Origin of the sequence: Gordonia sp. L191, assembly GCF_030077625.1 — a bacterium.
Classification (GTDB): domain Bacteria; phylum Actinomycetota; class Actinomycetes; order Mycobacteriales; family Mycobacteriaceae; genus Gordonia; species Gordonia polyisoprenivorans_A.
Window position 1 is genome coordinate 1,666,628 of record NZ_CP125996.1, and the last position, 56,805, is coordinate 1,723,432.

Sequence of the window (56,805 nt, forward strand, 5' to 3'; positions counted from 1 at the left end):
CAGTGCGGCTCCGAGGCCCCATTCGCCGCCCATGCCGATGCCGTAGAGCATGCGCAGCACCATCAACACCCAGAAGCCGGGCGCGAAGGCGCAGAGGAAGCCGACCACGCTGTAGAAGGCGACGTTGGTCATCAGTGGGATGCGCCGGCCCTTGCGGTCGGCCCACAACCCGAAGATGAACGCGCCCACCGGTCGCATCACCAGGGTCATGGTGGTGATCAGCGCCATCCGGGTCAGCGGAACCCCGAAATCCTTGGCGATGTCGGCGTAGATCAGGACGACCAGAAAATAGTCGAATGCGTCCATTGCCCAGCCGAGATAGGCTGCGGCGAAGGAATTGCGCTGATCGGCGGTGAGTTTCTCCCGCGGGGTCGATGAGGTTGCCATGCTCGAATCTCCTACAGGCGTCGCAGATCTCGCTTTCCCGGCAGAAATCCCACTGTAGTCCGGCCGCGTCCGGAATACAGGTTATTCGCAATCCGAAATACTGACGAAATACATTTATCGGACATTGTTTCTTTGCGTTAGCGGGACGAGTCCGGCGGCAAGGGATGGCGCCGAGCGAGCGTGATGCCGGCCTCTCGGGCATCGAGTTTCGCGAGTGACCGCTTCGGGGCGATCTGGCGGTAGCTCGCGTCGAGTAGCTCGGCGACCTCGATCCAGTCGGTGGCGTCGTCGAGCAGGATCCCGAGCCAACCTGCGGGTCCGAAATACGCGGGGACGAAAAACCTCGGATCGTCGACGAGTGCGGCGCGCTCGACCGGGTCGGCGAGGAACAACACCGAACGGTCGTGGCGGATTCCGCCTTTCTCGCCGCCGCCGTAGTTGCCGAACATCTTGCCGCACCGGAATGTTGGTCGGCCGTGCGCGACCACCTCGGTAGCGTCGGGGAATGTCAGAGCCACTTCGCGCACGCGGATGAGGAAGGGGTCGGCGTCGTCGAACATGATCGGATGTGGCACGTGTCGACTCCTCGATGCGTGGGCAACTCCGGTGGCGGAACCCTTACGCTACCGCGCCTTCGGTGGCGTGTTCTGCGTCTCGGCGCCCCGGGCTCGTCCTTTGATCGGTGGTCGAGGCATCCCATCGGCAATCGCGCATCCCATAGGCGGCCGAGCTCTCGCATCGCTGGCCGAGCCCTTGTATCGATGGTCGAGACGCTTCCCCATCGGTGGTCGAGGTGCGAGGCGCCCCAGGCGCCGAGCCTCGAGACCCTGCCAAACCGACGCTGGAACCCACCACCAAACCCACCCGAAGAAACTTTCGACAACCCCTTGCCAACCCGACAATACCGGCATATTCTCGAACACAACAGCACACAAACACATGTGCGCTATCGCCGGGGGGTGAGAAATGGTGGTCGATACCGTACTCCCCGCTGACGCGTTACCGGATGTGTCCGGGTTGTCAACCGCGCAGAAAATCGCCCTCGCCCACACGCTGATGGACGAGTTGGCATCGGATGATGTGACCGGTCTGTCCAACGATGACCTGGTCGCGGTTGCTCAATCCACCGAGCAGTTGATCACCCGCGTCACCGTCCAGGGGGATCGGCAGATCGTCGAGTTCTCCGACCGCCATCTGGCCCGGGAGTACGGGTTCGGGTCGATCATCGACGCCATGATCGGCTTGTTGCGTGTGTCGGAACCGTGGCGGCGGTGGAAACAACTCACAGCGACCGCCACCTTCCACACCTTCACCGGCGAGATCGCCGCCCCGAAATATCCGGCGTTGGCCGAAGCGATGGCCTCCGGGGCGGCCGGCCCCTTCGCATGCCGCGGTGGTGATCGATGTGTTGGACCGTATCCCCGCGACAGTGCCGTTCGACGAGAAAATGTCGGCCGACGCCACGATGGCCGGGTTCGCCCGCACCCACACCCCGTCTGATCTTCGGATCTTGGGGGCACGGGTGTTGGCGCACCTCGACCCCGACGGTGAGTTGACCGACGATGCTGATCGGCAACGGCACCGCCAGATTCGCATCGGGCGTCAAGACGCCCAAAAAATGAGTGGCCTGACCGGACAAATGACCCCCACCTTGACCGCACACCTCGAAGCAGTACTCGCCGCGTGGGCAGCCCCCGGAATGAACAACCCCACCGACCCCGACTCCCCCGACCGGCAGTCGCGACGACGCCGACCCCGACGCGTTGACGGCCGCCGCAGCCCGCGATCACCGCGATCAGGTGCAACGCAACCATGATGCGTTGGAAGCAGTCCTACGCGCCGGACTGGATGTGGGACTCGGCCCGCAATCGCATCGCGGGCTGCCGCCGCACCTGATCATCAAAGCATCGCTGTCCGACCTGATCGCCCAAACCGGGATGGGCGTCACGGCGACCGGCACCCTGCTGCCGATCACCGATGTCATCGCATTGGCGGCCCACAGCCAACCCTGGTTGGCGGTGTTCGACGACCACACCCGCCTGCCCCTGTATTTGGGTCGGGCGCGGTTGGCGAGTCAAGGCGAACGGATCGCGTTGTTCGCCAAAGACGGTGGCGAGTACTGCTCGTATCCCGGGTGTACCCAACCTGCCGCGCACGTGGAAATTCATCACGCCACCAAGGATCATGCGAAAGGTGGGCTCACCAACATCGGTGACCTCGCCCCCGCCTGCGGCAAACACAACCGGATGGTCGGCGACAAACCCGGACAATTCACCACCGGGATTTATCGGGACGGGCCGTGGGCCGGACGCTGCTGGTGGCGCAACAACACCCCCATCGGCGCAGCTGAACCGAACCCGAAACGCACCAACGCGCTCCCCGACGTCGAGGCCACCTTCCGCGCCACCCTCGACACAGTGCGCGCGGAGTTGCATCCACCACCCGACCCACCACAGGCCGCTGCCAGTGCTGATACCGATCTCGCCACAAGCGACGACCGGGACTCGATGCTGCCCACCAACCGAATCCGACGCAGCCGAGTCCCGATCGGACACGGCTACTACGACCTCGTCGAAATCCTCCACCCTGACCCTGGCCCGGACTCGCCGGTCGACACCCGACTCGCCCAACTACTCGGCAGTCGCCGGCATTAGACCGTCACGTGCTTCGGTCCGTGGTCGGAAACCCGCAGCGGTGCAACAGGTCTCGAGGCTCGTCGCTAACGCTCCTCGGCACCTCGACCACCGGGAGAAGGCGTCACCGGGAGGAAAGCGGCCACCGGGAGAACAGCTCGTCGCTAACGCTCCTCGGCACCTCGACCAGCGAGAGGAAGGGCTCGTCGCTAACACTCCTCGCCAGCGACGGGGCCTCGAGACCCCGACAGCCGACACCGGCATCGCATGCTGTGCACATGTCCGCCAGAACGCTCGAGGAGGGTTGTCGGGGTGTTTCGATACGCTCGGTGGGTGGCAGAAGCAGATCAGGTGGCAAACGACGGTCCGTCCGCCGACGTGCGAGAACAGTGGTCGGCGTTGGCCGAGGAGATCCGTGAACATCAGTTCCGGTACTACGTCAAAGACGCACCGATCATCTCCGACGGAGAGTTCGACCGGCTGTTGCGGCGTCTGCAGGAACTCGAGGAGGCGCATCCGGAGCTGGCCACCGCCGACTCGCCGACCAAGCTCGTCGGCGGGGGATTCTCCACCGCGTTCACGCCCGTCGACCATCTCGAACGAATGTTGTCGCTGGACAACGTCTTCGACGCCGACGAGATGCGAGCGTGGGTCGCGCGGGTGGCCGACGAGGTGGGCCCGGGAACTGAGTACCTGTGTGAGCTGAAGATCGACGGCGTCGCGCTGGCACTGGTGTACCGCGATGGCGTGCTCGATCACGCGACCACCCGCGGTGACGGTCGAACCGGTGAAGACGTCACCCTCAATGCGCGCACCATCACCGACGTGCCGCAACGCCTGACGGCCTCCGACGACTTCCCGATGCCGCATGTCCTCGAAGTGCGCGGTGAGGTCTTCTTCCGGGTCGAGGACTTCGAAACACTCAACGCCTCACTGGTCGCCGACGGCAAGCCGCCGTTCGCGAATCCGCGCAATTCCGCGGCGGGTTCGCTGCGACAGAAGAATCCCCAGATCACCGCGAAACGTCGGCTGCGGATGATCTGCCACGGCATCGGCCACACCGAGGGGTGGCGCCCGGCGTCACTGCACGACGCCTACCTCGCGCTTGGTGCGCGGGGGCTGCCGGTGTCCTCGCACACCACCAAACTCGTTGGTGCCGAGGCGATTCTCGACAAGATCGCCTATTGGGGCGAACACCGCCACGACGTCGAGCACGAGATCGACGGCATCGTCGTCAAGGTCGACGACGTCACACTGCAACGCCGGCTGGGGGCGACCTCTCGCGCGCCCCGCTGGGCCATCGCCTACAAGTACCCGCCCGAGGAGGTCACCACCGAACTCCTCGGAATCGAGGTGAACGTCGGACGCACCGGCCGGGTCACCCCGTTCGCGGTGCTCGCGCCGGTGCTCGTCGCCGGATCGACCGTGGCACGGGCGACCCTGCACAACGGGTCGGAGGTCAAGCGCAAGGGTGTACTCATCGGCGACACGGTGACCATTCGCAAGGCAGGTGACGTGATCCCCGAGGTCCTCGGTCCCGTCGTCGACCTGCGTGACGGCAGCGAGTACGCCTTCGAGATGCCCGACACCTGCCCCGAGTGCGGTTCGGTGCTGCGTCCGGAAAAGGACAGCGACGCCGACATCCGTTGTCCCAACGCGCGGTCGTGCCCGGCGCAACTCCGTGAGCGGCTGTTTCACCTCGCCGGACGCAGTTCCTTCGACATCGAGGCGCTCGGGTACGAAGCGGCCGGAGCGCTGCTCGGTGCCGGTGTGATCACCGACGAGGGAGACCTGTTCTCGCTCACCGCAGATGATCTCGCCAAGACCGCGTTGTTCACCACCAAGAAGGGCACGTTGTCGGCGAACGGAACGCGTCTCCTGGCCAATCTCGACAAGGCGAAGCAGGTGCCCCTGTGGCGGGTGCTCGTCGGCCTGTCGATCCGCCACGTCGGCCCGCCCACCGCTCGTGCGCTGGCGACCGAATTCGGCTCGTTGCAGGCGATCGAGGACGCCGACCCGGAACGCCTGGCCGCCGTCGAGGGGGTCGGCCCCACCCTCGCGCAGAGCATTCACGACTGGTTCACCGTCGACTGGCATCGTGAGATCGTCGAGAAGTGGCGCGCCGCAGGGGTTTCCATGGAAGACGAGCGTGACGAGTCGATCGAGCGCACGTTGGAGGGCAAGACGATCGTCGTGACCGGGTCGTTGCAGGACTTCTCGCGCGACGGCGCGAAGGAAGCGATCCTGGTTCGCGGCGGTAAGGCGTCCGGGTCGGTGTCGAAGAAGACCGACTTCGTGGTGGTGGGGGATTCACCCGGCTCCAAAGCCGACAAGGCCGAGCAACTCGGGGTGCCCATCCTCGACGAGGACGGCTTCAAGCACCTTCTGGAGACAGGCGAGCCGGCGCCGAATTGAGAATCGCGGTCCGGAAATCGGAGACGGTGTGCGGCAACCACAATGCCTGAATCGGGGACAGCGGGGGGTCGGTGAACTCTTTGACCACCACCCGCCCGCCGTGGGTCGAACCAGCGGGCGCGGTCACGAACGCGCACGCAGTGCTGTCCACGAGCACTGCGGTGGTCGGTGGCGTTCCCTGGACCCGATTGATCCGCAAGGTCGGTTCGAATCCCGAGCGTCGACAATGCGCGACAAGGAAATCGGTGTAATACGAGTGGCGTTCGGGTGCCCAGACGATCACCGGGTGCTCGGCGACGTCGGACATCGAGATCCGATCGAGGGCGGCGAGTGGGTGATCGATCGTCACGGCCAGGCGCAGTTCCTGATAGCCGATCACGGCTGAGGTCAGTTCGGTCGGGGTGTCGATGCCGCGGCGCAGGACCAGATCAACCCGGTTCTGCAGCAGATCGTCGACGAACTGGGCGGGAAACACCGGTCGGGCGGTCACCGGGATGTCCTCGTGACGTTGCACCGCGGACTCGACGACCGAAAAGACCTCGGAACCCGAGAGTGCCGGGGAATGTCCCACGACGTAGACGGGTGGACGCCGCTGCGCCACGGCGCGCACCGAGCGGGTGAGATGACGTGCGCCGGTGAGGATCGCACGTGCATTGCGGAGCAAATCCTCTCCGGCCGGGGTCAGCGTCAGCCCGCGATGCTCCCTGTTGAACAGGGACACGCCCAACTCGGTCTCGAGCCGTCGGATGGCGGTCGACAGAGCTTGCTGTGTGACGAAGACCCTGGTCGCGGCGTCCGCGAGAGTATCCGATTCGGCGACCGCGACGAATTGCTCGAGTCGACGGATGTCCGGCAAGGGCAAGGATTCTCCGGAGGTATCAGGCACATACAAATGGTAGTTGATCGGATACCAATACAAATCGATGGTGTTTGTGTGTTGCCGCTCGTAGCGTGGTTTTCGCAGGTCGAGCGGTGACAGCCGATCGACGTCATGACACAACGAAATGGGGGACCCATGAGCGGCACCGTCGCGGAATCGGCGATCACACAACAGGACATCGCCGGCAAGACTGCCGTCGTCGCAGCCGGCGCCAAGAATCTCGGCGGGCTCATCTCCACCGAGCTCGCGCGCTCCGGCGCCAACGTGGTCGTCCACCACCACGGTGACTCCTCGCGTGCGGATGCCGAACGCACCGTCGCCGAGATCGCGGCACTGGGCGCCGAGGCGATCGCGGTCGCCGGCGATCTCACGCGTCCGGCCGCGGTCACCGCGCTGTTCGACGCGGCCATCGACGCCTTCGGCAGCGTCGATCTGGCAGTGAACACCGTCGGCAAGGTATTGCGGAAACCTCTCGTCGAGGTCACCGAGGCCGAATACGACTCGATGTTCGACATCAATGCCAAGAGCGCGTTCTTCTTCCTCGCCGAATCAGGTAAGCGGTTGTCCGACAACGGGTCTGTGGTCACCATTGTCACCTCGCTATTGGCCGCGTTCACCGATGGATACTCGACCTATGCCGGCAGCAAGAGTCCCGTGGAGCACTTCACTCGTGCGGCGGCAAAGGAATTCGCCGAGCGCGGGATCTCGGTCAACAACATCGCACCCGGGCCGATGGACACCCCGTTCTTCTATCCGCAGGAGACCCCCGAGCGCGTCGAGTTCCACAAGTCGCAGGCCATGGGCGGGCGACTGACCGAGATCTCCGACATCGCACCGATCGTGAAATTCCTTGCCACCGAGGGGCATTGGATCACCGGACAGACCCTGTTCGCCAATGGCGGCTACACCACCCGGTGAGCGCGGATCGAGCCGGAACGAATGCGAGGAGCGACACCATGACCGATGTCTTGCCCAACAGCGCCCTACCCGAACCTGTCCGCGCATCGATCGACGCAACCAACGCGGGTGATCTCGCCGCCTTTCTCGCAACATTCACACCCGATGGAGCGGTGGATGATTGGGGCCGCACGTTCACCGGCCGGGAGGCGATCACCGCGTGGAGTGACGCCGAGTACATCGGCAAGAACATGACACTCGAGGTGCTCTCGGCCGAGTTCCCCGACGCGCGTACGGTCGTCGTCAGGGCCACCGTCGGTGGCGACGGATTCAACGGCCCGTCGACATTCACCTACCGGATCGACGGTGACGAGGGTGCCGCGGTGACGCTCATGCAGATCCGCGAATAGTGCAGAGTCGCCAACAGTCGTAGTCGGCGGCGCGGTGCACCGCGCCCTTGGTGTGGCTGACCCATCAGGCGTCGAGGTTGCGTCGAGGTCAGGGGTGAGCTCGGCCCGGGTCGCTCACGACTCCGCCCGCAACACCGTGGAGACGATCCCTGCGAGATAGCCGAGTCGGGCGATCTCCGACGGCCGGAAGTCCGGTCCGCCGATGCGTCCCAACAGGATTGCCTTCGATCCGTCACCGAGCGGGGCGGCCGCCAACCGGGTGTCCATCTCCTGCCAACCCTCGGGTACCCAGCCGGCTTCCGAGTCGAGCCGGACGGCGCTCTGCAGCGGGAGCCAGTCCACGGTTGCCGCATGCGTCTCGGGCGCACCGGAGCTGCCGAACAGCTGCAGCACCCCACCCGCGGCCCGGGTCAGCACCGTTGCCCACGACACCCGCAGCACGCGAGGCACGTTGTCGACGAGGACCTGCAATCGGTCGTCGAGTGCCGTGGCGACCTGATCGACCAACTCCAGCTCGCGATGGGTGTCGAGGACGCCGGAGTACGGGCGGATCGAGTCCACCCGGACGCCCTTGACCTTCTCGGCGGCGGTGATCAGCGTGTCCGGCAGTGAGCCGGGCGCGACCTCGACGACGAGGTCGTCGACCGCGTAGCCGTCCGCACGTTCGACGACCTCGAGGGACAAGATGTCGGCACCGACCGATCCGAGCTGGACGGCGAGCAGGCCGAGACTTCCCGGCCGGTCTTGGAGGTACACCCGAAGCAGGTAGGACACGGCCGCCATTGTCGCACCGGCCAGGCGGTACTGCCGAGGACGGGCGCCCGGCGCCCGGGTGCGGTCGGCGACGATGCCGCTCACGCGAACCCCCGCGCACTGTCGTCGGCGATCTCGGGTGAGGGGGAACCGCACGTTCGACGGCTTGCGAGCCAAGCGCTCGTGACGATGATCACTCCGGCGATCCTACGCTCGTCTAATCACTTCCCGACGTGGCGATGCTGCAGGGTGATCGAACCGACGCCACGATGGAACCGTGGCCGACACCAACGACGACACAGGACCCGGCGATCCGGCCGGTGCACAGGAACCCGACCGTGACGCGGCCCATGTGACCACATCGGTGGCCCGGCGTATCGAACCCGGGCGTGAGCATGACTTCGTCACGTGGACCGACGCCGGAATCGCCCTGGCGCGTACCTTTCCCGGTTTTCTCGGGGGCGGGTGGTTGCGATCGGCGAAGCGGCCCGACGAGTACTACGTCGTGTACCGGTTCGCCGACGGTCCGGCGCTCGACGACTGGGACCGGTCTCCGGTGCGCCGGGCGTGGCTGGCGCGAGGCGAGGGTGTGGCGGTCGAACACGCCACGCATCGACTATCGGGTATCGAGGGATGGTTCGAGCCGCAATCCCATCTGACGCATGCGGTTCGCGTGCTCGGTGCGCCGCCGCCGCGCTGGAAGCAGGCGATCACCATCTGGCTGGGGTTCTTCCCTCTGTCGGTGCTGATCAACTACCTGGTGGTTGCCCATCTCGGCGATCTGCCGCTGGCGCTCAAGACGTTGATCGCCACGCTGATCAGCACCCCGGTGATGGTGTACGTGCTGCTGCCGTGGATCACCGCACGCCTGGCGCGATGGTTGCGCTGACCGTGGCCTAGGCTTGGTGGGGTTGCCGGTCGGCAGACCGGCCGCAGCGAGATCGGGCTCAGCGACATCGGGCCCATGACACGTCGGGCCGATGACGCACCAGGCCCGGCGAAATCCGGTACGGAAGGACACGATCGACATGGCAGGGGACTCGGAGTCCGCGAGCACGGGGTCTGTGGACGGCGGGTCCGCGGCCACCGGATCGGCGATCACCCGTGACGAGGTTGCGCATCTGGCCCGGCTGTCGCGGCTGGCGCTGAGCGAGGACGAGCTCGACGTGTATGCGCAGCAACTCGATTCGATTCTCGCCCATGTCGCGCAGGTGTCGGAGGTGGCCGCCGACGACGTGCCGCCGACCGCCCACCCGGCGGCGCTGGCCAATGTGCTGCGTCCCGATGTGGCGGTACCGGGCCTGACCACCGAACAGGCGCTGTCCGGGGCGCCCGCCGTCGAGCAGGATCGCTTCGCGGTCCCGCAGATCCTGGGGGAGGAACAGTGAGCGCGCCGTCGACCCGCACGTCCACCGAGATCACCGGCCTGACCGCCGCCGAACTGGGCGCCAAGATCGCCGCCCGCGAGGTGTCCTCGGTCGAGGTGACCTCGGCGCATCTCGATCGCATCGCCGAGATCGACGACCAGCTGGGCGCATTCCTGCACGTCAGTGGTCCGCAAGCGCTGGTAGCGGCCAAGGCGGTCGACGATGCCATCGCCGCGGGCGAGGCGCGGTCGCCGCTGGCCGGTGTACCGATCGCCCTGAAGGACGTGTTCACCACCACCGATGCGCCGACCACCTGCGGGTCGAAGATCCTTGAGGGCTGGGTGCCCCCGTACGACGCGACCGTCACCGAACGGCTGCGCTCGGCCGGCTTGCCGATCCTCGGCAAGACCAACATGGACGAGTTCGCGATGGGCAGTTCCACCGAGAACTCCGCCTACCAGGTGACGCGAAACCCCTGGGACGTCACCAGGATTCCCGGCGGTTCGGGCGGCGGTAGTGCTGCGGCACTCGCCTCGTTCCAGGCCCCGCTGGCCATCGGCACCGACACCGGTGGATCGATCCGTCAGCCCGCCGCGGTCACCGCCACCGTCGGCGTCAAACCGACCTACGGCACCGTCTCCCGGTACGGGCTCGTCGCGTGCGCGTCGTCGCTCGACCAGGGTGGGCCGTGTGCGCGCACCGTGCTCGACACCGCGCTGCTCCACGAGATCATCGCCGGTCACGACCCGCGCGACTCCACCTCGATCGACGCGCCGGTCCCGGATGTGGTCGGTGCGGCGAAGGCCGGTGCGGCGGGCGATCTGAGCGGTGTTCGGGTCGGCGTGGTCCGCGAACTGCAGGGGGAGGGCTACCAGTCCGGGGTGCTCGCCTCGTTCGAACAGGCCGTCGCCGAGCTGACCGCGCGCGGGGCGCAGGTCGTCGAGGTGTCGTGCCCGCACTTCACCTACGCGCTCGGCGCGTACTACCTGATCCTGCCCAGCGAGGTCTCCAGCAACCTCGCGCGCTTCGACGCCATGCGCTACGGACTACGCGTCGGCGACGACGGCCACCACAGCGCCGAAGAGGTCATGGCACTGACCCGCGAGGCCGGTTTCGGCCCGGAGGTCAAGCGCCGCATCATGATCGGCACCTACGCCCTGTCGTCGGGCTACTACGACGCCTACTACGGCCAGGCACAGAAGGTGCGGACCCTCATCGCCGCCGACTTCGCCGCCGCCTTCGAGAAGGTCGACGTCCTGGTCTCACCGACCACCCCGACGACCGCGTTCCGCATCGGTGAGAAGGTCGACGATCCGCTCGCGATGTACCTGTTCGACCTCGCAACACTCCCGGTGAACCTCGCCGGTGTCGCGGCGATGTCGGTGCCGTCGGGTGTCTCCGGCGATGACGGGCTGCCCGTCGGGTTGCAGATCATGGCTCCGGCCCTCGCCGACGACCGGCTCTACCGTGTCGGGGCGGCCTATGAAGCCGCCCGCGGACCGATCGGGTAACTCTCCCGGCATCACGGCAGCGCGCCCTGTTCGGGCCCGTACCGGTGCCCGGTACCGGCGGGGCCGTCGAGTGCGCCGAGTAGATCCACCGATGTCTGCACGAACGACACCACGGGCAGCCACGGCGGGGTACGCATCCGCGCACCCACGATCCGGGTCTGTGCCGGCCGTGTCGGCGGGCGCCACACCGATGCCGTCGACCACCGGGTGACCGGGTCGGACGCGTTGGCGAACACGATGCGCGACGATCCGCCGCCCCGTGGATCGACCGTGTCGGCGGGGACCCCGGCCAGCACGGTGCCGGCGACCGCACCCGGGCGGCGGGCATCGGCCCATGCCCGCGCACGGTCGGCGCCGAGTGCGCCCAGGCTCTGTCCGTAGAGGTACACCCGCGGACGAGCCAAGCCCGGTGGCAGCGCGTCCCGGGCATCGAGGACATGGCGAAGCAGGGCGACGGTTGCGGTCGCGGCCGAACCGCGGTCGGAGACGAAGACCCGCCAGGACGAGGCCGACGCGTAGGGCAACGACAAGAACTCCACATCGCCGTGCAGGCGTGCGCGCATCGCCGTGGTCGCCTGCGGATCGACCCACCCCGATCCGGTGGGAACCGCGATCACCACCGCACCACGGTGCAAGCCGCCCTCGCGAACCCACGTCTCGGTGAGAACGGTTGCCGCGCGGTCGATGTCGGCGGCCGCGGGTGTGGCATCGGTCGATGCGGCAGCCGAGGTGGCGGGTGCGCCGAACAGCACGACCGTGGCGAGCGCTGCGGTTGCCGCCATCGCAGCGCGGCGCCCGAACCATGCGACGGCGACGAACCCCGCGCATCCGGCCGCGGTCAGCGCCACCGTGTATGCGGGCTCCACGCCTGCGATTCCGATGTCACTGCGGATAGCGTTCTGCCACAGAGTGTTTGCGATCGACCCGGCCACCAGTGCTGCGACCGCGAGAGAGGTGACCGACCACGACGCGAAGAGGCGTTCGGGCCGTGCCGACCCGAGCGCTCGTCCCACCGCCGTCATCACCGCCACGCACACGCCGGTCAGGACGGCCGCGGTGACGACATCCCGGGGCAACGAGCCCGGCCACAAGGCGATGAGCGCGCCGATGAGCCCGCCGAGCACGGTGGCCGAACCCGGCGGGGTTGAACGGCGTGGTATCGGCCGGTGAGGTGCGACTGCCGCTGCGGTGGTCATCGCGCCACCCCGCTGTCGCCACCGATCTCGGCGATCACCCGAACGGCGGTCGACGCCGCGATCGTCGTCATCGACTCCGACGGTGCCGGTGGGCCGGAGTACTGCCGCCAGGTGTTGAGGGCCAGGCCGACGCGACTGAGCTCGGCGGCAGCCGAACATACGGGATCGTGGCATGCCGCGTGCATCCGCTCGATGAGCATGTGGTCGAGGGCCGGTCGGGCCCACGGGCCCAGTGGATGACCGGTGCGCTGCGCGTAGCGAAGCAGGTCATAGCCGAAATCATGTGTGCGGCAGGCTGGTTCGAATCGTTCGGGCAAGGGGATCGGCGATGAGCAGCCGCCGTCGGGGTTGGCCGGGTAGCCGTTCTCGAGGAGTGGCCGATAGCCCATGACGGCCTCGAAATCCGTGGGGAGAACCCGCAGTACGCTCTCCGGATCGGGGCCGACGAGCACATGAACCGTGTGCTCCGCGGCGGTGGTGTCGGTCGGGGAGTGATCGTGCACCGCCGATGCCCTCCCGGCAGCCATCACGTGCAACACCAGCACGGCCGCGCCGATCAGAATCCACATCACCGGACGGAAGCCACGCCGCCGCCATGTCCGTCGAGCATTGTCAGAAGTCATGCCGCTGACGCTAGGAACGACGATCACGTGGGCACATCGCCCACGCGAACCGATGGCAATCGGCTCCGCAGAGGGTGATGACAGGCCGGTCTGGCTCGGGAGTAGCGTGCGAATCCCACTCCGCAGTATGAGGACTTCGGCCGATCCGCCGCCTAGCGTGGAGGCCGAGGTGATCACATGATGGGACGGATGGTCCGAGCGGCACGCACTGCGGCCGTCGATGAACTGCGCACGTTACCGGCGCTCGCGCACCCGGGTGTACGTGCCTGGGTCCGGTCTCCGGGCAACTGGTTCTTCGCGATTTTCGCGGGGGTGCTGTTCGCCGTCTCATGGCCGACAATGCCTCTGACACTGGATGTTCCGGCGTATGCCTGGCCGATCCTGGCTGCGGTGGCGGCGTGGCCGGTGGCGATGGCGTGGAGTGCGCCGATGCTGGGCTGGGCGATCTCGGTGATCGGGGCGCAGCTCATCGGGCTGTTCATCCCCGCAGCGCCGGGGTGGCCGTGGACGATCCAGGTCACCCATATCATCGCGTTCCTGGTCCTGACGTTCATGGCGTATCTGCGCTGCCCGTTGCGGTTGCTCGCGCCGGTGTGGATCTGTGCGTCGCTGGTGATTGCCTTCGCGGCGCCGCCGGGCGCGCGGGTCGGCTGGGTGGTCGGTCTGACGTTCATGGCCGTCGTCGTGGCCCTGCTGCGCGGGTTGCTCACCTCGCGTAGACAACTCGCCGTGCGCACCGAGGAGACCAAGGTCGCCGAGTCGACCAGTGCAGTGTTGCAGGAACGTGCCCGTATCGCTCGAGACCTGCACGACGTTGTGGCACATCGGATGTCGATGGTCGTCGTGATGGCCCAGACCGCGCGGTACCGACTGCCCGACGTCGATGAGGTCTGCGCGGCCGAGTTCGAGGCGATCGCGCAGGCCGCGCGCACCTCACTCGACGAGGTGCGGCAATTGCTCGGCGTCCTCCGGGTGGAGGGCGAGGGAGGGGAGGCGGCACCCGCGCCGAGTCCCGGACTCGCCGACGTCGATGCGCTGGTCACCCAGACCCGGCGGGCCGGCGCGCGGATCGCCGTGACCGACGAGCTCAACCACGCGGTGTTCGCCGAGTCGTCGGCGTTGGTGATCTATCGCATCGTCCAGGAGTGTCTGGCCAACGCGACACGCCACGCGCCGGGCAGCGCCATCGAGGTGCGTCTGACCCCCGCCGACGGCGATCCGTACGGGGGTACTGCCGCGCAGATCAGCGTCGTCAACACCGCCCCGACCGAACCGCCGCTGCACCTGTCCGGGGCCGGCGTGGGTATTGCGGGTATGGGTGATCGCGCGCGAGCGGTGGGCGGATCCCTGACCGCCACACCCACATCCGACGGTGGATTCGTGGTGCGCGCCCACATCCCCGCCTCGGCGCGGACTCCGGTGATGTCGTCGATCGCGGGGGCACACGGTGCGGGGCCGGAGCTTCCCGCCGCCAACGGGTAGCGTTGCGGCCGTGTCGATCACGCTCGTCGTCGCCGATGACCAGGCGATGGTCCGTCAGGGATTCTCGGCCCTGCTCGCCGCGCAACCCGACCTGTCGGTGCTCGGTGACGCCGCCGACGGCATCGAGGCCGTGGAATTGTGTCGCCGGGTCCATCCCGATGTGGTCCTGATGGACGTGCGGATGCCGCGCCGCGACGGGTTGTGGGCGGCCGCACGAATTCTCGGTACCCGCGGCGCCGACGAGGTGCAACAACCGGCCGACGGCGTCGCAGGCCGCACGAAGGTCCTGATGTTGACCACCTTCGACATCGACGACTACGTGTACGAGGCGTTGCGGATCGGCGCGTCGGGGTTCCTGCTCAAGGATGCCCCCGCCGACGAACTCGTCCGGGCGGTTCGGGTGGTCGCCGCGGGCGAGGCGCTGCTGGCGCCGTCGATCACCCGCCGCCTCATCCGTGAGGTCACCGGGCGCCGGACCCGTCCGCGTTCGGATCGGGCGATCGAGGCGTTGACCCCGCGGGAGCGTGAGGTGCTCGATCTCGTGGCCGACGGCAAGTCGAACCAGGAGATCGCCACCGACCTGTTCGTCGCCGAACAGACCGTGAAAACCCATGTGAGCAGCGTCCTGACGAAGTTGGCGTTGCGCGATCGCGCCCAGGCGGTCGTCTTCGCCTACGAGAACGGACTCAAGTGAGCACCCCGAGCCTGCCGTGCGGACACCGACGGCGGGCACGAGTGCGCCGTCGGCACTAGATTGTGTGCAGACGCGGGGTCGCGCGGAATTCCGGCGATCCCGGCTCCAACGGGCAGGAGGCTCACAGCGGTATGGCCAAGAGATTCGGGATTCTCACATCCGGCGGCGACTGCCCCGGACTGAACGCGGTGATCCGCGGCGCAGTACTCAAGGGTGAGACGGTCTACGGCCACGAGTTCGTCGGCTTCCGCGACGGCTGGTACGGCCTGGTCTACGGCGACATCATGGAACTCGACCGCTCGGTGGTGCGCGGTCTGTCCAACCAGGGCGGCACCATCCTCGGCACCAGCCGGTTCGGCCCGTACTCCGAACCCGACGGTGGCCCCGACGCCATCAAGAAGGTCCTCAAGAATCTCGGGATCGACGGTGTGATCGCGATCGGCGGTGAGGGCACCGCATCGGCGGCCAAACGTCTCTACGAGGATGGCATCAACATCGTCGGCGTCCCCAAGACGATCGACAACGACATCAACGCCACCGACTACACGTTCGGTTTCGACACCGCGGTCAACATCGCCACCGAGGCAATCGACCGGCTGCGCACCACGGGCAATTCGCACAAACGCTGCATGGTGCTCGAGGTGATGGGACGCCACGCGGGCTGGATCGCCCTGCACTCGGGAATCGCCGGTGGCGCGCACGCGATCCTGATCCCCGAACAACCCGAGAGCATGAATCAGATCTGCGCATGGGTGACCAGCGTCAAGAATCGCGGTCGTGCGCCGATGGTCGTCGTCGCCGAGGGCTTCAAGCTGCCCGACATGGGAGAAGCCCACTCCACCAAGGGGCTCGACGGGTTCAACCGTCCGCGCCTCGGCGGAATCGCCGATGTGCTGGCACCGATGATCGAGGAGCGCACCGGCATCGAGACCCGCGCGACCGTTCTCGGACACATCCAGCGGGGCGGTACGCCCACCTCGTTCGACCGGGTGCTGGCCACTCGCATGGGTATGGCCACCGCCGATCTCGTCGCCGACAAGTACTGGGGTCACATGATCGCGCTGCGCGGCACCGAGATGCACCGCATCACCTTCGACGAGGCGCTGGCCAACCCCAAGACGGTGCCGCTAGATCAGTATCAGGAGATCCGGGTCATCTTCGGCTGAGGTGCGGCCCGGTTCACGCCGGGTCGCGGGGGATCACGATCCACAGCAGCAGATACAGCAGCACCTGCGGACCGGGCAGCAGGATCGAGGCGACGAACGCCGCGCGAACCAGGGTTGCATCCCATCCGTAGCGTGCGGCGATGCCGCCGCACACCCCGCCGAGCCAGGCGTCGCCGCGTGAGCGGGTGAGCCGCCGCGCCGGGGGAACCGAGGTCGTGTGGGGTGTCTGGTGAATGGTCATCGGCCGTCCTCTCACTGAGTGTTCTGACACCTGAAACGCTAGGAGTCGGCGGCGCCGATGGCATCGGGGACGTCCCTGCTTTCGTCCCCGAGATTTGTCCCGACCCGCGGCCGCATAAACTGGTGGCCATGACTGCCGCAGCTGCCGAATTGATGGACTACGACCAGGTCATCGACGAATTCGATCCGGTGATGGGACTCGAGGTGCACGTCGAACTCGGTACCACGACCAAGATGTTCTGCGGCTGCCCCACAGCGTTCGGGGCCGACCCCAACACCCAGGTGTGCCCGGTGTGCATCGGCCTGCCGGGCTCGCTCCCGGTGGTCAACGCCACCGCCATCGAATACGCGATCCGCATCGGCCTCGCACTGAACTGCTCGATCCGACCCTCGAGCGTGTTCGCCCGCAAGAACTACTTCTATCCCGATCAGCCGAAGAACTACCAGATCAGTCAGTACGACGAGCCGATCGCCTACGAAGGTCACCTCGACGTCGCACTCTCCGACGGCACCACCTGGCGTGTGGAGATCGAGCGCGCGCACATGGAGGAGGACACCGGCAAATCGCTGCACATCGGCGGCGCGGGACGCATCCACGGAGCCGATCACTCGTTGCTCGACTACAACCGGGCCGGGGTGCCACTCGTCGAGATCGTCACCAAACCGATCGTCGGTGCCGGCGCACGCGCGCCGGAGGTGGCCCGCGCCTATGTGACCGCGCTGCGGGATCTGCTGAAATCGCTCGGGGTCTCCGATGTGCGGATGGATCAGGGGTCGCTGCGTTGCGACGCCAACGTGTCCCTGATGCGCAAGGGCGCAAGCGAATTCGGCACCCGTACCGAAACCAAGAACGTCAACTCGCTCAAGAGCGTCGAGACGGCGGTGACCTTCGAGATGCGCAGGCAGGCCGCGGTGCTCACCGCCGGCGGGGAGATCGTGCAGGAGACCCGGCACTACCACGAGACCGACGGCACCACCTCGCCCGGCCGACGCAAGGAGACCGCCGAGGACTACCGCTACTTCCCCGAGCCCGACCTGCCGCCGGTGCAGCCGGCCGCGGACTGGATCGAGGAGATCCGCGCGACCCTGCCGGAACTACCGTGGGTGCGCCGCGCCCGTATCCAGCAGGAGTGGGGGGTGTCCGACGAGGTCATGCGTGACCTGGTCAACGTCGGCGCGGTCGACCTGATCATCGCAACCGTCGACGCCGGCGCCGCCCCCGAGGCCGCGCGCGGGTGGTGGGTGTCGTTCCTGGCACAGCAGGCCAACAGTCGTGGCAGCGACCTCGCCGATCTGCCCATCACCCCCGAGCAGGTCGCCGAGATCATCGGACTCGTCGACGAGGGCAAGCTGACCACCAAACTCGCCCAGCAGGTGGCCGTCGCGGTACTCGACGGCGAAGGCCAACCCGCGCAGATCGTCGCCGATCGCGGACTCGAGGTGGTACGCGACGACTCGGCGCTGCAGAAGGCCATCGACGACGCACTGGCCGCCAACCCCGACATCGTCGAGAAGATCCGCGGGGGCAAGGTGAAAGCGGCCGGCAAGATCGTCGGCGATGTCATGAAAGCGACGCGCGGCCAAGCAGATCCGGCGCGCGTGCAGGAACTGGTTCTGGCCGCCTGCCAGTAGGTGCCGACGGGGGCGACGCTCAGGTGTTGCTCGCCGAGCTCGCCGGCGGGATGAACCGCACGACGCGATCATCGGTGCTCACCGGCTGCCCGTAGGCGCGGTTCACCGTCGCGAATTGCACGACCCCGTTGTCCAGTGCGGTGATCCGGCCCAGCGCTCCGTAGCGCTTCTCCAGCACCACGGTCGGCGGAGTGATGGTCGGGCGCTGCCGGGTGGGTTCGTTGATCGCTTCGATGCGTTGGGTTCGCGTCTCGGTGACGAGGATCTGCCCACCGGTGGCGGCGCAGCCGGCGATCTGTGGTTTGTCGGGCCACGTCCACAGCACCGTCGTCGCTCCGGACTCCTCGACCGATTGCAGGCGATCTTCCGTCGGACCCTGATCCGTCATGTACAGACCACCGCCGGAGCTCGGGCACAATGCGACATTTGAGCCGAGGCCGGACGCGAGGATCTTCGGCCGGGTGGTCGACCCGGAGGACAGATCGGTGACCGCGAGGAGTTTGCCGGCGAGCGACCCGGAATCGCCTGCGGCCGCGGGGTTGCCGGCGTTGCCGGTCGCCACCAGCAGCTCCGAGGGCGAGGCGAACATCAGCGCACCCATGTTTCCGGTGGCGCCCTTGGGGATTCCGGTCAGAATCGGCTTGGCGACGTCACCCGGAGCGAGCCGTACCACCCGATTGTCGGTGGGCGTGGTGATCAACGCGTAGATCAGCTGATCCTGCTGATAGGTCGGGGAGAGGGCGAAGTCGATCAAGCCTCCGTCACCCGATCCGTCCACGTCGAAGGAGGCCACGACCCGTTGTGGCCCATACCTTTTGGTGGTGATGATCTTGCCGGTCGTGCGTTCGGCGACGACGGTGACCGCGCCCTCGTCGTCGCCGGCGCGCACGCCGCCGGTGGAGGCGAGGCACGTCGCGATGACGGCGGGGTCGGGGTCGACGCAGGGGCCCGGTGGGGGAGGACTCTCCTGTGCCGGGTTCTCCGGCGTCGACTGCGGAGGCTGGGTCGACTGCACTTCGAACGACTCGTTGTTCGGGCTGAACGGACCGGCAGCCTGATCACGATCCTGCTGCGAGAAATCCGCACACGCGGCGACGGTCAGCATCACCGCGAGGACACCGATCAGCACCGTCACCCGGTGGCGACACGCGGCGAGCGTCCGACGGCGCCGGCCGGCGCCGGCCGGTCGTCGTTGCACTTGCCGCCCCTCTCGCATGCCCACCACAGTAGGCGATTGCGATCGGCCGACCGCGCGGCGATCGGCCGCACGACGGTCGGAAACCTCTAGCATCGGCCATGTGACCGATCGCGAACATCCCGACGCGCCGGACAAGACGTTCCAGCCACCGAGCCCCTACGACGAACCGACGGGAGCGTTTCGCCGACCCGAGAGCGCCAGACCCGAGAGCGCTACACCCGAGCTCAGCGACGCCGACCGCGACGCCTTCTACGAGCGGCACCATCGTCGACCCGGACGGTTGTCACGAGTGGATTCGCTCGACGACCTCGATCCCGGCGAGGTGGAGACCCGGCCGATCGGCATCCCACAGCAGCCTCCACCGCGCCGCAATCCCGTGCCGATACCGCCAGTGCCGGCTGCGAATCCGGGAACCGTGACCGACGCGGAGACGGCGGCCATCGAGAAGCCGGGCACGCCGGAGCCGGCCACCGAGAAGCTCCCCGCCACGCCGATCCCGTCGGTCGAGGAGACGTTCCCCGAGCTGTCGCGGGACCGTGCGAAGCCCGCGGAGACGCCGACCCGAGCACTCCTGCACGGTGAGGAGCCGTTGCCGACCACCCGCGCGCTGGGTGAGCAAGTGCCGGCCGGGGACGATCTCGACGGCGATGTCGCGACCGACGGCGAGAAGCGGGCCGGTACCGATCGCGACGACCAGCCCGAGACCGCCCGCCGGCGGCGGGGTTTGTTCGGCCGGCGCGCCGCCGACGACCTCGATGCCGTCGACGCCGACCATGCCGACGATGCGCCCACCGTCGAGGCCGCCCGTGCCGAACCGATCACCGTGACGGCCCCGCGCGGCACCCTCGATCTGGGCCTGCTGCTGCTGCGGTTGGCGATCGGCATCGTCGCCGTCGCACATGGTCTGCAGAAGCTGTTCGGACTCTGGGGCGGTCCGGGGCTGTCGGGATATCAGGAGATGCTCGCCAACAATCCCAACCCGACGATCGGCTTCCACTCCGACGTCACCCGGCCGCTGGCGATCGTCGGTGCGCTGGCCGAGACGATCGGCGGCGCAATGGTCGTCCTGGGCCTGTTCACCCCGATCGGCGCGTGCGCGATCGTCTCGGTGATGCTCCTGGCATCCGCCTACAAGACGACGCTGGCCGGGGGATTCGCGTTCTTCGCCGCAGCCGGTGGCATCGAGTACGAGCTCGTCCTCGCGGTGGCGGCCGCCGCCCTGGTGTTGACCGGTCCGGGGCTCTACGCCTTCGATGCCACCCGAGGCTGGGCGCGTCGGCCATTCCTCGGGTCGGTGGCCTGGCTGATCGTGGGTATCGCCGCCGCGGTCGCGGTGTGGATGCTGTTCAACGGGACCAACCCGCTCAATTCGCCCGGCAACTCGCGGTAGCCGCGCGCCCAACTCGTTCGTCCCCGAGTATTCGGTTCTTCCCCGGGAAATCTCCCGAGGAAGAACCGAATGCTTCGGGAAGAACCGGATTCAGTCGACCTGACGGACCGCGCCCTTGTCGGCGGAGGTGGCCAGCTTGGCGTAGGCGCGCAACGCCGTGGTGACCGTGCGCTGCCGGTCCTTGGGCTGCCACGGACGTTCGGAGGCCTCCATCTTGGCGCGGCGCTCCGCGAGCACCTCGTCGTCGACGAGAACGGCGAGCTGCCGTGTCTTGACGTCGATGACGATCGGGTCGCCGTCCTCGATGAGCCCGATGACACCGCCGGCGGCGGCCTCGGGGGAGATGTGACCGACCGACAGTCCCGACGAGCCGCCGGAGAACCGGCCGTCGGTGATCAGGCCGCACTTCTTGCCCATCCCGGTGCCCTTCATGAAGGCCGTCGGGTGCAGCATCTCCTGCATGCCCGGCCCGCCGGACGGGCCTTCGTAGCGGACGACGAGCACCTCGCCGGCCTGCAGCGTCTTGGACAGGATGACCTGCACGGCCTCCTCCTGGGACTCCACGACGCGTGCCGGGCCCTCGAAGTGCCACAGATCCTCGTCGATCCCCGCGGTCTTGAGGACGGCACCGTCCTGCGCGAGGTTGCCGCGCAGCACGCAGAGCCCACCCTCGACGGTGTAGGCGTGGTCCTTGTCGCGGATGCAGCCGCCCTCGGCGTCGGTGTCGAGTTCGTCCCACCGGTTGGCGGTGGAGAACGGGGTGGTGGTACGCACTCCGCCCGGGGCGGCGTGGAACAGTTCGATGGCCTCGTCGGTCGCCTTGCCGCCGCGGATGTCCCAGTCGTCGAGGAACGCCCCGATACTCGGGGAGTGCACGGTCGGCGCCGAGTCGTCGATCAGCCCGGCACGACGCAGTTCGCCGAGGATAGCCGGGATGCCACCGGCCCGGTGGACGTCTTCCATGTGATAGTCCGAATTGGGGGCGACCTTCGACAGGCACGGCACCCCGCGGCTGATCTCGTCGATGACCGTCAGGTCGAAGTCGGCGACCTCACCCTCTTGCGCGGCGGCGAGGATGTGCAGCACGGTGTTCGTCGAACCGCCCATGGCGACGTCGAGGGCCATGGCGTTGCGGAAGGCGGTCGGGCCCGCGATGTTGCGGGGCAGCACCGAGGCATCGTCGTCGCGGTACCACTTCTGGGCGGCCTCGACGACGACACGTCCGGCTCGGGAGAACAGGGCCCGACGGGCCTCGTGGGTGGCCAGGGTCGAACCGTTTCCGGGCAGGGCCAGACCCAGCGCCTCGGTGAGGCAGTTCATCGAGTTGGCGGTGAACATGCCCGAGCACGACCCGCAGGTCGGGCACGCCGAGCGCTCGACCTCGCCGAGTCCGGCCTCGTCGACATTGCTGTTGGCCGATGCGGAGATGGCGGTGATCAGGTCGGTGGGCGCATGCGCGACGCCGTCGACGACGACGGCCTTGCCCGCCTCCATCGGTCCGCCGGAGACGAAGACCGTCGGGATGTTCAGGCGCATCGCGGCGTTGAGCATTCCCGGGGTGATCTTGTCGCAGTTGGAGATACACACCAGGGCGTCGGCGGTGTGGGCATTGACCATGTATTCGACGCTGTCGGCGATGATCTCGCGGCTCGGCAGCGAGTAGAGCATGCCGCCGTGGCCCATCGCGATCCCGTCGTCGACGGCGATCGTGTGGAACTCGCGGGGCACACCGCCTGCGGCGCGGACGGCCTCGGCCACGATGTCACCCACGTCCTTGAGATGAACGTGTCCGGGGACGAACTGCGTGTAAGAGTTGGCGATCGCGACGATCGGCTTGCCGAAGTCGTCGTCGGTCATTCCGGTGGCACGCCACAGGGAGCGGGCGCCGGCGGCTTCGCGTCCGACGGTGGTGGTTCGGGACCGCAAGGGTGGCATGGGTTTTCCTCGATCGGGTTCGCTTGCGCGCCCGCACTGCGGACGCGCACGGCACTGACGTGGGGTCAACGCGCGAACCGCTCGAGGGTAGTCACGAGCGGGTCCGACTCAGGAGGTGGGGGTGGGCTTGATTCCTCGCCGCCGGCGCTGACCGCGACCGTCGACACGATGGCGTGGACGATCAGCCGCGTCCACGGTACTCCTGGCTGACGTGCGGGAACAAAACAGTTCTCGCTCGCCTCAGCGTGCGTCGCGGGCGGCGGCGAAGGGATCGGGAATCCGGCCGGCGCTGGCGGCCGAGAGTCGCGGCATGTCCTGGAAGGTGATGGCGGGCAGGCGGACACGATCACCGTTGGCGAGTACCGCCCGTACCGGGCCCCACCGGCTGAACTGCAGGCCCTCGATGTCGGGCCACGCGACCTCCCGGGAACCGAAGGTGCCGACCGCGCGTAGTCCGTCCTCGGTCACCACGGTCTTGATGCGCCAGATCCATACCGCGAGCAGGACCGGGACCGCGAAGGTCCAGCCGAACCACGCGAGGTTGGTGCCCGCCAGGATCAGCACCACCAGCAGCGTCGCGGGCACGGCGAAATAGGCGAGCTTGCTGAGCTTGAACTCCTGGGGCAATTCGATCGCGTCGGACGTCGTCCCGGCCGGTGTGGCCTTGGTCGACTCCGCCGGGGTCGACCGTGCCGAATCGGAGGAGGACGGGGTGGACGACCGAGCGCCGGAGGAAGAACGAGTCACGATCCCATTGTGGCATCCGGCAGCCGGTGCTCTCGACGCGCGGGGTGTGCCGAGGACCAGTGATTTCCCAGGATCTGGGACGCGGGGGAGGCGAGTTTGACTCTGCACTATCTGCAGTCCTACCGTGATTGTCGTGATGCACAACGAGCTTCTCGTAGTAATCGGCCGGCGCGTCGTCGCCTGACCGGTCACTTCATCGACCTCCCAGCATCGACGCGCCACCCTCGAACAGCAACCGCTGTCGGGGGTTTTTTGTTGCCCACCCCCATTGACCCCGAATCCCCGGTTGAGCGGTAGTAGAGACCAGTACTGCAGTCCACCTGCGACTGAGAACGACGACCGCCGACCACGAACACGAAGGACCGTGCAGTGAGCGCACCAACAGCACGTACGGACACGACCACTCCGGGCGCCGGGTCGCGTCAGGAATCGCCGGCGGCGGGCAGCCTCCGCGCGGTACGGCAGAACACCGTTGCCCCCGAGCGCGTCAGCGGCGCGCAGTCGGTGGTCCGTTCGCTGGAAGAACTCGGTGTCGAGGTGGTCTTCGGTATTCCCGGCGGTGCGGTGCTCCCGGTGTACGACCCGCTTCTCGATTCGCGCAAGGTCCGCCACGTGCTCGTCCGTCACGAGCAGGGAGCGGGCCACGCGGCCACCGGCTACGCACAGGTCACCGGTCGTGCCGGGGTGATGATGGCGACGTCGGGTCCCGGCGCCACCAACCTCGTCACCCCGCTCGCCGACGCGCAGATGGACTCGGTGCCCGTCGTCGCGATCACCGGCCAGGTCGGTCGCGCGCTCATCGGTACCGACGCCTTCCAGGAAGCCGACATCTCCGGTATCACCATGCCGGTCACCAAGCACAACTTCCTCGTGTACAACGCGATCGACATCCCGCGGGTCATCGCCGAGGCCTTCCACATCGCCGAGAGCGGCCGTCCCGGCGCCGTGCTGGTCGACATCCCCAAGGACATCCTGCAGGCCCAGACGACCTTCTCCTGGCCGCCGCAGATCGACCTGCCCGGCTACCGGCCGGTGACCAAGCCGCACGGCAAGCAGGTGCGGGAGGCGGCGCGGATGATCAACGCCGCCAAGAACCCGGTGCTCTACGTCGGTGGCGGGGTCATCAAGGCCAACGCCTCCGCGGAACTGCTCGAACTCGCCGAGCTCACCGGCATCCCCGTGGTCACCACCCTGATGGCGCGCGGGGCGTTCCCCGACTCGCATCCGCAGCACCTGGGTATGCCGGGGATGCACGGCACCGTCGCGGCCGTCGCCGCGTTGCAGCGCAGCGACCTGCTGATCACGCTCGGCGCCCGCTTCGACGACCGCGTGACTGGCCAGCTCTCGTCATTTGCCCAGGGCGCCAAGATCATTCACGCCGACATCGATCCGGCGGAGATCGGCAAGAACCGCCACGCGGACGTGCCGATCGTCGGCGACTGCAAAGCGGTCATCCTCGATCTGCTCGACACACTGCGTGCCGAACGGGCCACCACCGGCACCACGCCGGAGCTCGAGGAGTGGTGGGACTACCTCGACGGCATCCGTCGTACCTATCCGCTGAGCTACGACCGCCCCGCCGACGGTTCGATGTCGCCGGAGTTCGTGATCTCCCAGATCGGCAAGATCGCCGGACCCGACGCCGTCTACTGTGCCGGCGTCGGTCAGCACCAGATGTGGGCTGCGCAGTTCATCTCCTACGAGAAGCCGCGAACCTGGCTCAACTCCGGCGGTCTCGGCACGATGGGGTATGCGGTGCCCGCCGCGATGGGTGCCAAGATGGCCGCCCCCGACACCGAGGTGTGGGCCATCGACGGCGACGGCTGCTTCCAGATGACCAATCAGGAGCTGGCCACCTGTGCGATCGAGGGCATCCCGATCAAGGTCGCCCTGATCAACAACGGCAACCTCGGCATGGTGCGGCAGTGGCAGACCCTCTTCTACGAGGAGCGTTACTCCAACACCGACCTGGCGACCCACTCGATGCGCATCCCCGACTTCGTCAAACTCGCCGAGGCGCTGGGATGCGCGGCGTTCCGCGTGGAGAACGAGGCAGAGGTCGACGAGGTCATCGCCAAGGCCCGCGAGATCAACGACCGCCCGGTCGTCATCGATTTCATCGTCGGTGCCGACGCGCAGGTGTGGCCGATGGTGGCCGCGGGCACCGGCAACGACGAGATCATGGCGGCCCGCGACATCCGGCCGCTGTTCGACGATGACGCGTCGGCCTCCGATCCCGCCGACATCCACGAAGTGGTCAACCAGAGCACCAATCTCGGCCAGGAGGGCGAGCAGAAGTGAGTACCCATACACTCAGCGTCCTCGTGGAGGACCGTCCGGGCGTCTTGGCGCGCGTGTCGGGATTGTTCTCCCGGCGCGGATTCAACATCGAGTCCCTCGCCGTGGGACCCACCGAACTCAAGGGTGTCTCGCGGATGACGATCATGGTCTCCGTCGAGGACTTCCCGCTCGAGCAGGTCACCAAGCAGCTCAACAAGCTGATCAACGTGATCAAGATCGTCGAGCAGGACCCGTCGAGTTCGGTCTCACGTGAGCTGATGATGGTCAAGGTGCGCGCCGACTCCACGGTGCGCTCGGAGGTCATCGAGGTCGTGAATCTGTTCCGCGCCAAGGTGATCGACGTCTCCCCGGAGTCGCTGACCGTCGAGGCGACCGGCACCGCCGAGAAACTCGAGGCGTTGCTGCGGATGCTCGATCCGTACGGCATCCGGGAGATCGCGCAATCCGGCGCGGTCACCCTGGGGCGCGGCCCGAAGAGCATGTCGGCCAACCGCTGACGCACGCAAGTCACATCGCGCCCCACGCGGGATAACCGATTCGTTTGGGGCACAACACATATCGAAGGGAAGTCAACTGTGGCGATCGAATTGTTCTATGACGACGACGCCGATCTGTCGCTCATCCAGGGCCGCAAGGTCGCGGTGATCGGCTACGGCAGCCAGGGGCATGCGCACTCGTTGTCGCTGCGCGACTCGGGCGTCGACGTCGCGATCGGCCTGCGCGAGGGCAGCAAGTCGCGGGAGAAGGCCGCCGAACAGGGCCTGAAGGTCATGACCGCCGCCGAGGCAGCCGCCTGGGCCGACGTGATCATGATGCTGGCCCCCGACACCAGCCAGGCGCAGATCTTCACCGAGGACATCGAGCCCAATCTCAAGGACGGCGACGCGCTGTTCTTCGGCCACGGTCTCAACATCCACTTCGGTCTGATCAAGCCCCCGGCCAACGTCACCGTCGGCATGGTCGCCCCGAAGGGCCCCGGTCACCTCGTGCGCCGGCAGTTCGTCGACGGCAAGGGTGTGCCCTGCCTGATCGCGATCGACCAGGACCCGAAGGGTGAGGGTCAGGCGCTGGCCCTCAGCTATGCGAGTGCGATCGGTGGCGGCCGCGCCGGCGTCATCAAGACCACCTTCAAGGAGGAGACCGAGACCGATCTCTTCGGTGAGCAGGCCGTGTTGTGCGGTGGCACCGAGGAACTGATCAAGACCGGCTTCGAGGTGATGGTCGAGGCGGGTTACGCCCCGGAGATGGCCTACTTCGAGGTGCTGCACGAGCTCAAGCTCATCGTCGATCTGATCTACGAGGGTGGCATCGCCCGCATGAACTACTCGGTCAGCGACACCGCCGAGTTCGGTGGTTACCTGTCGGGCCCGCGGGTCATCGACGCCGACACCAAGGACCGGATGCGTGCCATCCTCTCCGACATCCAGGACGGTAGCTTCGTCAAGCGTCTCGTCGCCAATGTCGAGGGCGGCAACAAGGAACTCGAGGACCTGCGTAAGAAGAATGCCGAGCACCCGATCGAGGTCACCGGCAAGAAGCTGCGCGACCTGATGAGCTGGGTGGATCGGCCGATCACCGAAACCGCCTGAACACACGCGTGATTCGTGGCCCCGTTCCCGGTGGGAACGGGGCCACGGTCGTCTGCGGCGGCCGACGGGTGAGGCTGTGGATGAATTCTCGGCCCGTCGACGCATCTGCTCTACGCTTGACCCATCGGTGTCGATGTGATGGGGGAGAGTCATGGATGTCAATCCGGAAGCGTTGCGGCAGTTCGCCACTCGGGTCGACGAGGTGGGCGCACAGTGCTCCGCGTCGCCCATGCCGCACCACTTCGACGCGCTTGCAGCGTTGATGCCCGGCTCCACCACGGCGTACGCCGCGCAGACCGCCGCCTCGGCGATGCGGCCGCTGTTGGCCGGTGTGGGCCACTACTTCGGGCAGGTGTCGGCGGCCGTGTACACCGCTGCCGGCGACTACGAGACCTCCGATGCCGCGCTGGCCGACCGGTTCGGTCGCGTCCCTGCCCCCGGGAGGGCGTGATGATTCCCAGCCGCACGGTGTTCGACACGTGGCGGACCGAATCGGTGGGGGCTGCCGGCCGCACGCTGTGGGACAGCGGCGAAGCACTCGACGACGAGGTCTCGGGCGCCCGGTACGCCATCTCGCGTCTGGCGCAAGACGGTCTGTGGTCCGGCGTGGCCGCGCAGTCCGGTGAGACTGCGATCGACGTCGGCTGTCTGCGGGCCACCTCGGTGAGCGCCATCGCGCGCAACTCGGCGATCGGTGTCGCCCGGACCGTTCCGGACCTCACCTCGGCGGCGTCTAAGATCCGAAACCTGTTGACGGTCATCGAATCCGGCGATCTGTTCGTCACCGACGACTGGCTGGTGCTGCCGCGCGTCAAGAACTACCCGGCGACGTTGGCCGCCACGCTGGCGACCGTCGCCGACACCTTTCAGGTGCAACTCAATCCCGCCCTGGTCGACCTGAGCCAAGCCGATCACGATATCGGCGCATTTGTGCGCCGAACACTGATGGGCAACGGTCTCGGCCTGGCCCTTCCCGAGATCGACGCGGATCCCCACGCGCCCAAGGACTTCACCGAAGCCCCGCACGGTGACAACACCGGCGGCACCAATCCCGAGTTCGGCCGCGGCCTGCAACGTGCGCGCCTCCTCGAGCACATGACCGGTACGGTCGTCGAGACCGAGACCACCACCGCCGGTGACACCACGACGACGATGGTGAGGATGCTCGACGGCTCCCGACAGACCTACACCAACGGTCCCGGAGTTGACCGGACCGAATTCCGCAGTCCGGAAGGTGTTCTGACCGCCATGCGCACCGTCGCGGGCGATGGCACGGCAACCGTGTCGTTGACTCGTCCGGGCAAGTCGCCCGCGGTCGTGACCGAGCGCCCCGACGGTACGACCGAGGCGGTCGTCGACGGGATCACTTTCCCCATCCCGTCCTCTCGTGACTATGCGATCGCCCTGGCCGCGGGTGGCATGTCCGCGACCGAATCCGGTGTGGCACGCGGGCTTCCATACCTCACCCAGGCCCAGGTCGCGCGCCTGGAGATCGGTGCGAAAGCGGCCGGGCCGGGTCTGACGCTGCTCGGTACGGCGATGGGGGTCGCCACGGCCGAGAACGGCTACGAACGGTGTGTGGCAGGCGTGGCCGGCGGTGTCGGGTTGGGCGCCGATCTGGCACTGCTGGCATTGGCCCCGGAGATGAGTCCGCTGCGAGCCTTCTGGACCGGCGCAGGCGTGAGTCTTGGGGGTTCCATGGTGGGCAACATCGTCGGTCAGGTGCTGTGTCGATGAGGAATCTCGAGGTGGTCGGCAAGCGGCCTGCATGCCATCGATGCCCACGTGCCTGGCAGGGAGCACGGTGGCGCCTGTGGGCGGGCAGGGTCTTCTGGGCCGTTGTCTGCTCGATCTTCGTGGGGGCGTCGGTGATGTCGGCTCTCGGCGGCAGCGTCGTCGTGGCGGTGGCGGCCGCGTCCGGCGCCGCGGGGGTCGCCCTGCTGCTGTTGTCCGAAGAACTCCGGTGGATGCGCACGGGCGCGACCCGACCGGACCTCCGCGGCGTGCGAATCGCGGGGGCGGCATTGGTGATTCGTGCCGATGACCGCGAACGTGCGGTAGACATTGCGTTGCCGGCGGCGTTCGCCCTCGGTGGTGCCGGGGCGTTCTATGCAATGTGCTCCGGAGAACTCGATCTCTCCTTCGTGCAACACTCGCCGCGGCCGGTCTCGCCGTTCACCTTTCTGGCCGTCGCTGTCACCGGTGCGGTCGGTCTCGTCTGGGAAATGGTTCGGCGCAGGCCCGACCCTCTGGTGCTGACCCCGCACGCCCTGATCGTCGGCAAGAGACTCGGTCCACGGGGCGCGATCGCCTGGACCGATCTCGAACGCACCGAGCCGATGCCCACCGATGTGGGCAGACGTCGCAGGGGTGCCGACGCATGGCTGGCCATCGGCGCGGACGAGGAACCACGGCTGCGGTGCAACGTCGTGCGGCTCGGAGCGCCGGCGACGTTCTGGCTTCTGGACTTCTATCGGCGGCATCCGGAACTGCGTGATGAGCTCGGTGACGCCCGGGTGTTGCGGCGACTGCGTGACGGATCACTCGTCGACGACGGTCGAGCCGATGTCTGATCGGGCCCACTCACCGTTGCCTCCGGAATACGTTGCGGTGCTGCGAGATCTGGCGCGCGAGCCCGCTCGCACCGAGGAGATCCGGAGCATGGTCGCCGGACTCGACGGCGTCACAGGGGTCGAAGCGGGCCTGATCGACGCTGTCCTTCCGTTGCCGAGCACCTGGCGCCCCGATGACCACGCACTGTTCTGTCGTGACCGGCGAGTCCGTGACGCGGAGCTGCGCCGGCGTATCGACGCCGCTCTCGACGAGTGGATCGAGAGCGGTGGATGGTCGTGGAGATCAGGGGGAGTCGACGCCGAGGATCATCGGCGCATCGCCGAGCTGACGCGGCGCGAATTCGAGGCCGAGCTGGCCGATCATCGCCGACGACACGGTACCGGCGGATGAATCGGCGAGGTCTGCCCGCACGCCCGGCCCCACACAGACGAGTGCGCCCCCTCCCGAGGTGGGGAGGGGGCGCACTCGATGCAGCGAGTTCAGGGTCAGTAGACCGAGAAGCCCTTGTACTTGGTGTGATTCACGTAGTTGAGGATCGGCCCGATGTTGGTGCCGGTCTCGGGGCCGAGGCACCCGAGGAAGTAGTAGGCGTTGACCATGCCGACGAGTTTGTCGCCGACGACCACCGGGCTGCCGGAATCACCCTCGATGACGCACATCTGGGAGAAGTGCACGTCGCCGTCGGAGAACCATGCGACACCGCAGGTGCTGCCGGTGGTGCGGCCTTCCTTGCACGCCACGGTCGGGAAGCCGATCGGGCGGGTGTCGATCCCGCGGATCGTCACCGACCGCACGGTACGCAGCGGTACGACCCGCGACGGGTCGAACTCGATGATGGCGACGTCGTCCTTCGGGTCCGAATAGGTCACCACGCCGGCCTGACCGCGATCCTGGAACGTCTCGGAGAGGACCTGCTGCCCGGGCTGGCCGCAGTGTCCTGCGGTGATGCCGATCAGTTGACCGGTCTTCGCATGACCGATGGTGGTCAGGGTGCACGCCTTCGCGGAGTCACCGCCCTGCAGGATCAGAATTCCTGATCCACCGCCGAGGAAGATCTTCGCCGGTGCCGCCTGTGCGGCGCCGGGAGCCCCCCAGCCGGCGAGTACCGTCGCTGCCAGGACAGCCAACAGTACTGTCAGCTTCTTCTTCATCCACACTCCACTCTGCTACCCGACCGGTGCGGCTCGTCGACCGCCGAATCGATTGTTGACACATCACCCGAAGCGCCACCGTACCGGCGGATTCGATGGGTGCCGCGGTTCGGAGACACTCTGCCGCCGCATCGCAACACTTCCGTAATGCCGCTCACAATGTACACGCCGACCCTGTGTATCCCGGCCGCCTCGATGCCCGGCTGTTCGCTGCACAAGTGGAGGTCTCTAAGCTGACTTGCGGATGCCGTTACGGCATCGAGCCCGATCTCGCCACCGATTCTGGAGAAAAACTGTGACCTCAGCTGGCCTGCCGGTCGTTCTCATCGCCGACAAACTGGCCCCCTCGACCGTGGAAGCCCTCGGCGACGGGGTCGAGGTGCGCTGGGTGGACGGACCCGATCGCCCGAAACTGCTCGAAGCCGTCGTCGACGCCGACGCGATCCTGGTGCGTTCGGCCACCACCGTCGACGCCGAGGTCCTCGAAGCGGGCAAGAAACTGAAGATCATCGCGCGCGCGGGCGTCGGCCTCGACAATGTCGACGTGCCGGCCGCCACCGAGCGCGGCGTGATGGTGGTCAACGCGCCCACCTCCAACATCCACACCGCCGCCGAGCACGCGATCTCGCTGATGCTCTCGGCGGCCCGGCAGATCCCGGCCGCCGACGCGACCCTGCGTGAACACACCTGGAAGCGTTCGTCGTTCAACGGCGTCGAGATCTTCGACAAGACCGTCGGCGTGGTCGGACTCGGCCGGATCGGCCAGCTCGTCGCGGCTCGACTGGCCGCCTTCGAAACCCACGTGATCGCCTACGACCCCTACGTCTCGCCGGCACGCGCCGCCCAGCTCGGCATCGAATTGGTCTCGCTCGACGAGCTTCTCGAGCGCGCCGACTTCATCACGGTGCACCTGCCCAAGACGCCCGAGACCCTCGGCCTCATCGGCGCCGACCAACTGGCCCGCACCAAGAAGGGCGTGGTCATCGTCAATGCCGCACGTGGTGGTCTCATCGATGAGCAGGCGCTGGCCGACGCGGTCGTCTCCGGACAGGTCCGGGCCGCCGGCCTCGACGTCTTCGCCACCGAACCGTGCACCGACTCGCCGCTGTTCGAACTGCCGCAGGTCGTGGTGACCCCGCATCTGGGTGCCTCGACCAGCGAGGCCCAGGACCGTGCGGGCACCGATGTCGCCAAGAGTGTGCGGCTGGCCCTGGCCGGGCACTTCGTCCCGGACGCGGTCAACATCGTCGGCGGCTCGGTCGATGAGGAGGTCGCCCCGTGGCTGGAGATGGCGCGCAAGCTCGGTGTGCTCGTCGGGGCGATCAGCTCCGATTTGCCGACGTCACTGGTCGTCGACGTCCGCGGCGAACTCGCCGCGAGCAATGTCGATGTGCTGGGGTTGTCGGCGCTGCGCGGCCTGTTCGAGGCCGCACTGACCGAGCCGATCACCTTCGTCAACGCCCCGAAGGTGGCGCAGGAGCGCGGTGTCACCAGCGAGGTGACCACTGCCACCGAGAGCCCCAACCACCGCAGCGTGGTCGACGTCAAGGCGGTCTTCGCCGATGGGTCGGTCCATAATGTGGCCGGTTCGCTGTCGGAGCCGCGGCAGGTGGAGAAGATCGTCAACATCAACGGACGCAACTTCGACATGCGCGCCGAGGGCCTGAACCTGCTGGTGAGCTACACCGATCAGCCGGGCTCGCTGGGCAAGATCGGTACGCTGCTCGGTGACGCGGGCATCGACATCCTCGCCGCGGCGCTCTCCCAGGACGCCGCGGGTGCCGGTGCCACGATGATCTTGCGGGTCAGCCGCGAGGTCGACGACTCGGTGGTCGAGGCCATCGAGTCCGCAGTCGGCGCAACTCTGATCGAACAGGTGGATCTGTCATGAAGCTCGCCGTCATCGCCGGGGACGGAATCGGCCCCGAGGTCATCGCCGAGGCACTCGAGGTGTTGCGGGTGGTGACCCCCGACGTCGAGACCACCGAGTACGACCTCGGTGCCCGTCGCTATCACCGCAACGGTGAATTGCTGACCGAGGCCGATCTGGATTCGTTGCGTGAGCACGACGCGATCCTGCTCGGCGCGATCGGTGACCCGTCGGTGCCGTCGGGGGTTCTCGAACGCGGACTGCTGCTCTCCATGCGTTTCGCACTCGATCACCATGTGAACCTGCGGCCCTCGCGCCGGCTGCCCGGAGTGAGCTCGCCGCTCGCCGGCGACCCCGACATCGATTTCGTCGTCGTCCGTGAGGGCACCGAGGGCCCCTACACCGGCAACGGTGGCTCGATCCGCGTGGGGACCCCGCACGAGGTCGCCACCGAGGTCAGCGTCAACACCCGCTTCGGCGTCGAGCGCGTCGTCCGGGATGCCTTCGAGCGGGCGAGCCGCAGGCGCAATCACCTGACGTTGGTCCACAAGACCAACGTGCTGACCTTCGCCGGATCGTTGTGGAGTCGGGCGGTCGCCGAGATCGGTGCCGAGTACCCCGATGTCACCACCGACTACTGCCACGTCGACGCCGCGACCATCTACCTGGTCACCGACCCCGGACGGTTTGACGTGATCGTCACCGACAACCTGTTCGGCGACATCATCACCGACATCGCGGCGGCTGTCTCCGGTGGGATCGGGCTTGCCGCGTCGGGCAACATCGATGCCACGCGGACCAATCCGTCGATGTTCGAACCGGTACACGGTAGCGCCCCCGACATTGCCGGTCAGGGCAAGGCGGACCCCACGGCCGCGATCCTGTCGGTGGCACTGCTTCTCGATCACCTCGGTGACGCCGAGGGCGCTCGACGCGTCGAACAAGCCGTCGCCGACGATCTGCTCGACCGCGACGGCCAGGAGTTGTCGACCTCGGAGATCGGCAAGCGCATTCGAGAGCGTTTGTAGCGCAACGCATTCTGCACTGTCCGGTGGCCCGGCTCGGTGGTGTGTGGTCGAGGAGACCCCACCCCGGGACCGGGCCACCGTCATCTGTGGCCGACGCGAGAGCGTCTCGGCAGGGGGATCGCGTGTGCCCCCGTCGGCGGCCACTTGTTCTAGTTTCAATAGAACTATACAATCAGGGTGTGTTCATTCGAGTCGATCCCACCGATCGCTCGCCGATCTTCGCCCAGATCGCGGCGTCGGTCCGCGGTGCCATCGTCCGCGGTGACATCGGCGCCGGCGAACGGCTGCCTGCCGCGCGTGAACTCGCCGCCTCGTTGGACGTGAACGTCCACACGGTGTTGCGGGGATATCAGATCCTGCGGGATGACGGGCTCGTCGAACTGCGTCGCGGGCGGGGTGCGGTGGTGTCCGACCGCGCGCCGGAACAGGCCGAGATCGGTGAGGCCCTCGACCGGCTCGTCGGGGTGGCGCAGCGGTGGGGGCTGGGGCCCACGGAATTGTCGGCAGAGATCACCAGGAGGATGTCATGAGTGCGACGATGTCGAAACCCACTCGGGGACAACGGTTTCGTTGTGTGCTGGTGGGCGTGGTCCCGCCGGTCGTGATGCTGGGCGTCGCGGTGTCGTTGCTGGCGGCGTGGCGTGGCGAGCTTCCTGATCCGATGGCATCGCATTGGGGTACCGGGGGAGTCGACGGCACGAGCAGTGTCGCCGGGGCGATCGTGACGGTGGTGGTCGTGTGTGTACTCGCCGGCGTGGTGAGCACCGTGGCGTCCCTCGCGATGTCGCATCCCCGGCAGGTGCGGGCGAGTGTGGTGCTGATCAACTTTCTCGTGGTGGTGATCGCCGGGTTGATACCGGCCGTGGCGGCCGGGCAGCGGGGAGTGGCCGACGTGCACGACGTTGCCACGCCGGTGGTGCCGATCCTGATGACCCTCGGGATCGCGGCGGTGGTCGCGGCGGGCAGTTGGGTTCTCGTCCCGCAGTGGGCCACCGCGGTCGGCGGGCCGGTGGGTGCGGTGCCCGCCGAAGACCTCGCTTCCGGGGAACGCTTCTATTGGCAACGCTCGGTGGGGAATTCGGTGGTGGCAGACGCCTTCTACGCCGCCACCGCGGTGGTGCTGGTCGTCATCACCGCGCTGACCGGGTTGTGGTGGCTGCTGGTGGTTCCCGCGGTGATCATCGTCGGCGCCGTCCTGATGGGGACAGTGCGGGTGCGGATCGATCGCACCGCGGTGACGGTGCGCGGTGCGCTGCCGTGGCCTCGCCAGGAGATCGCCATGGCCGATATCGTCCGCGCCGAGGTCATCACGGTGCACGCCCTGCGCGACACCGGTGGTTACGGCCGCCGTCTGGCCGTCCGCGGAGAGGCCAAGGGCGCGTGGGGATTCGTGGTGCGCTCGGGTGAGGCGGTGCTGGTGACACGCGTCGACGGCCGTCGCGACTTCGTCGTCGTCGACGATGCCGCGACGGCTGCCGGCCTGATCAATGCGGTGCTCGCCCAACGTCTGCCGGGCTGACTCGAGCTCATTCCGGTGTCTCGACCGACACCGGTTCCGGTTGCGGGAGCCGGTCGCGCGGAACCAATGGCGCCGCGATCATCGGTGCCACCGCACTCGCGGCGAAGGCCAGTGGGAAGCCGACCGCGGTGATGAGCGCGCCGAACAGTGGGGTGGTGGCGGCGGTGGCCAGATACTGTGCGGTGTTCTGGATGCCGAGACCGCGTCCGCTCCAGCGCGGCCCGGCGAATTCGGCGATCGCGGTGAAGGCCAGGCCGTTGTCGGCGACGGAGACGATCGAGGCCACCATCATGACGACCACACACACCGGACTGTCGGCCCAATCGGTCAGTGCCAGAACGCCCATCGCGACGCCGGCGACCACGGCGATCAGCCGGATCGGCCGCATCCGGGACAACCAGGCGTCCGACCATCGCCCGGCCGCGATGCGCCCCAGCGCGCCGAGGGTCTGGGTGATCGTCACGAGAACACCGGCCGTGGCCGGGGACCAGTGGCGGGCCACGATGAGCCAGGTCGGCACGAAGGTCCACAGCATCGACTGCGGGATCACCAACAGCACGCTGACCGCGTGCACCCGTGCCAGGAACCAGCTGTCGCGGTATGGGTTTCGTGCTGGTGCGGCAGCGGTCGTGGGAGCCGACGGCGGATCGACGATGCCCAGCACACACGCGAGCAGGCCGAGTGCGGTCACCACGACCGGGACCACCAGCGCTGCGGCGATGCCGAGGTGTTGGGCGATCGCGGGCATGCTCAACGCGCACACCGCGATTCCCAGGGGTTGGGCCATCTGCCGGACGCCCATGGCCGTGCCGCGCTGGGCCGCGGGGAACCAGCCGACCACGATCCGGCCGCTGGCGCCGTTGGCAGCACCGGAACTCAGACCGCCGAGGAACAGCAGCGCCGCCAACACGGTGAATGGGGCCGATTGCCATGCCGCCACTGCCGTCGCGATCGCCGCCACCAAGGTCAGTGACAGCGAGATCGTCAGGATCACGCGTTCGCCGTGCCGATCGAGCAGGCTGCCCCAACCGATGATGGCCAGCATCAATCCGACCGTGGGGACTGCGGCGAGCACCGACGCCCGCGACACGCTCATGCCCTCGGCGTGCAGGGCGGGGATCAGATAGGCGACGCCGGACACCACGCAGGTCGTGGTCATCGCGGCGATCAGCGAGCACGCGAGCATCGTCCACCTGCGGGTGGTGCCGATGGTGTCGGGGGAATTCATGTCGCCTCCTCGAAGCTCTCACATGCCGCTCCGGCTGTCTCATTATTTGGGAAGTGGCTCCCATATTCTAGAACCGACGATCGGCACGAGGCCAATCGACGTCCCGAAGTGTGGACAACGGCGGTGCGATACCCTCGGGCCATGCGTCTTGGTCGAATCGCCAGTCCCGATGGTGTCGCCTTTGTCTCGCTCGAGGATTCCGGTGACGGTGTCGTCGCCAAGGAGATCGCCGAGCATCCCTTCGGCACCCCGACCTTCACCGGCCGGAGTTGGCCGCTGGCCGATGTGCGACTGCTCGCGCCGATCCTGGCGACGAAGGTCATCTGCATCGGCAAGAACTACGCCGCGCATGCGGCCGAGATGGGCGGCTCGGCTCCCGAGAATCCGGTGATCTTCCTCAAACCGAACACCTCGATCATCGGGCCGGAGGTCCCCATCGTGCGGCCGCCGTCCTCGGACCGTGTCGATTTCGAAGGTGAACTCGCCGCGGTGATCGGTCGTCCCTGCAAGGACGTCAAGGCCTCCGAGGCGGCCGGGGTCATCCTGGGGTACACCGTCGCCAACGACGTGACCGCCCGCGATCAGCAACAGGCCGACGGGCAGTGGACACGCGGCAAGGGCTATGACACCTTCTGCCCGCTGGGACCGTGGATCGACACCGCCTTCGATCCCTCGGATGCCGAGATCCGCACCGAACTCGACGGAGAGGTGCGCCAGCGCAGCCGAACCTCGTTGATGCTGCACGACATCGGCGCCATCGTCGAGTGGATCTCCCGGGTGATGACGCTGCTGCCCGGTGACGTGATCCTCACCGGAACCCCGGAAGGGGTGGGTCCGATGGTTGCCGGGCAACGGGTTTCGGTGTCCGTCGAAGGTCTGGGCACGCTGAGCAATCCGGTGGTGGACAAGCCGTGACGGCACCGGTGAGCACCGCTCGGATCAACGGGATAGACCTGTCCTACGAGGTGGCCGGCGACGGGCCCCTCGTCGTGATGGTGATGGGCACCGGCAGTCCGGGCCGGGTGTGGAAGGCCAATCAGGAACCGGCCCTGCGCAAGGCCGGCTATCGTGTCGCCCTGTTCGACAACCGTGGCATCGCCCCGTCCTCGGAGTGCGCCGCCGGGTTCACGCTCGAGGACATGGTGGCCGACACCGCCGGACTCATCGAGCATCTCGGCGGACCGGCTTTCGTCGTGGGCACCTCGCTGGGTGCCCGCATCACCCAGGAACTCACCCTGGCGCGGCCCGACCTCGTCCGCGGCGCGGTGATGTTGGCCACCTACGGCCGCAGCACGCCGCTGCAGGAGGCGATCTCGGCCGGCGAGCGCGCGCTTTACGACCAGAAGATCACCTTGCCCCCGGAGTACGAGGCCGCCATCACCGCACACCTCAACCTGTCGCCGCACACCCTCGACGACGATCGGGCCGCACAGGACTGGCTCGACATCATCGGGTTCTCACCGCAGACCGTGACCCCCGGGGTGCGTGCTCAGCTCGGACTGCACCACCGCGAGGCCAACCGTCTCGACGCATACCGGCGGATCACCCGGCCCGCGCTCGTCGTCGGATTCGCCGACGATCGCACGTTGCCGGTCAAGCTCGCACGTGAGGTGGCCGAGGCGATCCCGGGAGCCGAGTACGCCGAGGTGGCCAAGGCCGGGCACTTCGGTTATCTCGAACAGCCGGCCGAGGTGAACCGGCTCATCGTCGACTTCTGCGACCGCCACCGGGACTGATTCCCCGGGTGGTCGGTTCGATACGCTGAGCCGCATGGCCAGTACCGATTCCGCCCGCCCCGATCCCGCAGGCACCGACGCCGTGCGCGTCCGATTCTGCCCGTCCCCCACGGGCACCCCGCACGTCGGGATGGTGCGCACCGCGCTGTTCAACTTCGCGCAGGCGCGACACGACAACGGCACGTTCGTCTTCCGCATCGAGGACACCGATGCCGCCCGCGACAGTCAGGAGTCCTACGAGGCGATCCTGGAATCGCTGCGGTGGCTCGGACTCGACTGGGACGAGGGGCCCGAGGTCGGCGGACCGTACGGCCCCTACCGGCAGTCGGAGCGTCGTGGGATCCACCTCGACGTGGTGGAGCGTCTACTGGCGGCGGGTGAGGCCTACGAGGCGTTCTCGACCCCGGAGGAGGTCGAGGCACGCCATCGCGCGGCCGGTCGGGACCCCAAGCTCGGTTACGACAACTTCGATCGCGACCTCACCGACGAACAGCGTGCGGCCTATCGCGCCGAGGGCCGCAATCCCGTTGTCCGCCTTCGTATGCCCGACCGTGACATCTCCTGGGACGATCTCGTCCGCGGCGCCACGACGATCAAGTCGAGTACTGTTCCCGACTTCGCGCTGACCCGTGCGAACGGCGATCCGCTCTACACCCTCGTCAATCCCGTCGACGACGCGATGATGCGGATCACCCATGTGTTGCGCGGGGAGGACCTGTTCTCCTCCACACCACGCCAGATCGCGTTGTACGAGGCGCTGATCCGGATCGGCGTGGCTGAGGCGGTGCCCGTGTTCGGGCATCTGCCGTTCGTCATGGGGGAGGGCAACAAGAAACTCTCCAAACGCGATCCGCAGTCCAATCTGTTCCATCACCGGGACCGCGGATTCCTACCGGAGGGTCTGCTCAACTACCTCGCGCTGCTCGGTTGGGGATACTCGCACGAGACCGACGTGTTCACCCTGGAGCAGATGATCGACAAGTTCGACGTCCGTGACGTGAACTCCAATCCCGCACGCTTCGATCAGAAGAAGGCCGACGCGATCAACGCCGAGCACATCCGGATGCTCGAACTCGGCGACTTCGCCGCGCGGCTCAAGGCCTACCTCGTCGAGCGCGGTCACCTGTCGGAGCCGATCGACGACGCCACCTTCACCGCCCTCGCCGAACTCGTGCAGACCCGGATTCAGGTGCTCGGCGATGCGTGGGCGTTGATGTCGTTCTGCTACGTCTCCGACGCGGAGTTCACCATCGACGAGAAGGCGGCCGCCAAGAACCTCGGGCCCGATGCGGTGCCTGTCCTCGACGCCACCATCGCCGCCGTCGAGGCGCTGTCGTCGTGGCAGACGTCGGCGCTGCACGACGCCCTCAACGCCGCGCTGGTGGACGATCTGGGCCTCAAACCACGCAAGGCGTTCGGTCCGGTGCGGGTTGCGGTGACCGGGTCACAGGTCTCGCCTCCGCTGTTCGAGTCGATGGAACTCCTGGGCCGTGACGTGAGCCTCGCGCGTCTGCGCGCGGCGCGGGAGTTGGCCGCAAAGTAGCCTCTGACCAGCCGATTTGTGGTCCAGGGGTAGTGCTCTGCTAATCTATCGCAGGTTCTTTTCCGAGAGGAAAAGGGAAAACCTTGGGGTATGGTGTAATTGGCAACACAGCGGTTTCTGGTACCGCCATTCTAGGTTCGAGTCCTGGTACCCCAGCGACCATCAAGGTCTATGGCCCCGTCGTCTAGCGGCCTAGGACGCCGCCCTCTCAAGGCGGTAGCGCGGGTTCGAATCCCGTCGGGGCTACAGAGAAAGGCGCCCTTCCCGGTGATCCCGGGGAGGGCGCCTTTTGCTTGTGTTGCCGGGGATGTTGTCGACTCCGGAGAAGTGGCGCCTACAGATACTCGGCCGTCGATCCGGACACCGGCGTCTGCGGCAGACCGAGCTTGCGGTGATCCCAGGAGCGTGTCCGGCTCGGGATGATGCGCACCGCGACGCGTTTGTTCATCATCTGCTCGACGAAGGGTTTGGATTCCTCGGTGTACGGGGCGGTGTAGCGTTCCCACACCGAGATGCCCACCTGCAGGCAGGAATCGGCGTCGTCGAGGATCTCCGCGGTGCCCTCGATGGCGACGCCGCGCAGGGTGTCGTAGGTGTCGCCGTCCTCGATGAGAACTGAGCACCGGTTGTTGCGCCGGAGATTGACGGCCTTCTGCGACTTGGCCTTCGTCTCGAACCAGATCTCGCCGTCGATGATCCCGTACCACATGGCGACCAGATGAATGCTGCCGTCGGGTCCGGTCGTGGCGAGGGTGGCGGTTCGGCTGCGTGCGATGAACTCCTCGATTTCGTCGGGACTCATCACGATCTGGGTGCGCTGGTTTGTGCCCATGCCCGGTCACTTCCTCCTCGTCGCCCGCGGTAGGGAATCCGGTCCGCGGATGGCCTGTGCTTCGAGACCGACGCTAACCCAGTCGTCCTATCGGGTCGACACCAACCTCTTGTGGATGGCGTCGGCGGCGGCGAGCAGATCCGCGGCCCAGCGTGCCCCGGGTCGGCGTCCCATCCGGTCGATCGGTCCCGAAACCGAGATCGCGGCAACGACTTCGCCCGCGGCATCGCGTACCGGGGCCGAGACACTGGCGACGCCCGCCGCACGCTCACCGGCACTCTGTGCCCACCCGCGTCGTCGGATGTCGTGTAGCGAGCGGTCACTGAAGGCACTGTCGGCCAAGAGGTGTCGCTGGGTGCTCGTGTCGGCCCACGCCGCGAGGACCTTGGCCGCCGACCCGGCGGTCATCGGGAACCGGGTGCCCACCGGGACGGTGTCGCGCAGGCCGGTCGGTGGTTCCATGGCCGCGATGCACACCCGCTCGGACCCCTCGCGGCGATACACCTGGACCGATTCGCCGGTGATCTCCCGCAGTCGCGGCAGCACCATCAGTGCGGCCTCGCGGACCGGATCATGTGCCGAGGAGGCAAGTTCGCCCAATGCCGGCCCGGGATACCAGCGGCCGGCGGCATTGCGTGCGAGCAGGCGATGCGTCTCGAGTCCCACCGCCAGTCGGTGCGCGGTGGCCCGGGGCAGGTTGGTGCGCTCGCACAATTCTGTGAGATTGCACGGGGTCTCGGCGATGGCGCGCAGGACGGTGACCGACTTGTCGAGGACACCGATTCCGCTGCTGGTCTCCGATGCGCTATCCTTTCCCATAGGACGATACTAGCTGTCCAAATACTGAGATGCACGTCGGTCGGTGGTCCGCAGCCCATTCCGGTCGCCGACAGCGACATGGAGAGACGGATGCGAGTGCAGCCATGACGAACAACCCAACCGGATCGAACAGCCCTGCGGGCGCGACACATAGCGCAGCGGACACCCCGAACACCCCAACGGGGCCACGCACTCTCGCCGAGAAGGTCTGGGAGGACCACGTCGTCGTCCGCGGGGACGGGGCATCGAAACCCGACCTGATCTACATCGACCTCCACCTGGTCCACGAGGTCACCAGCCCGCAGGCCTTCGACGGTCTGCGGCTCGCCGGCCGCCCCGTGCGCCGGCCCGACCTGACGATCGCCACCGAGGATCACAACGTCCCGACGATCAAGACCGACCTCATCGCCGACCCGGTGTCGCGCACGCAGGTCGAGACCCTGCGTCGCAATTGCGAGGAATTCGGTATCCGACTGCACCCCATGGGAGATGCCGAGCAGGGCATCGTGCACGTCGTCGGCCCGCAACTGGGACTGACCCAGCCGGGTATGACGGTGGTCTGCGGCGACTCGCACACCTCCACCCACGGCGCATTCGGTGCCCTGGCAATGGGAATCGGCACCTCCGAGGTCGAGCACGTCCTCGCGACACAGACGCTGTCCCTGCGCCCCTTCCGGACCATGGCCATCACCGTCGACGGTGATCTGCCGCCCGGAGTCACCAGCAAGGACCTCATCCTGGCCGTCATCGCCGAGATCGGTACCGGCGGCGGGCAGGGCTACGTCCTCGAATACCGCGGCCCGGCCATCGAGAAACTGTCGATGGAGGCGCGGATGACCATCTGCAACATGTCGATCGAGGCCGGCGCCCGCGCCGGGATGATCGCGCCCGACGCCGTGACCTACGAGTACCTCCGGGGTCGCCCCAACGCCCCCACCGGGGCCGACTGGGATGCGGCGGTGGCCTATTGGGATTCGTTGCGCACCGATCCCGGCGCGGAATTCGACGCCGAGGTCCGCATCGACGCGGCCACGCTGTCCCCGTTCGTGACATGGGGAACCAATCCCGGTCAGGGCGCGCCGCTGTCGGCGACGGTGCCCGATCCGGCCGACATGGGCGACGAAACCGCCTCCGGCGCAGCGGCCAAGGCGCTGCAATACATGGACCTCACGCCGGGTACCCCGTTGCGCGAGGTGGCCGTCGACACCGTGTTCGTCGGCTCGTGCACCAACGGGCGGATCGAGGATCTGCGTGCCGTTGCCGAAATCCTCAAGGGCCGCAAGGTGGCAGACGGACTCCGGATGCTGGTCGTGCCCGGGTCGATGCGTGTGCGTGTACAGGCCGAGGAGGAGGGTCTCGGCGAGATCTTCACTGCCGCAGGCGCCGAGTGGCGTCAGGCCGGGTGCTCGATGTGCCTGGGCATGAACCCCGATCAACTCGCCCCGGGTCAGCGCTGCGCCTCGACGTCCAACCGCAATTTCGAGGGCAGGCAGGGCAAAGGTGGGCGAACTCACCTCGTGTCACCGGCCGTGGCCGCCGCCACCGCGGTGCGCGGCACCTTGTCCTCGCCCGCAGACCTGTAGCGCCCCAGAAGTCTTGGCCCCCCGGGCGCTCCCGTCGAACGCCCGCCACACCTCCCATCCGCAGACCGGAGTCACATCATGGAACCCTTCATCGAGCACACCGGAATCGGCGTGCCGTTGCGCCGCAGCAACGTCGACACCGACCAGATCATCCCTGCCGTCTACCTCAAACGGGTCACCCGAACCGGATTCGAGGACGGACTCTTCGCCGGCTGGCGCTCCGATCCGGACTTCATCCTCAACGCCGAACCCTGGAATCGGGGGTCGGTCCTGGTCGCCGGACCGGACTTCGGGACCGGGTCCTCGCGCGAACACGCCGTCTGGGCGCTGTCGGACTTCGGTTTTCGGGTGGTCATCTCCTCCCGGTTCGCCGACATCTTCCGGGGCAACGCGGGCAAAGCGGGCCTCGTGGCCGCCCAGGTGGAACAGTCCGACGTCGAACTGCTGTGGAAGCGACTCGAGGAGCAGCCCGGCCTCGAAGTGACTGTGAGCCTTCCCGAGCGGACGGTGACCGCAGCAGACCTCGTGGTGCCGTTGACAATTGATGACTACACGCGGTGGCGTCTGATGGAGGGTCTCGACGACATCGGCCTGACATTGCGGCAGGTAGGCGCGATTTCCGAGTACGAGAACGAGCGTCCCGCCTTCAAACCGGTGACCCTGCCGGCCTGAGTTCCCCCACCTCGCTCGACCCACCGGCAAGCGCCGAACGCCATCGACGGAACGTGTTAGCGGCCTGAAATTTTCGCAACACGTCCCGTCGATTGGCGTGGAAGATGGACGTTTTCGCCTCGGACGTTTACCGTGTGGGGTTAGCTGGCTATATCAGATACGGCCAGAACAGCTTGCGGAGGTATATCAATGAACAAGGCAGAGCTCATCGATGAGCTGACCAAGAAGCTCGACGCTGATCGCAAGACCGCGACCGAAGCGGTCGAGCTGATCGTCGACACCATCGTCCGCGCGGTGAACCGCGGCGAGAGTGTCACCATCACCGGGTTCGGTGTCTTCGAGAAGCGTCGTCGCGCACCGCGCGTCGCACGCAACCCTCGTACCGGTGAGACCGTGAAGGTCCGCGCCACCTCGGTTCCGGCGTTCCGTCCGGGTGCACAGTTCAAGGCTGTCGTCGCCGGCAAGCAGAAGCTCTCGGCGACCGGTCCGGCAGTCAAGCGCGGCAGCGGGGCGGGCACCACCACCGCTGCGAAGAAGACCGCAGCAAAGAAGGCTCCCGCCAAGAAGACCGCGGCCAAGAAGGCTCCCGCCAAGAAGACCGCGGCCAAGAAGGCACCGGCCAAGACTACTGCAACCAAGACCGCAGCCAAGAAGGCTCCGGCCAAGACCACAGCAGCGAAGAAGACCGCAGCCAAGAAGGCTCCGGCCAAGAAGACCGCGGCAAAGAAGGCTCCCGCCAAGAAGACCGCGGCAAAGAAGGCTCCCGCCAAGAAGACCACCCGGCGCTGAGTTCGCAGCCCGGTCACACCCGGGCGACCACGATCGCACTCACCCCTGACGACCTTCGCTCGTCAGGGGTGAGTTGCTGTGTGAGGCCCCGCCATCGACGAGTCGGGGAAGATTCACTGGTGACGAGTCGCCTTCGGCGACAGAGGTGACGAGTCGCCTTCGGCTCAGTGATGACGAGTCGCCTTCGGCTCAGTGATCCAGCCGCGGGAGTGGGGAATCGATGTGGTCGGCCGCCACCAGAGCGCCGGCGAGTGTCGAGAGCACCCACACACTTCCCTTGCGGTTGCGTGCCTTCGGCAACGTCAGACCATCGTGCTCGGCCCACCACTGCATCAGTGGCGGAATCACCTTGCCCTGGCTGCAGACCGCGCGCACCCGCCCGTCCCCGGGCTCGGCGAGCTCCCGAATCCGCTCACGAGCCGGCGCCGGATCGTCGGCATACGCCGCCTCCGACAACGCAGGCTCCTCGATGATGGTGCCCCCGAGGCGATTTCGGAAGGGAGCAAGTGTCTCGACGCAACGCACCGGATTCGCACTGTGTAGTTCGCTCACCCCGAACGCCGCCAGCAAGGGCACCAGCGCCTGCGCCTGCTCACGTCCGACGGCGTCGAGAGGACGCATCCGATCCTCCCCCCGATACCGAGAACGGCTGCCCGCACGCGCATGCCGCACCAGCAGCAACGTCGTGAGCTCGACGGGCAGCCGCATGAACTCCTCCAACACGGAACGATCCAACCGATAGCTCAGACGATCCGCCGCCTGCTCCGTCGACAACCAATCCAGCTCATCGACCTCATGATTGGCCTCGAAGTGCCCACCCACCGACTCCGCCGACCAGTACCGGACATGCTTGCGCCCGTGCGGCAGATCGTAGGACACCGTCGTCAGCAGCCGACCCAGGCGCACCACATGCCCGGTCTCCTCGTCGATCTCCCGAACAGCGGCATCGATCAGCGTCTCACCTGCGTCGAGCTTGCCCTTGGGCAACGTCCAATCGTCATACCGTGGCCGGTGCACCACCCCGATCTGCACCGTCTCCTTCGATCGGCGCCACAACACACCACCGGCCGCCCAAATGGTCTTCACGGGAGCGTTCCCCTGTGAATCCGACTTGCCCGACTTGGACATCGCCTCGTCTACACCTCTGCTCTTGTCGACACCCGTGAACCCTTGGGACGCGCGCGATCGTAACCGACCACGGTTACCGGACGGTGTCGACCCACCCCGGCCGGATCACGCGCCCGAGTCCCGGCCGGATCATGCGCCCGAGTCCCGGCGGGATCATGCGCCCGAGTCCCGGCGGCGATTCCGCCGCATCATCTGGCGCTGATGATCGCGCACCTCTTCACCCGCGGCGGGGGAAGCCACCCAGCTGCCGTCGGAATGCAGCACCCAACACCGGGTTCGCGGATCCAGGGCGGAGGAGAAGATGTCGCCGAGCTCACCGGTGAGTCGCTCATCGCGCACCTGCACCATCACCTCGATCCGACGATCGAGGTTGCGATGCATCATGTCCGCGCTGCCGATCCAGTACTCGTCCTGCGCGCCGAAATGCATGATGCGCGAATGCTCCAGGAACTGCCCCAGGATCGAGCGCACCACGATGTTGTCACTGACCCCCGGCATCCCCGGTCGTAGTGCGCAGATCCCGCGCACCACGATCTCCACCGGGACCCCGCTCTGCGAGGCCCGATACAGTGCGTCGATGACCTGCTCGTCGACGAGCGCGTTGGCCTTCAAGCGAATCCGCGCACGCTCGTCGCCCTTGTGATGGGCGAGGATCTCCCGATCGATCCGCACTATGATTCCCGAACGGATGCCGTTCGGGGCGACCAAGATGTTGCGGTACTCGGTCTTGCGCGAGTAACCGGTCAGCGTGTTGAACAAATCGGTCAGGTCGGCGCCGATATCCGGTGCGGCGGTGAGCAACCCGACGTCCTCATACAGCCGGGCGGTCTTCGGGTTGTAGTTGCCGGTCCCGATGTGGCAGTAGCGCTTGATCGTCGAACCCTCACGACGCACCACCAGACAGGTCTTGCAGTGCGTCTTCAGGCCGACCAGACCATAGACGACGTGGACGCCGGCCTGCTCGAGTTGGCGCGCCCACTTGATGTTGGCCTGTTCGTCGAAACGCGCCTTGATCTCCACGAGCGCCACGACCTGCTTACCCGCCTCGGCGGCGTCGATGAGCGCGTTGACGATCGGTGAATCACCCGACGTGCGGTACAGCGTCTGCTTGATCGCCAACACGTGCGGATCGGCAGCGGCCTGCTCGATGAACCGCTGAACGCTGGTGGAGAACGAGTCATAGGGATGATGGACGAGCACGTCGCCTTCGCGCAGCGTGGAGAACACGCTCTTGGGTGTCTCGCGTTCACCGAACGCCGGATGCGTTGCGGGAACGAACGGACGATCCTTCAGGTGCGGACGATCGAGCCCGTAGATCTCGAACAACGAGGACAGATCGAGCAATCCGGGAGCCTGGATGACGTCGGCCGGATTGACGTCGAGTTCGCGCAGCAACAGCTCGAGCATGTGCTCACTCATGTCGTCGGCGACCTCGAGACGCACCGGTGAACCGAAACGACGACGGGCGAGTTCGCGTTCGAGGGCCTGCAACAGATCCTCGTCGCGGTCCTCCTCGACCTCGAAATCGGCGTTGCGCGTGATCCGGAAGACGTGATGCTCGACGATCTGCATCTCCGGGAACAGATGTTCCAGATTCGCCGCGATCAGGTTCTCCATCGGCAACAGCACGGCGGGGTGGTGGCCGCGGCCGTCGGCCACCGCCGACCCGGGGGCGAGCTGGTCGACGCGGACGAAACGATTGACGTTGTCGGGCACCTTGACTCGCGCGAAGTGCTCACCGCCCTCGTTCGTGTCCTTCACCGTCACCGCCAGATTCAGCGACAGACCGGAGATGTAGGGGAACGGGTGGGCCGGATCGACGGCGAGCGGGGTGAGCACCGGGAACACCTGCTCGTGGAAGTGCTCCACCATTCGCTTCTGCTGATCGGCATCGAGCTCCGACCACGACACCACGTGAATTCCGTTGGCCGCCAAGTCGGGTCGCACCGAATCGAGGAACACGCGTGCATGCCGGTCGGCCAGGGTCTGAGTGCGCCCGGCGATGCGCAGCAACTGCTCCCGGGGCGAGAGGCCGTCGGCGGACCGCACCGACAAACCGGTCTCGTCGCGGCGTTTGAGCCCAGCGACCCGCACCATGAAGAACTCGTCGAGGTTGGAGGCGAAGATCGCGAGGAACTTCGCGCGCTCCAGCAACGGCAACGAGGTGTCCTCGGCGAGAGCGAGCACACGCGAATTGAAGTCGAGCCAACTGAGTTCGCGATTCAGATAGCGGTCCTCGGGCAGATCGGCCGATTCGTCTGGTGCCAGGGTGGCGGCCGGCGGTGCGCCGGGGATCGCGGTGAGTGGCTGGGTCGAGGTGTCGTCTGCGGGGCTCACCGTTCAATCATGACGCATCGGTCCGGCGAGCCGCAGCCTCACCGCCGGGCTCGGGTTCGCCACGCCGCCGCACACGCGCGATCGGGCCGTCGAGACCGAGAACGGCGCGCGTGTGATCTCCCACGCCCAGTGCGACCGCGGCCTCGAGATCGGCCGCGGTGTCGACATCGGTGCGCAGATCAGGCCAACGCCGGTGCGCCGGATCGATCTCGAGTGCCCCGTCGGCGCGATGAGCCGCGGCCGAGTCGATTCCGAAGCGCGGCAGTCGATCATCGTCGGCGGGACGCAGCAGAAGCGCGGTTCCGTCACCGCCGGCGTCGGTGATCAGTGCATAGGGGACCTCGGCACACTCGTCGAGGACCGCACGGATGCTCGCCGCGTCTGCGGCCGGCAGATCGGCCTGCACCATCAGTACGCGACGAACCTCGCGGTGACGCGCTCGAATCCACTCCGTCCCCTGCGCGTAGGCGTGATTCAGAGACGAGTCGGGCCGTGCGATCTCCGGCAATGCTCTCGCCCCGGCGGCATCGACGGCGCGCAGGACGTCGTCGTCGGGGCTGACCACCACGATCGGGGCGAGCCCTGCCGATCGCACCGCCGCCAGGGTGTCGAGCAGCATCGACAACACCAGTTCGCCGTGCTCACCGATCCGGGTGGCCGGCGGCGCCGGAGCTGCCGCCCGGTGGGTCACGGACGGTGCGAGGCGGGACGCGGCGAGACGGGTCTTGGCGGCGCGGAGGTGCTTGACGACCAGAACGGCGGCAATCGCCGGCGTCTGCGCGTGATCGTTGCTGTGCTCGCCTCCCACGCTCCCATGATGGACGACGCGGCGGAGTCGGTGGCGACCGCGTGCCCACCGGACACCCCAATCGCCGTGGATCGGCATCGGCCGCGGGCTAGGGTGAAGGCCACAATCGAACGGTGAAGGGGAGTGGACGTGCGCGCGGTGGTCATGGGTGCCGGGTCGTGGGGGACGGCAACGGCGAAGGTTCTGGTCGATGCGGGAACCGACACCGTGTTGTGGGCCCGGCGGCCCGAGCTCGCCGAGACCATCAATGCCGAGCACACCAACCCCGACTACCTCGCCGGCATCGCCCTGCCCGAGCAACTCCGGGCCTCCAGTGATCTCGACGAGGTGTTGCCCGGCGCCGACATCGTCGTGTGCGCCGTGCCGTCGCAGTCGTTGCGCGACAACCTGACCGCGTGGAAGCCGCACCTCGGTTCGGACGCCACACTGGTGTCGCTGGCCAAGGGGATCGAGACACATTCGTTGATGCGGATGAGTGAGGTGATCGCCGAGGTCGGCGACCTGCCCGAGGATCGGATCGCGGTGCTGACCGGGCCCAACCTCGCGCGGGAGATCGCCGAGGGACAGCCGGCAGCGACGGTGATCGCGTGCCGCGACGAACAGCGCGCACAAGCACTGCAGAGCGCCTTCAACACCGGCTACTTCCGTCCGTACACCAACACCGACGTCGTCGGCTGCGAGATCGGTGGCGCGGTGAAGAACGTGATCGCCCTGGCGTGCGGGATGGCCAGCGGTGTCGGGTTCGGACAGAACACCCTGGCGACCATCATCACCCGTGGCCTGGCCGAGACGATCCGGCTCGGCGTCGCCGTCGGCGCCCACATCGAGACCCTCGCCGGTCTGGCCGGTATCGGTGATCTGGTGGCGACGTGCTCATCCCCGTTGTCGCGCAATCGAACCTTCGGTGCGCGACTCGGCGAGGGCGCGACGATGGAACAGGCGCAGGCCGCCACCAACGGACAGGTCGCCGAAGGCGTGAAGTCGTGTACCTCGGTGCGTGCGCTCGCCGAACGGCACGAGGTGTCGATGCCGCTGACCGATGCGGTCCACGGTGTGTGCCACTCGGGGATGTCGGTCGCCGACGCGGTGGCGTCGTTGCTCGGCCGCACTACCAAGCCGGAGGTCTACCGGGACTGAGGCGCGACCGGGTCGGTGATCACCCCAAATCCAAAGGCCCGGTAGGCAATACGCGCCCGATGGCCGCCGACACGTCGGTGATCGAGGAGTTGCCGCCGCTGACCGGGACCCACAGCGCGACGTAGGGTCGGTGATCGACGCACACGTAGGCCTGCCCGCGATTCTCGATCGTGTCGGTGATGAACCACTGCACACCGTTGACCGTCTGCAGTCGGCTCGACGGGGCGAGTTCACTCGGCCGATCCACGCCACAGCGCACGGTCACCGGGTCGCCGCCGTCGGAACCCTTCCACGTCGCGGTGTCACCGCTGACCTGCTTGGTGCCGAATCCCTCGAACGACTCCGGAAGCGCGGCCATCAGCGGCGCGCAGGGACCGGCGTCGGCGGAGGCGGCCGCCGCATACGAATCGACCGGCGTCTGTGGCTGATCCGACGACTTGAGGGCCGCATACGTGATGAATCCGACGATGACCATGATCGGGATGGTGACGAGCGTGGCGATCAGCGCCGGACTCAGTCGTGGGCCCGAGCCGTCCTCGTATCGGGCGTGATCGGGCTCGCCGGTGGTCTTCTCGCCGGTGGTCGTCTCGGTGGGCTCGGGTTTGTCGGGCCCGGGTGTGTCGGGCTCGTCGCCTGCTGCGTCTTCCGGGCTACTCACACGCCACACCCTAACGGTGTCCGGGCTCGCGCCCCGCGCCTGCCCGTGCCGATCCGTCGTGCCCGTGCTGATCCGTCGGGCCCCGGCCGATCCATGTCAGTGCGCGGCGGTCACCACCGGGCAGGTGAGGGTTCGGGTGATTCCGTCGACCTTCTGGATCTGCGGGACCACATCGTTGCGCAGATGTGCGGCATCGGCGGCGTCCACCCGGACGATCACGTCGTACGGTCCGCTGACCTCTTCTGACGAGGCGACCCCCGAGATCTCTGCGATGGTCGCCGCGGCCAGAGCCGCTCGTCCGACCTCGGTCTGGATCAGTATGTAAGCCTGAACCACGGCCATCCTCTCCACATCTGCCACGTCGCGGGAATCGGGCTGATGACCCCGCAGGCGGTGCCGCGGCGACCGGGCTCACAAGGCCCGAACCACTACACTGCTGGGACACATTGTCGCTGACAACCCCGGAGGTGGCGAGTCGGCACCGCAACGGAGGGGAGTCCAGGTGGTCACCGAGCCCCTCGGTGGTCGGCCCGACCACGGTGGTGATCAGCACGGTGACGGCGGGCACGGTGCTGACCGGTACGGGGTCGATCGGTCGGCGGTCGACAGGTCCGGAACGCTCGGAGAGGTGGGGGAGCGGGCGATCATCGCGATGTTCACCACAGCCGTCGCACACGGTCCCGAATCGTCTTCCGGCAGCGACATCGTGATCGGATCGGGCGACGACGCGGCCGTTTTCGACGTCGGGCCGACCGTCATCAGTACCGACACCGCGGTGCAGGGGCGTCACTTTCGGCTCGAATGGTCCGGTGCCGCGCAGATCGGTGCGCGCACCGTCGTGCAGAGTGCTGCCGACATCGCGGCGATGGGCGGCCGGACGACCGGAGTGGTTGTGGCACTGGCCTGTCCGCCGCACACCACGGTCGGCTGGCTGGCCGATCTGAACGCCGGCATCGTCGATGCGGCGCACCGGCTCGGGGCGCGGGTGCTCGGCGGTGATCTCGTGGCGGCCGACGAGATCGTGGTGAGCATCACCTCGGTCGGAGCCCTCGACGGACTGGCGCCGGTGACGTTGTCCGGGGCGCGGGCCGGCGATGTGCTCGCGGTCAGCGGTCCGCTGGGATCGGCGGCGGCCGGGCTCGCGGTCGCCTCCCGATCCGGCGTCGCGCCGATGCGCCGGTGGCAGCGCGACAGCGATCCGCGCGCGAGCGTGGTCTCGGCATTCCTGTTGCCGGCGCCGGATCTGTCCCAGGGCGTTCGGGCCGCCCGCGCAGGGGCCCACGCCATGACCGACGTCTCCGACGGTCTGGTCGAAGAACTCCGCACCATGGCCACCTCGTCAGGGGTGTCGCTGGCCGTCACCGGGGATGCGGTGCCCAGGTGTGCGGAGGTGGACCAGGTCGCCGCCCTTCTGGGTGCCGACGCGCGGACCTGGGCGCTGACCGGTGGCGAGGACCACGAACTGCTGGCGTCGTTCGCACCCGGCGCGGTGCCGCCCGGGTGGACCGAGATCGGTGAGGTGCGAGAAGGACCGGCCCGCGTCACGATCGACGGCGACGACATCGTCGGGCTCAGCGGGTGGCGCGCATTCGATCGGTGAGGCGCCCGGTGCTCGCCACGGACATATTCGCGGGGTGGCGGACGAGGACGAGTCGGTGCGGTGATTAGATCACCCCCATGGCGATCTACGCGCTCGACGACCGAGAACCGGAACTGGGGGAGGACGTCTACGTCCATCCCGATGCGACCGTCATCGGCGCGGTGACCCTCGCCGACGGCGTCTCGGTGTGGCCCGGAGCGGTGCTGCGCGGTGACTACGGCACGATCACCATCGGTCGCCGCACCAACATCCAGGACGGAACCGTCATCCACTGCACGCCGATCCATCCCACCGTCATCGGTGCGGGCTGCGTCGTCGGCCACAACGCCCACATCGAGGGCTCGACCATCGGTGACGATGTGCTGATCGCCTCGGGTTCGGTGGTGCTCAACGGCTCCACGATCGGAGCGGGTGCGATCGTTGGAGCCGGTGCGGTGGTCCCCTTCGATGCCGAGGTGCCCGCGCACCGCATGGTGCTGGGCATCCCCGCGAAAGTGCGTGAGGGATACCAGGTGCCGCCCGGACATCTCGAGATGAACGTCGAGATGTACTTCCAGAACGCCCAGCACTACCGGTCATCGCTACGGAGGCTCGACTGATCATGGCGCCCAAGCCGCTTGCCGAACTCCTCGACCCCGGTTGGGCACACGCACTGGAACCGGTGGCCGACGTCATCACCGAGATGGGGCAGTTCCTGCGCGCCGAGAACGAGTCGGGGCGTGGTTACCTGCCCGCCGGACAGAATGTGTTGCGCGCCTTCACCAGTCCTTTCGACGATGTTCGGGTACTCATCGTCGGCCAGGACCCCTATCCCACACCGGGGCATGCGGTGGGTCTGAGTTTCTCGGTGGCGCCGGAGGTTTCGCCGATTCCACGGTCGCTGGCCAACATCTACACCGAGTACTGCGAGGACCTCGGCTATCCGCGCCCGGCCAACGGTGACCTGACGCCGTGGGCACGCAATGGTGTCCTGCTGCTCAACCGCGTATTGACCGTGACGCCCGGAGAACCGGCCTCACACCGCGGAAAGGGGTGGGAGAAGGTCACCGAGTGCGCGATCAAGGCGCTCGTCGACCGGGACGAACCGCTGGTGGCCATTTTGTGGGGGCGTGACGCAGCGGGCCTGCAGCAGTGGATGCCCGACGTCCCGGCCATCGTCTCGGCGCACCCCTCGCCGTTGTCGGCGAGTCGAGGCTTCTTCGGGTCACGGCCCTTCAGCCGCGCCAATGCCGAACTCGAGGATCTCGGCGGCGAGCCGGTCGACTGGCGCCTGCCGTCCTGAGCGTCCGAGCGCCCCAGACCTCGCCGACAGCGCCCTTCGTTTCGCCGAAAGCGCCCTATATTTCGCCGACGGCGCCCGGCACAGTCGGGGAGAGCGCTGTCGGCGTCGGGGAGAGCGCTGTCGGCGAAAATCGGTGCGCTGTCGGCGGGGTGTGGGCCGTCGTCCCGACGCCGGCAACTCAGCGGGAAAAGCGCCGCGCGGCCGGATCGGTGCGTTCCTGCCAGCCGACCCGCTCGAGTTCGGGGACGTCCGTGGTGGTTTCGGGATATCCGAGGCACAGATAGGCGGTGAGTGACCAGGTGTCGGGCACCTCGAGCGTGCGGTGCGCGGCGGCGGCGTCGAGGATCGAGACCCATCCGAGGCCGACGCCGTGTGACCGCGCGGCGAGCCACAGCGCGGTGACGGCGGCCACCGTCGAGTAGTCGAGCGTCTCCGGCATCGTGGCACGCCCGAGACCATGCCCTTGGGGCAGTTCATGATCGGTGAACACCGCGAGGTGGACCGGGGCGTCGTCGAGCCCGGCGAGTTTGAGCCCGGCGTAGAGCCGGGCACGTTCGCCGTCGTAGCCGTCGAGCGCGTCGGCGTTACAACGCGCGAAGTTCTCCCGGATCTGTCCCCGACGCTGCGGTGATTGCACCTCGACCAATCGCCACGGCTGCGAGTTACCCACCGACGGAGACAATTCCGCGCGATGCAGGATCGTCTCGAGCAGGTCCGCATCGATCGGGTCGGCGCGGAACCGGCGCACATCACGGCGCAGGGCGAACAGTCGGTCGAGGTCGTCGCGGAAGTCCGGGCCGAACTCGGCGGCGGTGTCAGTTGCCGCGTGCTGCAACGAAATCGGGGCTCCGCTTGGCGATGAAGGCGTCGACTCCCTCGATCCCCTCGGGCTCACCACTGCGCTCGGAGATCGACCGGGCCTCGGCGAGAAGGTGTTCCGGCAGCGACGTGGTCGCCGACGCGGTGAGCAGGCGTCGGGCCGCCGACAGCGCAGCGCGCGATCCGGAGGCGAGGGTGTGTGCCACCGCCGCGGCCTCGGTGGCGATCGCGTCGTCCTCGACGACCCGGGACAGGATGCCTATCGCGAGCGCCTCCTCGGCGCGGATCACGCGGTTGGTGAGGATGATCTCGCGAGCGCGGGCGGCACCGACCGCCCTCGGCAGGGTCCAGGACATGCCGCCGTCGGGGGTCAGGCCGATTCCGCCGTACGCGGGTCGCAGAGCCGTCGACGAACCGCCGATCGCGATGTCGGCGTGGAGCACGATGCTCATGCCGGCACCCGCGGCCCAGCCCTTCACGGCCGCGACGACGGGGCGGTTGGCACCGGTGAGCGCGAGAACGAAATCATGGAAGGTATCGGCGACCTCGCGGATGTAGGCCGGCCGGTCCGGGGCGCCGGCGAAGGCGCGGACGTTGCCGCCGGCACAGAAATTGGCGCCGGGACCGGTGAGGAGGATCGCGCCGACCTCTCGCTCGCCGCGGGAGATCTCGTTGAGTGCCGCGGTGGCGTCGTGGAGTGCGGTGTCGTCGAGCGGGTTGCCGGCAGAGGGGCTGGAGACGGCGATGGTCAAGACGGCGCCGTCCTGGGTCACGGGAGAGGGGCTGGCGGCGTCGATGGTGGCAGTCATGACCGTCACCTTAGCCGGGCCACGAAAAAGACCCGACCCGGGCCCGAGCGTTCGCTCGGTGGGTCGGGTCTGCTCGCCGACAATCGCAGGTCATCCGACCCGGGGAGGTCGGTCAGACCAGGGAGGTCTTGCCGGCCTTCAGGCAGGAGGTGCAGACGTTCTTGCGCTTGCGGTTGCCCGGGGCGACCTCGACGCGGACCGACTGAATATTCGGATTCCACCGGCGGTTGGTGCGGCGGTGCGAGTGCGAAACGGACTTGCCGAAGCCCGGACCCTTGCCGCAGACGTCACAGACGGCAGCCATAACGAACTCCTCGGGGGTGAGTGGTGTGTGGTTCTCGGTCAGCCCACCGTCACATGCTCCGAACGGCGCGACTACAGCGCGCGCCATGTCCCGGAGCCACGCTGGCGGCAAGGCAACCCTGCAAGGATAGCGGGCCCGGCGGTCGCCGACCAAATCCACCCCGGACCGCACCGCGGCGACCCGGGAGCCTCCCGCCCCGCGGAGTCCCGTCCGACACCGTTGGTCCTCGCGAGTAACCTCGACCACAGTTGTCGGCGAACGCCGGCAGCTGCGGTGATTCGGTGCTCTCGCGGGTCGAGGACGCGCGTTGTCGGTGGGAGGTGGTCGTGGCGGCGTTCGATGGTGGCATGGCCGATGGTGCGGGTGGCGAGGGGGCTGTCACGCAGAGCGATACGAACCACGGGGGTACGACCCACGGGGATACGACCCACGCGGGTATGACCAAGACGATGAGCCCGGCGCTGCTGCGTGACTGGGCCACGGCAAGCGCCGACGGTCTCGAGGCGGCGCGCGGTGAGATCAACGACCTCAACGTCTTTCCCATCCCGGATTCCGACACGGGCAGCAACATGGCGTTCACGATGCGCGCCGCCGCCGACGCCGCCGCGGCACTACCCCACGATGCCGACACCGCGGCGGTGGCCCGCACGCTCGCCGATGCCGCGGTGGCCGCCGCGCGGGGCAATTCCGGGATCATCCTCTCGCAGGTCCTCGTGGGGGTGGCCGACGCCGTGGAGGTCGCGGCCCCCGGGGAGCTGTCGCTGTCCTATCTCGCGAGCGCGGGGTTACGTCTGGCCGGGCTCGCCGCCCGCCGCGCGGTCAGCGAGCCACGCGAGGGCACGGTCCTGACCGTCATCTCCGTGGCCGCGACGACCGCGGCCGCCCACGCCGACGACCTGCCGGGCGATCTCGTGCGTGCGGTGGCCGACCGCGCCGCCGAAGCCCTCGACCGCACCACCGATCAATTGCCCGAGCTGGCCTCCGCCGGGGTGGTCGACGCGGGCGCGCGCGGATTCCTGGTGTTGCTCGATTCGCTGGTCGCGGTGATCACCGGGGTGTCGGCACGGCGACGACGCTACCGGGGTTCGCTGATGGGCGGCGGACGTCCGGGCCATCCCGACGATGCGACGTGT

General features: G+C 67.6%; 55 protein-coding genes, 2 tRNA genes and 1 pseudogene (2 of these 58 only partly in view). 36 read left to right on the forward strand and 22 right to left on the reverse strand.

Features of this window, described 5'->3' with window-relative positions; translation table 11 throughout:
* Both QNM97_RS07450 and QNM97_RS07455 read right to left on the reverse strand, forming a co-directional pair.
* On the reverse strand, positions 1-387 hold the beginning of the coding sequence (locus QNM97_RS07450; RefSeq protein WP_283822214.1) for an MFS transporter. 885 nt of this gene lie to the left of the window's left edge; the window shows 387 of its 1,272 coding nt (coding positions 1-387); it begins with the start codon at positions 385-387; its stop codon lies off the left edge, out of view.
* Positions 388-524: 137 nt separating this feature from the next.
* Positions 525-962, reverse strand: a complete 438-nt coding sequence (locus tag QNM97_RS07455; RefSeq protein ID WP_283822215.1) for an MmcQ/YjbR family DNA-binding protein — start codon at positions 960-962, stop codon at positions 525-527.
* A 391-nt stretch (positions 963-1,353) separates the two neighbouring features.
* Here QNM97_RS07455 and QNM97_RS07460 point away from each other — a divergent pair.
* Positions 1,354-3,041, forward strand: a pseudogene (locus tag QNM97_RS07460) (HNH endonuclease signature motif containing protein).
* 312 nt (positions 3,042-3,353) lie between these two features.
* The gene (gene ligA, locus QNM97_RS07465; RefSeq protein WP_283822216.1) at positions 3,354-5,435 is read left to right on the forward strand and encodes an NAD-dependent DNA ligase LigA; all 2,082 of its coding nucleotides are present in this window, start codon (positions 3,354-3,356) and stop codon (positions 5,433-5,435) included.
* On the opposite strand, the gene QNM97_RS07470 is transcribed toward ligA, so the two are convergent.
* Positions 5,395-6,321, reverse strand: a complete 927-nt coding sequence (locus QNM97_RS07470; protein WP_502875002.1) for a LysR family transcriptional regulator — start codon at positions 6,319-6,321, stop codon at positions 5,395-5,397. The genes ligA and QNM97_RS07470 overlap by 41 nt on opposite strands.
* A 129-nt stretch (positions 6,322-6,450) precedes the next feature.
* Between QNM97_RS07470 and QNM97_RS07475 the strand changes: the two genes are divergently transcribed.
* Entirely contained in the window at positions 6,451-7,233 is a 783-nt protein-coding gene (locus tag QNM97_RS07475; protein ID WP_283822218.1) for an SDR family oxidoreductase, read from the forward strand.
* Positions 7,234-7,271: 38 nt separating this feature from the next.
* The gene (locus QNM97_RS07480) at positions 7,272-7,622 is read left to right on the forward strand and encodes a nuclear transport factor 2 family protein (RefSeq protein WP_283822219.1); all 351 of its coding nucleotides are present in this window, start codon (positions 7,272-7,274) and stop codon (positions 7,620-7,622) included.
* Positions 7,623-7,736: 114 nt separating this feature from the next.
* Here the strand turns inward: QNM97_RS07480 and QNM97_RS07485 are convergent, their stop codons facing one another.
* Positions 7,737-8,405 (reverse strand): ACT domain-containing protein, encoded by a 669-nt coding sequence (locus tag QNM97_RS07485; protein ID WP_283823129.1) that lies wholly within the window; start codon positions 8,403-8,405, stop codon positions 7,737-7,739.
* A gap of 247 nt (positions 8,406-8,652) precedes the next feature.
* On the opposite strand from QNM97_RS07485, the gene QNM97_RS07490 reads away from it, so the two are divergent.
* The 3 genes from QNM97_RS07490 (at position 8,653) to gatA (ending at position 11,253) form a co-directional block, all read left to right on the forward strand.
* Entirely contained in the window at positions 8,653-9,264 is a 612-nt protein-coding gene (locus QNM97_RS07490; protein ID WP_283822220.1) for an antibiotic biosynthesis monooxygenase, read from the forward strand.
* Positions 9,265-9,403: 139 nt separating this feature from the next.
* Complete coding sequence (gene gatC / locus QNM97_RS07495; RefSeq protein WP_244332187.1) at positions 9,404-9,763, forward strand: Asp-tRNA(Asn)/Glu-tRNA(Gln) amidotransferase subunit GatC; 360 nt, start codon at positions 9,404-9,406, stop codon at positions 9,761-9,763.
* Positions 9,760-11,253 (forward strand): Asp-tRNA(Asn)/Glu-tRNA(Gln) amidotransferase subunit GatA, encoded by a 1,494-nt coding sequence (gatA, locus tag QNM97_RS07500; RefSeq protein ID WP_283822221.1) that lies wholly within the window; start codon positions 9,760-9,762, stop codon positions 11,251-11,253. Before gatC ends, gatA begins: the two co-directional genes overlap by 4 nt.
* Before the next feature lie 11 nt (positions 11,254-11,264).
* Here the strand turns inward: gatA and QNM97_RS07505 are convergent, their stop codons facing one another.
* Together QNM97_RS07505 and QNM97_RS07510 are read right to left on the reverse strand one after the other, a co-directional pair.
* On the reverse strand, positions 11,265-12,449 hold the full coding sequence (locus QNM97_RS07505; RefSeq protein ID WP_283822222.1) for an alpha/beta-hydrolase family protein: 1,185 nt from the start codon (positions 12,447-12,449) through the stop codon (positions 11,265-11,267).
* Positions 12,446-13,072 (reverse strand): hypothetical protein, encoded by a 627-nt coding sequence (locus QNM97_RS07510; protein WP_283822223.1) that lies wholly within the window; start codon positions 13,070-13,072, stop codon positions 12,446-12,448. Before QNM97_RS07510 ends, QNM97_RS07505 begins: the two co-directional genes overlap by 4 nt.
* Positions 13,073-13,249: 177 nt before the next feature.
* On the opposite strand from QNM97_RS07510, the gene QNM97_RS07515 reads away from it, so the two are divergent.
* From QNM97_RS07515 to QNM97_RS07525, 3 genes are all read left to right on the forward strand, one after another.
* Positions 13,250-14,554, forward strand: a complete 1,305-nt coding sequence (locus QNM97_RS07515; protein ID WP_283822224.1) for a sensor histidine kinase — start codon at positions 13,250-13,252, stop codon at positions 14,552-14,554.
* 10 nt (positions 14,555-14,564) lie between these two features.
* Positions 14,565-15,248 (forward strand): LuxR C-terminal-related transcriptional regulator, encoded by a 684-nt coding sequence (locus tag QNM97_RS07520; protein ID WP_283822225.1) that lies wholly within the window; start codon positions 14,565-14,567, stop codon positions 15,246-15,248.
* Between the two features lie 131 nt (positions 15,249-15,379).
* Positions 15,380-16,414, forward strand: coding sequence for a 6-phosphofructokinase (locus QNM97_RS07525; RefSeq protein WP_208791799.1), 1,035 nt, complete (start codon positions 15,380-15,382; stop codon positions 16,412-16,414).
* Positions 16,415-16,427: 13 nt separating this feature from the next.
* On the opposite strand, the gene QNM97_RS07530 is transcribed toward QNM97_RS07525, so the two are convergent.
* Positions 16,428-16,655 (reverse strand): PspC domain-containing protein, encoded by a 228-nt coding sequence (locus tag QNM97_RS07530; protein ID WP_208791798.1) that lies wholly within the window; start codon positions 16,653-16,655, stop codon positions 16,428-16,430.
* A 128-nt stretch (positions 16,656-16,783) separates the two neighbouring features.
* On the opposite strand from QNM97_RS07530, the gene gatB reads away from it, so the two are divergent.
* The gene (gene gatB, locus QNM97_RS07535; RefSeq protein ID WP_283822226.1) at positions 16,784-18,286 is read left to right on the forward strand and encodes an Asp-tRNA(Asn)/Glu-tRNA(Gln) amidotransferase subunit GatB; all 1,503 of its coding nucleotides are present in this window, start codon (positions 16,784-16,786) and stop codon (positions 18,284-18,286) included.
* Between the two features lie 19 nt (positions 18,287-18,305).
* On the opposite strand, the gene QNM97_RS07540 is transcribed toward gatB, so the two are convergent.
* Positions 18,306-19,391: a PQQ-dependent sugar dehydrogenase gene (locus QNM97_RS07540; protein ID WP_283823130.1), complete on the reverse strand. Its 1,086-nt coding sequence runs from the start codon at positions 19,389-19,391 to the stop codon at positions 18,306-18,308.
* Between the two features lie 193 nt (positions 19,392-19,584).
* Between QNM97_RS07540 and QNM97_RS07545 the strand changes: the two genes are divergently transcribed.
* Positions 19,585-20,874, forward strand: coding sequence for a DoxX family protein (locus QNM97_RS07545; RefSeq protein WP_283822227.1), 1,290 nt, complete (start codon positions 19,585-19,587; stop codon positions 20,872-20,874).
* A gap of 90 nt (positions 20,875-20,964) precedes the next feature.
* On the opposite strand, the gene ilvD is transcribed toward QNM97_RS07545, so the two are convergent.
* A complete protein-coding gene (ilvD, locus tag QNM97_RS07550; RefSeq protein ID WP_283822228.1) occupies positions 20,965-22,809 on the reverse strand; it encodes a dihydroxy-acid dehydratase in 1,845 nt (614 codons plus the stop codon).
* 240 nt (positions 22,810-23,049) lie between these two features.
* On the reverse strand, positions 23,050-23,556 hold the full coding sequence (locus tag QNM97_RS07555) for a PH domain-containing protein (RefSeq protein ID WP_283822229.1): 507 nt from the start codon (positions 23,554-23,556) through the stop codon (positions 23,050-23,052).
* Between the two features lie 369 nt (positions 23,557-23,925).
* Here QNM97_RS07555 and QNM97_RS07560 point away from each other — a divergent pair, with 369 nt between their 5' ends.
* The 7 genes from QNM97_RS07560 to QNM97_RS07590 all read left to right on the forward strand — a co-directional run bounded on the left by QNM97_RS07560 (position 23,926) and on the right by QNM97_RS07590 (position 30,410).
* A complete protein-coding gene (locus QNM97_RS07560; protein ID WP_283822230.1) occupies positions 23,926-25,857 on the forward strand; it encodes an acetolactate synthase large subunit in 1,932 nt (643 codons plus the stop codon).
* Positions 25,854-26,354, forward strand: a complete 501-nt coding sequence (gene ilvN, locus QNM97_RS07565; protein WP_006371017.1) for an acetolactate synthase small subunit — start codon at positions 25,854-25,856, stop codon at positions 26,352-26,354. Before QNM97_RS07560 ends, ilvN begins: the two co-directional genes overlap by 4 nt.
* A 78-nt stretch (positions 26,355-26,432) precedes the next feature.
* Positions 26,433-27,446, forward strand: a complete 1,014-nt coding sequence (gene ilvC, locus QNM97_RS07570; protein WP_006371018.1) for a ketol-acid reductoisomerase — start codon at positions 26,433-26,435, stop codon at positions 27,444-27,446.
* A gap of 151 nt (positions 27,447-27,597) precedes the next feature.
* On the forward strand, positions 27,598-27,897 hold the full coding sequence (locus QNM97_RS07575; protein WP_283822231.1) for a hypothetical protein: 300 nt from the start codon (positions 27,598-27,600) through the stop codon (positions 27,895-27,897).
* On the forward strand, positions 27,897-29,183 hold the full coding sequence (locus tag QNM97_RS07580; RefSeq protein ID WP_283822232.1) for a hypothetical protein: 1,287 nt from the start codon (positions 27,897-27,899) through the stop codon (positions 29,181-29,183). The genes QNM97_RS07575 and QNM97_RS07580 overlap by 1 nt, the downstream gene beginning before the upstream one ends.
* Positions 29,180-30,019 carry a hypothetical protein gene (locus QNM97_RS07585; protein ID WP_283822233.1) on the forward strand — a complete coding sequence of 280 codons (840 nt, stop codon included), beginning with the start codon at positions 29,180-29,182 and terminating at the stop codon, positions 30,017-30,019. The genes QNM97_RS07580 and QNM97_RS07585 overlap by 4 nt, the downstream gene beginning before the upstream one ends.
* Positions 30,012-30,410, forward strand: a complete 399-nt coding sequence (locus QNM97_RS07590) for a hypothetical protein (RefSeq protein ID WP_208791789.1) — start codon at positions 30,012-30,014, stop codon at positions 30,408-30,410. Before QNM97_RS07585 ends, QNM97_RS07590 begins: the two co-directional genes overlap by 8 nt.
* Positions 30,411-30,505: 95 nt before the next feature.
* Here QNM97_RS07590 and QNM97_RS07595 read toward each other — a convergent pair whose 3' ends face one another.
* Positions 30,506-31,171 (reverse strand): chymotrypsin family serine protease, encoded by a 666-nt coding sequence (locus QNM97_RS07595; RefSeq protein ID WP_006371022.1) that lies wholly within the window; start codon positions 31,169-31,171, stop codon positions 30,506-30,508.
* A 295-nt stretch (positions 31,172-31,466) separates the two neighbouring features.
* Between QNM97_RS07595 and serA the strand changes: the two genes are divergently transcribed.
* From serA to QNM97_RS07615, 4 genes are all read left to right on the forward strand, one after another.
* Positions 31,467-33,062 (forward strand): phosphoglycerate dehydrogenase, encoded by a 1,596-nt coding sequence (gene serA, locus QNM97_RS07600; RefSeq protein WP_283822234.1) that lies wholly within the window; start codon positions 31,467-31,469, stop codon positions 33,060-33,062.
* Positions 33,059-34,069 carry a 3-isopropylmalate dehydrogenase gene (locus tag QNM97_RS07605; RefSeq protein WP_079930274.1) on the forward strand — a complete coding sequence of 337 codons (1,011 nt, stop codon included), beginning with the start codon at positions 33,059-33,061 and terminating at the stop codon, positions 34,067-34,069. The genes serA and QNM97_RS07605 overlap by 4 nt, the downstream gene beginning before the upstream one ends.
* Positions 34,070-34,248: 179 nt before the next feature.
* The gene (locus QNM97_RS07610) at positions 34,249-34,599 is read left to right on the forward strand and encodes a GntR family transcriptional regulator (protein ID WP_123928630.1); all 351 of its coding nucleotides are present in this window, start codon (positions 34,249-34,251) and stop codon (positions 34,597-34,599) included.
* Positions 34,596-35,588 (forward strand): hypothetical protein, encoded by a 993-nt coding sequence (locus tag QNM97_RS07615; protein ID WP_283822235.1) that lies wholly within the window; start codon positions 34,596-34,598, stop codon positions 35,586-35,588. Before QNM97_RS07610 ends, QNM97_RS07615 begins: the two co-directional genes overlap by 4 nt.
* A 7-nt stretch (positions 35,589-35,595) precedes the next feature.
* Here the strand turns inward: QNM97_RS07615 and QNM97_RS07620 are convergent, their stop codons facing one another.
* On the reverse strand, positions 35,596-36,816 hold the full coding sequence (locus tag QNM97_RS07620) for an MFS transporter (protein WP_283822236.1): 1,221 nt from the start codon (positions 36,814-36,816) through the stop codon (positions 35,596-35,598).
* A 141-nt stretch (positions 36,817-36,957) separates the two neighbouring features.
* Here QNM97_RS07620 and QNM97_RS07625 point away from each other — a divergent pair, with 141 nt between their 5' ends.
* From QNM97_RS07625 to QNM97_RS07645, 5 genes are all read left to right on the forward strand, one after another.
* Entirely contained in the window at positions 36,958-37,731 is a 774-nt protein-coding gene (locus QNM97_RS07625) for a fumarylacetoacetate hydrolase family protein (protein WP_123928621.1), read from the forward strand.
* Positions 37,728-38,552 (forward strand): alpha/beta fold hydrolase, encoded by an 825-nt coding sequence (locus QNM97_RS07630; RefSeq protein WP_283822237.1) that lies wholly within the window; start codon positions 37,728-37,730, stop codon positions 38,550-38,552. Before QNM97_RS07625 ends, QNM97_RS07630 begins: the two co-directional genes overlap by 4 nt.
* 34 nt (positions 38,553-38,586) lie before the next feature.
* Complete coding sequence (gltX, locus tag QNM97_RS07635) at positions 38,587-40,095, forward strand: glutamate--tRNA ligase (protein ID WP_283822238.1); 1,509 nt, start codon at positions 38,587-38,589, stop codon at positions 40,093-40,095.
* An 84-nt stretch (positions 40,096-40,179) separates the two neighbouring features.
* Positions 40,180-40,251: transfer RNA gene (locus QNM97_RS07640), tRNA-Gln, on the forward strand.
* 17 nt (positions 40,252-40,268) lie between these two features.
* Positions 40,269-40,341, forward strand: a tRNA-Glu gene (locus tag QNM97_RS07645).
* An 88-nt stretch (positions 40,342-40,429) separates the two neighbouring features.
* On the opposite strand, the gene QNM97_RS07650 is transcribed toward QNM97_RS07645, so the two are convergent.
* Both QNM97_RS07650 and QNM97_RS07655 read right to left on the reverse strand, forming a co-directional pair.
* A complete protein-coding gene (locus QNM97_RS07650) occupies positions 40,430-40,927 on the reverse strand; it encodes a PPOX class F420-dependent oxidoreductase (protein WP_283822239.1) in 498 nt (165 codons plus the stop codon).
* Positions 40,928-41,014: 87 nt separating this feature from the next.
* A complete protein-coding gene (locus QNM97_RS07655; protein ID WP_283822240.1) occupies positions 41,015-41,746 on the reverse strand; it encodes an IclR family transcriptional regulator in 732 nt (243 codons plus the stop codon).
* Between the two features lie 104 nt (positions 41,747-41,850).
* Here QNM97_RS07655 and leuC point away from each other — a divergent pair, with 104 nt between their 5' ends.
* From leuC to QNM97_RS07670, 3 genes are all read left to right on the forward strand, one after another.
* Positions 41,851-43,329 (forward strand): 3-isopropylmalate dehydratase large subunit, encoded by a 1,479-nt coding sequence (gene leuC, locus QNM97_RS07660; protein ID WP_283822241.1) that lies wholly within the window; start codon positions 41,851-41,853, stop codon positions 43,327-43,329.
* A 78-nt stretch (positions 43,330-43,407) separates the two neighbouring features.
* Positions 43,408-44,001, forward strand: coding sequence for a 3-isopropylmalate dehydratase small subunit (leuD, locus tag QNM97_RS07665; RefSeq protein ID WP_283822242.1), 594 nt, complete (start codon positions 43,408-43,410; stop codon positions 43,999-44,001).
* Between the two features lie 189 nt (positions 44,002-44,190).
* A complete protein-coding gene (locus QNM97_RS07670; RefSeq protein ID WP_006371035.1) occupies positions 44,191-44,790 on the forward strand; it encodes an HU family DNA-binding protein in 600 nt (199 codons plus the stop codon).
* Between the two features lie 189 nt (positions 44,791-44,979).
* On the opposite strand, the gene QNM97_RS07675 is transcribed toward QNM97_RS07670, so the two are convergent.
* The 3 genes from QNM97_RS07675 to cofC all read right to left on the reverse strand — a co-directional run bounded on the left by QNM97_RS07675 (position 44,980) and on the right by cofC (position 49,063).
* Entirely contained in the window at positions 44,980-45,918 is a 939-nt protein-coding gene (locus tag QNM97_RS07675; protein ID WP_283822243.1) for an NUDIX hydrolase, read from the reverse strand.
* Between the two features lie 153 nt (positions 45,919-46,071).
* Positions 46,072-48,255 (reverse strand): RNA degradosome polyphosphate kinase, encoded by a 2,184-nt coding sequence (locus QNM97_RS07680; RefSeq protein ID WP_283822244.1) that lies wholly within the window; start codon positions 48,253-48,255, stop codon positions 46,072-46,074.
* A gap of 7 nt (positions 48,256-48,262) precedes the next feature.
* On the reverse strand, positions 48,263-49,063 hold the full coding sequence (gene cofC / locus QNM97_RS07685) for a 2-phospho-L-lactate guanylyltransferase (protein WP_283822245.1): 801 nt from the start codon (positions 49,061-49,063) through the stop codon (positions 48,263-48,265).
* A gap of 129 nt (positions 49,064-49,192) precedes the next feature.
* Here cofC and QNM97_RS07690 point away from each other — a divergent pair, with 129 nt between their 5' ends.
* Entirely contained in the window at positions 49,193-50,200 is a 1,008-nt protein-coding gene (locus QNM97_RS07690) for an NAD(P)H-dependent glycerol-3-phosphate dehydrogenase (protein WP_283822246.1), read from the forward strand.
* Between the two features lie 19 nt (positions 50,201-50,219).
* Here QNM97_RS07690 and QNM97_RS07695 read toward each other — a convergent pair whose 3' ends face one another.
* On the reverse strand, positions 50,220-50,858 hold the full coding sequence (locus QNM97_RS07695) for a DUF3515 domain-containing protein (protein WP_283822247.1): 639 nt from the start codon (positions 50,856-50,858) through the stop codon (positions 50,220-50,222).
* Between the two features lie 96 nt (positions 50,859-50,954).
* Complete coding sequence (locus QNM97_RS07700) at positions 50,955-51,200, reverse strand: Lrp/AsnC ligand binding domain-containing protein (RefSeq protein ID WP_283822248.1); 246 nt, start codon at positions 51,198-51,200, stop codon at positions 50,955-50,957.
* Between the two features lie 160 nt (positions 51,201-51,360).
* Here QNM97_RS07700 and QNM97_RS07705 point away from each other — a divergent pair, with 160 nt between their 5' ends.
* The 3 genes from QNM97_RS07705 to QNM97_RS07715 all read left to right on the forward strand — a co-directional run bounded on the left by QNM97_RS07705 (position 51,361) and on the right by QNM97_RS07715 (position 53,740).
* Positions 51,361-52,458 (forward strand): thiamine-phosphate kinase, encoded by a 1,098-nt coding sequence (locus QNM97_RS07705; RefSeq protein ID WP_283822249.1) that lies wholly within the window; start codon positions 51,361-51,363, stop codon positions 52,456-52,458.
* A 77-nt stretch (positions 52,459-52,535) separates the two neighbouring features.
* Positions 52,536-53,057: a gamma carbonic anhydrase family protein gene (locus QNM97_RS07710; RefSeq protein ID WP_208791771.1), complete on the forward strand. Its 522-nt coding sequence runs from the start codon at positions 52,536-52,538 to the stop codon at positions 53,055-53,057.
* A 2-nt stretch (positions 53,058-53,059) separates the two neighbouring features.
* On the forward strand, positions 53,060-53,740 hold the full coding sequence (locus QNM97_RS07715; RefSeq protein ID WP_006370593.1) for a uracil-DNA glycosylase: 681 nt from the start codon (positions 53,060-53,062) through the stop codon (positions 53,738-53,740).
* A 178-nt stretch (positions 53,741-53,918) separates the two neighbouring features.
* On the opposite strand, the gene bluB is transcribed toward QNM97_RS07715, so the two are convergent.
* From bluB to rpmB, 3 genes are all read right to left on the reverse strand, one after another.
* Positions 53,919-54,575 carry a 5,6-dimethylbenzimidazole synthase gene (bluB, locus tag QNM97_RS07720; RefSeq protein WP_283822250.1) on the reverse strand — a complete coding sequence of 219 codons (657 nt, stop codon included), beginning with the start codon at positions 54,573-54,575 and terminating at the stop codon, positions 53,919-53,921.
* Positions 54,556-55,368, reverse strand: a complete 813-nt coding sequence (locus QNM97_RS07725; RefSeq protein ID WP_283822251.1) for an enoyl-CoA hydratase/isomerase family protein — start codon at positions 55,366-55,368, stop codon at positions 54,556-54,558. The genes bluB and QNM97_RS07725 overlap by 20 nt, the downstream gene beginning before the upstream one ends.
* Positions 55,369-55,480: 112 nt before the next feature.
* Positions 55,481-55,672 (reverse strand): 50S ribosomal protein L28, encoded by a 192-nt coding sequence (rpmB, locus tag QNM97_RS07730; protein ID WP_006370596.1) that lies wholly within the window; start codon positions 55,670-55,672, stop codon positions 55,481-55,483.
* 437 nt (positions 55,673-56,109) lie between these two features.
* Between rpmB and QNM97_RS07735 the strand changes: the two genes are divergently transcribed.
* Positions 56,110-56,805, forward strand: the 5' end (the start) of a protein-coding gene (locus tag QNM97_RS07735; RefSeq protein WP_283822252.1) for a DAK2 domain-containing protein. Its footprint extends 948 nt past the window's final position; 696 of the gene's 1,644 nt are visible here — the first part of the coding sequence; it begins with the start codon at positions 56,110-56,112; its stop codon lies off the right edge, out of view.

What these genes read in the sequence shown, in the direction of transcription:
- QNM97_RS07475 (WP_283822218.1), top strand. Translation starts at nt 6,451, where the DNA reads ATGAGCGGCACCGTCGCGGAATCGGCGATCACACAACAGGACATCGCC.
- QNM97_RS07480 (WP_283822219.1), top strand. Translation starts at nt 7,272, where the DNA reads ATGACCGATGTCTTGCCCAACAGCGCCCTACCCGAACCTGTCCGCGCA.
- QNM97_RS07485 (WP_283823129.1), bottom strand. Translation starts at nt 8,405, where the DNA reads ATGGCGGCCGTGTCCTACCTGCTTCGGGTGTACCTCCAAGACCGGCCG.
- gatC (WP_244332187.1), top strand. Translation starts at nt 9,404, where the DNA reads ATGGCAGGGGACTCGGAGTCCGCGAGCACGGGGTCTGTGGACGGCGGG.
- QNM97_RS07505 (WP_283822222.1), bottom strand. Translation starts at nt 12,449, where the DNA reads ATGACCACCGCAGCGGCAGTCGCACCTCACCGGCCGATACCACGCCGT.
- QNM97_RS07510 (WP_283822223.1), bottom strand. Translation starts at nt 13,072, where the DNA reads ATGACTTCTGACAATGCTCGACGGACATGGCGGCGGCGTGGCTTCCGT.
- QNM97_RS07515 (WP_283822224.1), top strand. Translation starts at nt 13,250, where the DNA reads ATGATGGGACGGATGGTCCGAGCGGCACGCACTGCGGCCGTCGATGAA.
- QNM97_RS07525 (WP_208791799.1), top strand. Translation starts at nt 15,380, where the DNA reads ATGGCCAAGAGATTCGGGATTCTCACATCCGGCGGCGACTGCCCCGGA.
- QNM97_RS07530 (WP_208791798.1), bottom strand. Translation starts at nt 16,655, where the DNA reads ATGACCATTCACCAGACACCCCACACGACCTCGGTTCCCCCGGCGCGG.
- gatB (WP_283822226.1), top strand. Translation starts at nt 16,784, where the DNA reads ATGACTGCCGCAGCTGCCGAATTGATGGACTACGACCAGGTCATCGAC.
- QNM97_RS07540 (WP_283823130.1), bottom strand. Translation starts at nt 19,391, where the DNA reads ATGCTGACCGTCGCCGCGTGTGCGGATTTCTCGCAGCAGGATCGTGAT.
- ilvD (WP_283822228.1), bottom strand. Translation starts at nt 22,809, where the DNA reads ATGCCACCCTTGCGGTCCCGAACCACCACCGTCGGACGCGAAGCCGCC.
- QNM97_RS07575 (WP_283822231.1), top strand. Translation starts at nt 27,598, where the DNA reads ATGGATGTCAATCCGGAAGCGTTGCGGCAGTTCGCCACTCGGGTCGAC.
- QNM97_RS07580 (WP_283822232.1), top strand. Translation starts at nt 27,897, where the DNA reads ATGATTCCCAGCCGCACGGTGTTCGACACGTGGCGGACCGAATCGGTG.
- QNM97_RS07585 (WP_283822233.1), top strand. Translation starts at nt 29,180, where the DNA reads ATGAGGAATCTCGAGGTGGTCGGCAAGCGGCCTGCATGCCATCGATGC.
- QNM97_RS07590 (WP_208791789.1), top strand. Translation starts at nt 30,012, where the DNA reads ATGTCTGATCGGGCCCACTCACCGTTGCCTCCGGAATACGTTGCGGTG.
- QNM97_RS07595 (WP_006371022.1), bottom strand. Translation starts at nt 31,171, where the DNA reads ATGAAGAAGAAGCTGACAGTACTGTTGGCTGTCCTGGCAGCGACGGTA.
- QNM97_RS07605 (WP_079930274.1), top strand. Translation starts at nt 33,059, where the DNA reads ATGAAGCTCGCCGTCATCGCCGGGGACGGAATCGGCCCCGAGGTCATC.
- QNM97_RS07615 (WP_283822235.1), top strand. Translation starts at nt 34,596, where the DNA reads ATGAGTGCGACGATGTCGAAACCCACTCGGGGACAACGGTTTCGTTGT.
- QNM97_RS07620 (WP_283822236.1), bottom strand. Translation starts at nt 36,816, where the DNA reads ATGAATTCCCCCGACACCATCGGCACCACCCGCAGGTGGACGATGCTC.
- QNM97_RS07625 (WP_123928621.1), top strand. Translation starts at nt 36,958, where the DNA reads ATGCGTCTTGGTCGAATCGCCAGTCCCGATGGTGTCGCCTTTGTCTCG.
- gltX (WP_283822238.1), top strand. Translation starts at nt 38,587, where the DNA reads ATGGCCAGTACCGATTCCGCCCGCCCCGATCCCGCAGGCACCGACGCC.
- QNM97_RS07650 (WP_283822239.1), bottom strand. Translation starts at nt 40,927, where the DNA reads ATGGGCACAAACCAGCGCACCCAGATCGTGATGAGTCCCGACGAAATC.
- QNM97_RS07655 (WP_283822240.1), bottom strand. Translation starts at nt 41,746, where the DNA reads ATGGGAAAGGATAGCGCATCGGAGACCAGCAGCGGAATCGGTGTCCTC.
- leuC (WP_283822241.1), top strand. Translation starts at nt 41,851, where the DNA reads ATGACGAACAACCCAACCGGATCGAACAGCCCTGCGGGCGCGACACAT.
- leuD (WP_283822242.1), top strand. Translation starts at nt 43,408, where the DNA reads ATGGAACCCTTCATCGAGCACACCGGAATCGGCGTGCCGTTGCGCCGC.
- QNM97_RS07670 (WP_006371035.1), top strand. Translation starts at nt 44,191, where the DNA reads ATGAACAAGGCAGAGCTCATCGATGAGCTGACCAAGAAGCTCGACGCT.
- QNM97_RS07675 (WP_283822243.1), bottom strand. Translation starts at nt 45,918, where the DNA reads ATGTCCAAGTCGGGCAAGTCGGATTCACAGGGGAACGCTCCCGTGAAG.
- QNM97_RS07700 (WP_283822248.1), bottom strand. Translation starts at nt 51,200, where the DNA reads ATGGCCGTGGTTCAGGCTTACATACTGATCCAGACCGAGGTCGGACGA.
- QNM97_RS07710 (WP_208791771.1), top strand. Translation starts at nt 52,536, where the DNA reads ATGGCGATCTACGCGCTCGACGACCGAGAACCGGAACTGGGGGAGGAC.
- QNM97_RS07715 (WP_006370593.1), top strand. Translation starts at nt 53,060, where the DNA reads ATGGCGCCCAAGCCGCTTGCCGAACTCCTCGACCCCGGTTGGGCACAC.
- QNM97_RS07725 (WP_283822251.1), bottom strand. Translation starts at nt 55,368, where the DNA reads ATGACTGCCACCATCGACGCCGCCAGCCCCTCTCCCGTGACCCAGGAC.
- rpmB (WP_006370596.1), bottom strand. Translation starts at nt 55,672, where the DNA reads ATGGCTGCCGTCTGTGACGTCTGCGGCAAGGGTCCGGGCTTCGGCAAG.